General features: G+C 72.0%; 47 protein-coding genes and 3 pseudogenes (1 of these 50 cut by a window edge). 21 read left to right on the top strand and 29 right to left on the bottom strand.

The window, feature by feature from the left end; all coding sequences use genetic code 11:
- Positions 1-345, top strand: the 3' portion of a protein-coding gene (locus ACWEK3_RS32565) for a formylglycine-generating enzyme family protein (protein WP_450542892.1). Its footprint begins 330 nt before the window's first position; 345 of the gene's 675 nt are visible here — the last part of the coding sequence; the start codon falls outside the window, past its left edge; it ends in the stop codon at positions 343-345.
- A 344-nt stretch (positions 346-689) separates the two neighbouring features.
- Here ACWEK3_RS32565 and exaC read toward each other — a convergent pair whose 3' ends face one another.
- The 5 genes from exaC to xylB all read right to left on the bottom strand — a co-directional run bounded on the left by exaC (position 690) and on the right by xylB (position 7590).
- On the bottom strand, positions 690-2213 hold the full coding sequence (gene exaC / locus ACWEK3_RS32560; RefSeq protein ID WP_361420180.1) for an acetaldehyde dehydrogenase ExaC: 1524 nt from the start codon (positions 2211-2213) through the stop codon (positions 690-692).
- A gap of 124 nt (positions 2214-2337) precedes the next feature.
- The gene (locus tag ACWEK3_RS32555; RefSeq protein ID WP_453251269.1) at positions 2338-3651 is read right to left on the bottom strand and encodes a GAF domain-containing protein; all 1314 of its coding nucleotides are present in this window, start codon (positions 3649-3651) and stop codon (positions 2338-2340) included.
- A gap of 48 nt (positions 3652-3699) precedes the next feature.
- Positions 3700-4299 carry an N-acetylmuramoyl-L-alanine amidase gene (locus ACWEK3_RS32550; protein WP_450542888.1) on the bottom strand — a complete coding sequence of 200 codons (600 nt, stop codon included), beginning with the start codon at positions 4297-4299 and terminating at the stop codon, positions 3700-3702.
- A 539-nt stretch (positions 4300-4838) separates the two neighbouring features.
- Positions 4839-6047 (bottom strand): ROK family protein, encoded by a 1209-nt coding sequence (locus tag ACWEK3_RS32545; RefSeq protein WP_450542886.1) that lies wholly within the window; start codon positions 6045-6047, stop codon positions 4839-4841.
- A 97-nt stretch (positions 6048-6144) separates the two neighbouring features.
- Positions 6145-7590, bottom strand: coding sequence for a xylulokinase (xylB, locus tag ACWEK3_RS32540; RefSeq protein WP_450542884.1), 1446 nt, complete (start codon positions 7588-7590; stop codon positions 6145-6147).
- Positions 7591-7769: 179 nt separating this feature from the next.
- Here xylB and xylA point away from each other — a divergent pair, with 179 nt between their 5' ends.
- The gene (gene xylA / locus ACWEK3_RS32535; RefSeq protein ID WP_390873307.1) at positions 7770-8936 is read left to right on the top strand and encodes a xylose isomerase; all 1167 of its coding nucleotides are present in this window, start codon (positions 7770-7772) and stop codon (positions 8934-8936) included.
- Positions 8937-9607: 671 nt separating this feature from the next.
- Here the strand turns inward: xylA and ACWEK3_RS32530 are convergent.
- Together ACWEK3_RS32530 and ACWEK3_RS32525 are read right to left on the bottom strand one after the other, a co-directional pair.
- On the bottom strand, positions 9608-10873 hold the full coding sequence (locus ACWEK3_RS32530; protein WP_453251268.1) for an SWIM zinc finger family protein: 1266 nt from the start codon (positions 10871-10873) through the stop codon (positions 9608-9610).
- Positions 10870-13743 (bottom strand): DEAD/DEAH box helicase, encoded by a 2874-nt coding sequence (locus tag ACWEK3_RS32525; protein WP_453251270.1) that lies wholly within the window; start codon positions 13741-13743, stop codon positions 10870-10872. Before ACWEK3_RS32525 ends, ACWEK3_RS32530 begins: the two co-directional genes overlap by 4 nt.
- 285 nt (positions 13744-14028) lie before the next feature.
- On the opposite strand from ACWEK3_RS32525, the gene ACWEK3_RS32520 reads away from it, so the two are divergent.
- A complete protein-coding gene (locus ACWEK3_RS32520) occupies positions 14029-14211 on the top strand; it encodes a hypothetical protein (RefSeq protein ID WP_141363527.1) in 183 nt (60 codons plus the stop codon).
- A gap of 4 nt (positions 14212-14215) precedes the next feature.
- Here ACWEK3_RS32520 and ACWEK3_RS32515 read toward each other — a convergent pair whose 3' ends face one another.
- The 4 genes from ACWEK3_RS32515 to ACWEK3_RS32500 form a co-directional block, all read right to left on the bottom strand.
- Entirely contained in the window at positions 14216-15616 is a 1401-nt protein-coding gene (locus ACWEK3_RS32515) for a tannase/feruloyl esterase family alpha/beta hydrolase (protein WP_453251267.1), read from the bottom strand.
- A 180-nt stretch (positions 15617-15796) separates the two neighbouring features.
- Positions 15797-16681, bottom strand: a complete 885-nt coding sequence (locus ACWEK3_RS32510; protein ID WP_450542879.1) for a hypothetical protein — start codon at positions 16679-16681, stop codon at positions 15797-15799.
- 127 nt (positions 16682-16808) lie between these two features.
- Positions 16809-17408, bottom strand: a complete 600-nt coding sequence (locus ACWEK3_RS32505; protein WP_450542878.1) for a class I SAM-dependent methyltransferase — start codon at positions 17406-17408, stop codon at positions 16809-16811.
- A 170-nt stretch (positions 17409-17578) separates the two neighbouring features.
- A complete protein-coding gene (locus ACWEK3_RS32500; protein WP_453251266.1) occupies positions 17579-18007 on the bottom strand; it encodes a PPOX class F420-dependent oxidoreductase in 429 nt (142 codons plus the stop codon).
- 93 nt (positions 18008-18100) lie between these two features.
- On the opposite strand from ACWEK3_RS32500, the gene ACWEK3_RS32495 reads away from it, so the two are divergent.
- Together ACWEK3_RS32495 and ACWEK3_RS32490 are read left to right on the top strand one after the other, a co-directional pair.
- Positions 18101-18514 carry a roadblock/LC7 domain-containing protein gene (locus tag ACWEK3_RS32495; protein ID WP_361420142.1) on the top strand — a complete coding sequence of 138 codons (414 nt, stop codon included), beginning with the start codon at positions 18101-18103 and terminating at the stop codon, positions 18512-18514.
- 127 nt (positions 18515-18641) lie between these two features.
- A complete protein-coding gene (locus ACWEK3_RS32490) occupies positions 18642-19652 on the top strand; it encodes a DUF6397 family protein (protein ID WP_450542876.1) in 1011 nt (336 codons plus the stop codon).
- Positions 19653-19739: 87 nt separating this feature from the next.
- Here the strand turns inward: ACWEK3_RS32490 and ACWEK3_RS32485 are convergent, their stop codons facing one another.
- Positions 19740-20606, bottom strand: coding sequence for an acyl-CoA thioesterase (locus tag ACWEK3_RS32485; RefSeq protein WP_453251265.1), 867 nt, complete (start codon positions 20604-20606; stop codon positions 19740-19742).
- Positions 20607-20646: 40 nt separating this feature from the next.
- On the bottom strand, positions 20647-23160 hold the full coding sequence (locus ACWEK3_RS32480) for a DEAD/DEAH box helicase (RefSeq protein ID WP_376408281.1): 2514 nt from the start codon (positions 23158-23160) through the stop codon (positions 20647-20649).
- 145 nt (positions 23161-23305) lie between these two features.
- Here ACWEK3_RS32480 and ACWEK3_RS32475 point away from each other — a divergent pair, with 145 nt between their 5' ends.
- A complete protein-coding gene (locus tag ACWEK3_RS32475) occupies positions 23306-24100 on the top strand; it encodes a metal-dependent hydrolase (RefSeq protein WP_390727153.1) in 795 nt (264 codons plus the stop codon).
- 125 nt (positions 24101-24225) lie between these two features.
- Here the strand turns inward: ACWEK3_RS32475 and ACWEK3_RS32470 are convergent, their stop codons facing one another.
- The 4 genes from ACWEK3_RS32470 to ACWEK3_RS32455 form a co-directional block, all read right to left on the bottom strand.
- Positions 24226-24498, bottom strand: coding sequence for a type B 50S ribosomal protein L31 (locus ACWEK3_RS32470; RefSeq protein WP_450542874.1), 273 nt, complete (start codon positions 24496-24498; stop codon positions 24226-24228).
- A 51-nt stretch (positions 24499-24549) separates the two neighbouring features.
- The gene (locus ACWEK3_RS32465; protein WP_361419150.1) at positions 24550-25020 is read right to left on the bottom strand and encodes a DUF5709 domain-containing protein; all 471 of its coding nucleotides are present in this window, start codon (positions 25018-25020) and stop codon (positions 24550-24552) included.
- Positions 25021-25637: 617 nt separating this feature from the next.
- Positions 25638-27419 (bottom strand): ABC transporter ATP-binding protein, encoded by a 1782-nt coding sequence (locus ACWEK3_RS32460; protein ID WP_453251264.1) that lies wholly within the window; start codon positions 27417-27419, stop codon positions 25638-25640.
- On the bottom strand, positions 27416-29341 hold the full coding sequence (locus ACWEK3_RS32455) for an ABC transporter ATP-binding protein (protein WP_453251263.1): 1926 nt from the start codon (positions 29339-29341) through the stop codon (positions 27416-27418). The genes ACWEK3_RS32460 and ACWEK3_RS32455 overlap by 4 nt, the downstream gene beginning before the upstream one ends.
- Positions 29342-29632: 291 nt before the next feature.
- On the opposite strand from ACWEK3_RS32455, the gene ACWEK3_RS32450 reads away from it, so the two are divergent.
- Entirely contained in the window at positions 29633-30385 is a 753-nt protein-coding gene (locus tag ACWEK3_RS32450) for a L,D-transpeptidase family protein (RefSeq protein ID WP_453251262.1), read from the top strand.
- Positions 30386-30509: 124 nt separating this feature from the next.
- Here ACWEK3_RS32450 and ACWEK3_RS32445 read toward each other — a convergent pair whose 3' ends face one another.
- Positions 30510-30965: a MarR family winged helix-turn-helix transcriptional regulator gene (locus tag ACWEK3_RS32445; RefSeq protein ID WP_450542867.1), complete on the bottom strand. Its 456-nt coding sequence runs from the start codon at positions 30963-30965 to the stop codon at positions 30510-30512.
- 116 nt (positions 30966-31081) lie between these two features.
- Between ACWEK3_RS32445 and ACWEK3_RS32440 the strand changes: the two genes are divergently transcribed.
- Together ACWEK3_RS32440 and mltG are read left to right on the top strand one after the other, a co-directional pair.
- A complete protein-coding gene (locus ACWEK3_RS32440) occupies positions 31082-32884 on the top strand; it encodes an ABC transporter ATP-binding protein (RefSeq protein ID WP_453251261.1) in 1803 nt (600 codons plus the stop codon).
- Positions 32885-32927: 43 nt separating this feature from the next.
- Positions 32928-33773: an endolytic transglycosylase MltG gene (gene mltG, locus ACWEK3_RS32435; RefSeq protein WP_453251260.1), complete on the top strand. Its 846-nt coding sequence runs from the start codon at positions 32928-32930 to the stop codon at positions 33771-33773.
- Positions 33774-33851: 78 nt separating this feature from the next.
- Here the strand turns inward: mltG and ACWEK3_RS32430 are convergent, their stop codons facing one another.
- On the bottom strand, positions 33852-34931 hold the full coding sequence (locus ACWEK3_RS32430; protein ID WP_384439449.1) for an NAD(P)-binding domain-containing protein: 1080 nt from the start codon (positions 34929-34931) through the stop codon (positions 33852-33854).
- 60 nt (positions 34932-34991) lie between these two features.
- Here ACWEK3_RS32430 and ACWEK3_RS32425 point away from each other — a divergent pair, with 60 nt between their 5' ends.
- The 3 genes from ACWEK3_RS32425 to ACWEK3_RS32415 all read left to right on the top strand — a co-directional run bounded on the left by ACWEK3_RS32425 (position 34992) and on the right by ACWEK3_RS32415 (position 37618).
- Positions 34992-35414: a secondary thiamine-phosphate synthase enzyme YjbQ gene (locus ACWEK3_RS32425; RefSeq protein WP_390727145.1), complete on the top strand. Its 423-nt coding sequence runs from the start codon at positions 34992-34994 to the stop codon at positions 35412-35414.
- A 345-nt stretch (positions 35415-35759) separates the two neighbouring features.
- Positions 35760-35963, top strand: coding sequence for a cold-shock protein (locus tag ACWEK3_RS32420; RefSeq protein ID WP_311699250.1), 204 nt, complete (start codon positions 35760-35762; stop codon positions 35961-35963).
- A 173-nt stretch (positions 35964-36136) separates the two neighbouring features.
- Complete coding sequence (locus ACWEK3_RS32415) at positions 36137-37618, top strand: DEAD/DEAH box helicase (RefSeq protein ID WP_453251259.1); 1482 nt, start codon at positions 36137-36139, stop codon at positions 37616-37618.
- A 54-nt stretch (positions 37619-37672) separates the two neighbouring features.
- Here the strand turns inward: ACWEK3_RS32415 and ACWEK3_RS32410 are convergent.
- The 4 genes and pseudogenes from ACWEK3_RS32410 to ACWEK3_RS32395 all read right to left on the bottom strand — a co-directional run.
- A pseudogene (locus ACWEK3_RS32410) lies at positions 37673-37945 on the bottom strand (class I SAM-dependent methyltransferase); the annotation flags it as partial.
- Between the two features lie 94 nt (positions 37946-38039).
- Entirely contained in the window at positions 38040-39227 is a 1188-nt protein-coding gene (locus ACWEK3_RS32405; protein ID WP_450542857.1) for a cytochrome P450, read from the bottom strand.
- Between the two features lie 684 nt (positions 39228-39911).
- On the bottom strand, positions 39912-40652 hold the full coding sequence (locus ACWEK3_RS32400; protein ID WP_453251258.1) for a class I SAM-dependent DNA methyltransferase: 741 nt from the start codon (positions 40650-40652) through the stop codon (positions 39912-39914).
- 83 nt (positions 40653-40735) lie between these two features.
- Positions 40736-41131 (bottom strand): DUF5997 family protein, encoded by a 396-nt coding sequence (locus ACWEK3_RS32395; RefSeq protein ID WP_450542855.1) that lies wholly within the window; start codon positions 41129-41131, stop codon positions 40736-40738.
- Positions 41132-41189: 58 nt separating this feature from the next.
- On the opposite strand from ACWEK3_RS32395, the gene ACWEK3_RS32390 reads away from it, so the two are divergent.
- The gene (locus tag ACWEK3_RS32390; RefSeq protein ID WP_450542854.1) at positions 41190-42074 is read left to right on the top strand and encodes a LysR family substrate-binding domain-containing protein; all 885 of its coding nucleotides are present in this window, start codon (positions 41190-41192) and stop codon (positions 42072-42074) included.
- A 10-nt stretch (positions 42075-42084) separates the two neighbouring features.
- Here the strand turns inward: ACWEK3_RS32390 and ACWEK3_RS32385 are convergent, their stop codons facing one another.
- Entirely contained in the window at positions 42085-42561 is a 477-nt protein-coding gene (locus tag ACWEK3_RS32385; protein WP_383062479.1) for an Lrp/AsnC family transcriptional regulator, read from the bottom strand.
- A gap of 285 nt (positions 42562-42846) precedes the next feature.
- Here ACWEK3_RS32385 and ACWEK3_RS32380 point away from each other — a divergent pair, with 285 nt between their 5' ends.
- The gene (locus ACWEK3_RS32380) at positions 42847-44370 is read left to right on the top strand and encodes an FUSC family protein (RefSeq protein ID WP_453251257.1); all 1524 of its coding nucleotides are present in this window, start codon (positions 42847-42849) and stop codon (positions 44368-44370) included.
- A gap of 99 nt (positions 44371-44469) precedes the next feature.
- On the top strand, positions 44470-45504 hold the full coding sequence (locus ACWEK3_RS32375; protein WP_453251256.1) for a lactonase family protein: 1035 nt from the start codon (positions 44470-44472) through the stop codon (positions 45502-45504).
- Positions 45505-45663: 159 nt separating this feature from the next.
- Here the strand turns inward: ACWEK3_RS32375 and ACWEK3_RS32370 are convergent, their stop codons facing one another.
- A complete protein-coding gene (locus ACWEK3_RS32370; protein ID WP_450542848.1) occupies positions 45664-46587 on the bottom strand; it encodes a sirohydrochlorin chelatase in 924 nt (307 codons plus the stop codon).
- Positions 46588-46773: 186 nt separating this feature from the next.
- Positions 46774-47766, bottom strand: coding sequence for an N-acetylglucosamine kinase (locus ACWEK3_RS32365; protein WP_450542846.1), 993 nt, complete (start codon positions 47764-47766; stop codon positions 46774-46776).
- Positions 47767-48011: 245 nt separating this feature from the next.
- Here ACWEK3_RS32365 and ACWEK3_RS32360 point away from each other — a divergent pair, with 245 nt between their 5' ends.
- Positions 48012-48689, top strand: coding sequence for a uracil-DNA glycosylase (locus ACWEK3_RS32360; RefSeq protein ID WP_450542844.1), 678 nt, complete (start codon positions 48012-48014; stop codon positions 48687-48689).
- 154 nt (positions 48690-48843) lie between these two features.
- On the top strand, positions 48844-49647 hold the full coding sequence (locus ACWEK3_RS32355) for an SAM-dependent methyltransferase (RefSeq protein WP_450542842.1): 804 nt from the start codon (positions 48844-48846) through the stop codon (positions 49645-49647).
- A 9-nt stretch (positions 49648-49656) separates the two neighbouring features.
- On the opposite strand, the gene ACWEK3_RS32350 is transcribed toward ACWEK3_RS32355, so the two are convergent.
- Complete coding sequence (locus ACWEK3_RS32350; RefSeq protein WP_450542841.1) at positions 49657-50742, bottom strand: WD40/YVTN/BNR-like repeat-containing protein; 1086 nt, start codon at positions 50740-50742, stop codon at positions 49657-49659.
- Between the two features lie 284 nt (positions 50743-51026).
- Between ACWEK3_RS32350 and ACWEK3_RS32345 the strand changes: the two genes are divergently transcribed.
- Positions 51027-51614: an Rv1733c family protein gene (locus ACWEK3_RS32345; protein WP_453251255.1), complete on the top strand. Its 588-nt coding sequence runs from the start codon at positions 51027-51029 to the stop codon at positions 51612-51614.
- A gap of 47 nt (positions 51615-51661) precedes the next feature.
- Here ACWEK3_RS32345 and ACWEK3_RS32340 read toward each other — a convergent pair whose 3' ends face one another.
- Complete coding sequence (locus ACWEK3_RS32340; protein ID WP_453251254.1) at positions 51662-53419, bottom strand: acyl-CoA dehydrogenase family protein; 1758 nt, start codon at positions 53417-53419, stop codon at positions 51662-51664.
- Positions 53420-53493: 74 nt separating this feature from the next.
- Between ACWEK3_RS32340 and ACWEK3_RS32335 the strand changes: the two genes are divergently transcribed.
- Positions 53494-54243 (top strand): PaaX family transcriptional regulator C-terminal domain-containing protein, encoded by a 750-nt coding sequence (locus tag ACWEK3_RS32335; RefSeq protein WP_450542835.1) that lies wholly within the window; start codon positions 53494-53496, stop codon positions 54241-54243.
- 99 nt (positions 54244-54342) lie between these two features.
- Here ACWEK3_RS32335 and ACWEK3_RS32330 read toward each other — a convergent pair whose 3' ends face one another.
- Positions 54343-55590: an RNA-guided endonuclease InsQ/TnpB family protein gene (locus tag ACWEK3_RS32330; RefSeq protein WP_453251253.1), complete on the bottom strand. Its 1248-nt coding sequence runs from the start codon at positions 55588-55590 to the stop codon at positions 54343-54345.
- 76 nt (positions 55591-55666) lie between these two features.
- On the opposite strand from ACWEK3_RS32330, the pseudogene tnpA reads away from it, so the two are divergent.
- Together tnpA and ACWEK3_RS32320 are read left to right on the top strand one after the other, a co-directional pair.
- Positions 55667-56058 (top strand): annotated as a pseudogene (gene tnpA, locus ACWEK3_RS32325) (IS200/IS605 family transposase); the annotation flags it as partial.
- A gap of 560 nt (positions 56059-56618) precedes the next feature.
- Positions 56619-56830 (top strand): annotated as a pseudogene (locus ACWEK3_RS32320) (hypothetical protein); the annotation flags it as partial.

The raw sequence follows: 56830 nt of genomic DNA, 5'->3' as shown, positions 1-56830 counted from the left end.
ACCTTCCGCGGGGATGGGAGGCCGGACGAGGACCAGGTGCTCGACGACTTTGCCGACGAGGAGCGCACTGCCGCGGCTGAGAACGCCTTCGGGCTGGCGGCGATGGGGTCGGCGAACGAAATCTGCGCTGACGTGTGGATCCCGCATTTCACGGACGCGCCGGTGGACGCACGCCCTCGCACCGGGGACGGACCGCGGGTGGTGCGCGGAGGCGCCGGCGACCTCTATCCGTGGCAGGGCTGCGACGAATGGCTGCTGTTGCTCTCCGCCACCCGCTACGAGTTCCAGGACTTCACCGCGGTCCGTCCGGTTGCACCTGTGCCAACCAGTCAGGCGGCACGCTGAGAACAGAGGCGTGCGGCCATGTCGCCAGTTTGGAAGACCGCGCATGCGGATGGGTGCTGACCTCGCAAGACGGTGAGCCGCACGTTTCCGGGACGCTCACCGGTGTTCCCCGTCGACGAGGTCAACAGTCGTGCCCACAGGCGGCAGCTCCTGGGCGAGGCGCTTCACTCCAGGTCCGCGGCATGCGCTCCCGGTCGTCGCCGGCGACCGGATCAGGCCCAGCCGCCGGGTGAAGGGCCAGCGGCATGAGTGTCGAGCTGCGGCTACAGGGCCCTGCCGTGAGTGGGTCGAGCAAGAGGCGCCTGATGGCCGAAAGGCCAGGTCAGGCGCCTCTTTTCGAGTGTCTAGAAGAAGCCGAGTTTCTTCGGGGAGTACGACACCAGGAGGTTCTTCGTCTGCTGATAGTGGTCCAGCATCATCTTGTGGGTCTCGCGGCCGATTCCGGACTGCTTGTAGCCGCCGAAGGCGGAGTGCGCGGGGTAGGCGTGGTAGCAGTTCGTCCAGACGCGGCCCGCCTGGATGGCGCGGCCCGCGCGGTAGGCGGTGCCGTTGTCCCGGGTCCACACGCCCGCTCCGAGGCCGTACAGCGTGTCGTTCGCGATCTTGATGGCGTCGTCGAAGTCGTCGAAGGACGTCACCGAGACCACCGGACCGAAGATCTCCTCCTGGAAGATTCGCATCCGGTTGTCGCCCTCGAAGATGGTCGGCTGGACGTAATAACCGCCCTTCAACTCGCCGTCGTGCTCGATGCGTTCGCCACCGGTCAGGACGCGTGCGCCCTCCTGCCGGCCGATGTCCAGGTAGGAGAGGATCTTCTCCAGCTGGTCGTTGGACGCCTGGGCGCCGATCATGGTGTCGGTGTCGAGGGGGTGGCCCGTCGTGATGAGCTTGGTGCGGGCGACCGCCGCCTCGACGAACTCGGCGTAGTGACCCCGCTGGATCAGCGCCCGGGACGGGCAGGTGCACACCTCGCCCTGGTTGAGCGCGAACATCGTGAAGCCCTCGAGCGCCTTGTCGCGGAAGTCGTCGTCCGCGGCCGAGACGTCGTCGAAGAAGATGTTCGGCGACTTGCCGCCGAGCTCCAGCGTGACCGGCTTGATGTTCTCGGCGGCGTACTGCATGATCAGCCGCCCCGTCGTCGTCTCGCCCGTGAACGCCACCTTCGCCACCCGCGGGCTGGAGGCGAGCGGCTTGCCCGCCTCCACACCGAAGCCGTTCACGATGTTCAGCACCCCGGGCGGCAGCAGGTCGGAGACCAGGCTCATCCAGTAGTGGATCGAGGCCGGGGTCTGCTCGGCGGGCTTGAGCACCACCGCGTTGCCCGCCGCGAGCGCGGGCGCCAGCTTCCAGGTCGCCATGAGGATCGGGAAGTTCCACGGGATGATCTGCGCGACCACCCCGAGCGGCTCGTGGAAGTGGTACGCCACCGTGTCGTTGTCGATCTCCCCGAGCGACCCTTCCTGCGCCCTGATGGCGCCCGCGAAGTAGCGGAAGTGGTCGATGGCCAGCGGGATGTCGGCCGCCAGTGTCTCGCGGACCGGCTTGCCGTTCTCCCAGCTCTCGGCGACCGCCAGGGATTCGAGGTTGGCCTCCATACGGTCGGCGATCTTCAGCAGGATGTCGGAGCGTTCGGTCACGGACGTGCTGCCCCAGCCCGGGGCGGCCGCGTGGGCCGCGTCCAGTGCACGCTCGACGTCCTCCGCCGTTCCGCGCGCGACCTCCGTGAACGGCTGCCCGTTCACCGGCGAGGGGTTCTCGAAGTACTGTCCGCGGGCCGGCGGCACGTACTCGCCGCCGATGAAGTGGTCGTAGCGCGTCTGGTAGGAGACGATCGCGCCCTCGGTGCCGGGCGCCGCGTAACGGGTCATCCTGGTCTGCCTCCCTCAGCAGCGCTGCCCGCCGTTGGGCAGCTCTTGGCGCGAGGCTAGACATGCCGACGTTGCAAGGACGTTGCGGCGCGGGCCACCGCGGGCCCTTGCCGGGCCGGAGACGTCAGCGGGGTGCCGTACGGGACCAGCCGGGCGGCGCCGCCAGCTCCGCCTCCAGCGCGGCGAGCCGGGCCCGGGCCGTCGCGGTCGGCAGCACGGCGACGAGGGCCCGCCACACGTCCAGGTCGTCCTCGCCCCACGGCGCGTGCGCCCAGTCGGCCAGCAGGTCGGGGTCGCGACGCGCGATCAGCGCGCTCCGCATTCCGTCGGCGAGACGCTGCCGCAGCCGCACCACGGAGGGAGCCTGCGAGCCGGGCAGCAGCGGACCGGAGTACGCCGCAGCGGCCGCCGCGACCGCTCCCGTCTCCAACCGGTGCTGGACGACCGCCACGTCCGAGCCGACCGGAACGGCCAGCCGGTACGGGCGCGAGGAGAGCAGCCCCGGACCGAGCACCCTGCGCAGCCGGGCCAGTTCGGCCCGCAGTGTCACCGGCGTCACCGACTCGTCCTCGTACAGCGCGCACAGCAGCTCGTCCCCGGTCAGACCCTCCGGGTGACGGGCCAGGAGCACCAGGATCTCGCTGTGCCGACGGCTCAGCCGGACACCGCGACCGCCGACCACCAGCCGGGCCTCGTCCCGGCCGAGCGCGGTCAGCTCGGCAGCCTCGGCGGCGGGCCGGCGTGGGGCGAGCAGCGCCAGTTCGGACTCGGCGGCCCGCGCCACCGCCCGCACGAAACCGAGGCTGTGCGGGTGGGCGAGCCCGTCCCCACCGGTGATGTCCACCGCACCGAGCACCTGTCCCGTGCGCGGATCGTGCACCGGGGCCGCCGCGCACGTCCAGGGCTGGACGCGCCGGATGAAGTGCTCGGCCGCGAAGACCTGCACCGGGCGGTCCAGGGCGACCGCCGTGCCCGGCGCGTTCGTCCCGACGGCGGACTCCGACCAGCGCGCGCCCGGCACGAAGTTCATCCGGTCCGCCTTGCGTCGCGTCTCCGGATGCCCCTCCACCCACAGCAGTCTGCCGTGCGCGTCGCACACCGCGAGCAGATGCTCCCCGTCGGCGGCGAACGTGCCCAGCAGCTCCCGGAACAGTGGCATCACCCGCGCCAGCGGATGCTCCGCCCGGTAGGTGCCGAGGTCGCTGTCGGCGAGTTCCACGCTCGCGGTGCCGTCCGGCCCGACACCCGCCCGCGCGGACCGCCGCCACGAGTCGGCCACCACCGGACGCACCGGGCGCGGCACCGCGCCCACCGCGGTGAACGTCTCGTGCGCCCTGCGCAGGGCCACAACACGCTCGGCAGGGTCGGCTCCCGGCTCCAGGGCCACCCACGGATCGGTCAACGCGGCCTCCCCGGACGGCGATGCGGCTGGGGACATCGTCACTCCCGGCGCGCGCCCGGACAACCTCTTCGCCCGGGCTCGCCGTCAGGCGAGGTTCACCAGCCTGATGTAACGTACCCAGTCCCAGTTGGGCCCGGGATCGGTGTGGTCCGTGCCCGGTACTTCATAGTGCCCGATGATGTGCGCGCGGTCCTTGGGGATGCGGTGTCTGTCGCAGATCGCCGCGGTGAGTCTGGCCGACTTCTTGTACAGGGCGTTGGTGAAGTAGGCGGGCTTGGTCACCCAGCCCTCGTGCTCGATGCCGATGCTGCGCGTGTTGTAGTCCCAGTTCCCTGCGTGCCAGGCGACGTCCGACTCGAGGACGCACTGCGCGACGTGTCCGTCGGCGGACCGGACGACATAGTGCGCGGACACCTCCTTCTTCGGGTTCTGGAAGATCGCCAGAGTGCTGGCATAGGTCTCCTGGGTGACGTGGATGACCACCCGGTCCACTGAGTAGCTCATGGGCCGGCTGGAAACCGAGAAGTTGGAGTTGCTCGCCGGCTGCCACTCGGCTTCCGGGTAGTCCACTGCCTGGGGTCGCGCGCCGGCCTGCGCGGCGGGAAGCAGCGCGTAGGGGACGGCGGCCAGAGCGGCGCCCTTGAGCAGGTGTCGTCGGCTGGGGAGAGATCGAGCCCGTTCCATGGGCGGTGGCCTTTCTGTGGGGGGAGTGGCGGTGCGAGTGTCCGTGGGGAAGTGGGGGAGGTGGGGCGGGAGCCCGGTGGGTGGGGAAGTGGTGCGGCCCGCGGTGAGTCTCGCTCACCGACGGCCGCTCCTTGCGGAGCTTGGCCACGCACGCGGAGTCGGTGTCACACGGATCGGTCAACGGGGAGTCGTCGGCCCGGGTGGCCGACGGGCCGGGGCGGCCGGGGTCCGGCCCGCCGAACCCGCGGTCGCGCACGAGTCACTTCAACGCAGCGACCCGGGATATCCCGAACGCGTCCACCGGCCGGCGTGCCTCGTCGGCGGACAGGACGTGCGTGTCCGGAACAGCTCCTGTTGCCCCCGTCATGTGAACCCCTTCGTCCACCTGAGATCCGCGGTCGATCCGACTCGACGGCGGCACCTCGCGTGAATCACGTTACGGGGCTAGCGGGTTGGGCAGAGGAGTCCGGCGGGGTTCGGTGGACTCCCGAGGAAATGTGGAAAACTCCGCCACTCGATCGGGTGAAGTGGGCCTGCGATCAGGCGCGTTCGGCCACCGCCGCCGGGTCGTCGAGGACGGCACGTACCACCGCGTGCGCGGCACCCAGCAGCGGCCCCTCGGGGCCCAGCCGGGACACGGACACCGGACAGGCGGGCCCCGCGGTTCGGCTCGCCAACTCGGCCTCCAGGGAGGGAAGCAGCCAGGGCGCGAGTGCGGCCAGGGCCCCGCCCAGCACGACGCTCCGCGGGTCGAGCAGATTGACGGCCCCGGTCAGCGCGACGCCCAGTGCCCTGCCTGCGTCGCGCAGGGCCCGCCGTACGTCCTCGTCGCCCTCGGCGGCGCGGGTGGCGAGCAGCCCGACCCGGCCTTCGCCCGGCTCCAGGCCGGCCGCCCGCAGCACGGCTTCCTCCCCCGCGTACTGCTCCAGGCAGCCGCGGCCGCCGCACGGGCATGCGGGCCCCTCCGGTTCGACCGGCACATGCCCCAGCTCGCCCGCGAAACCGCGCGTCCCGCGCAGCAGCCGCCCGTCGACCACCACGGCGGCACCGATGCCGATCTCCGCCGACACGTGCAGGAAGTCACGTGGAGTGTCCTCGCCGAGCCAGAGTTCCGCGAGTCCGCCGAAGTTCGCCTCGTTGTCCACCGTCAGGGGCAGGCCGGGCGGCAGCAGGGCGCCGAGGTCGGTGTCGTTCCAGTCGAGGTTGGGAGCCCGCACGACCGTACGGCCGTCCCGTGCGATCAGTCCGGGCACCGCGACCGAGAGCCCCGCGGGCCACAGGTCCTGCCGCTCCGCCTCGGCGACGACCTGTCGTATCAGCGCGGTGAGTTCGCTCGTCACCGGTTCGGGGGAGCGGCCCCGGTTGGTTCCGTGGCGTACCGCCCGTGCCCGCACCTGGCCGCGCAGATCGACCACGCAGGCCGCGAGGTGGTCGACCCCGACCTCCGCGCCGACCCCGGCGGGGCCGTGCCCGCTGACGGCCAGCGCCGAACCGGGGCGGCCGACCCTGCCGGGCCGCTCGGGTCCCAGTTCTTCCAGCAGTCCGGTCCGGACCAGTTCGTCGACGAGGGTCGACACCGCGGCACGGGTCAGTCCGATGCGTGAGGCGACCGCCGCCCGCGACAGCGGCCCCTCGGCGCGGACGGTGTGCATGACCCGTGCGAGGTTGCGGCGGCGCATGCCCCGCTGGGTGTCGGGCAGCGCGCGCCCCGTACCGGCCGGGCGGGCCTCGTGCAGCGGTGCGGTCATGCCTCCGTCGTCCTTGGTCGGTGTCCGCCGGCTTCGCGCCGAACGGGTGCGATGCGGGCGGACGGCCGTCGGACGGCCGTCCGCCAGCAGGTGCCCGTCAGGGGGTCCGCGTCCCGCGCGCCAGCAGCGGCGCCGCATCGGAGAGTACCTCGGAGATCCTGTTCAAGGTCGCCTCGTCGCGTTCCACCGCGTCCAGCACCGGGCCGTCGGCTGTCCGCCAGCGGCGGGCGACCGCGGCCGGGTCCTCGCCGGTGAGCAGCCCCGCTGCCTGGGCCGCGGCGCCCAGCGCGACCAGCTCTCGGGCCTCGGGGATCTGTACGGGCCGCCCGGACAGGCGCCGTACGGTCTGCTGCCAGGCCGTGCCCCGGGCGCCGCCGCCGATCAGCAGCAGCGGGGTGGTGCGGTCGGCGTCCTGGTCGAGCACCAGGTCCAGGGCGCCGAGCAGGGCGTGCACGGCTCCGTCGTAGGCGGCCTGCAGCAGCTGTCCGGCCGTGGTGTCGTGGCGCAGCCCGTGCAGCAGCCCGGAGGCGTTCGGCAGGTTCGGGGTGCGTTCGCCGTCCAAGTAGGGGAGCAGGGTGACGGACGTGCCGGGTTCCACGGCCTCGCGGTCCAGGCCGAGCAGGGCGGCGACCCGGTCGACGGCGAGCGTGCAGTTGAGGGTGCAGGCCAGCGGCAGCCAGTCACCACGCGCGTCGGCGAAACCCGCCACCGTTCCCGACGGGTCGGCGGTCCGGTGGCGCGACACCGCGTACACCGTGCCGGAGGTGCCGAGACTCAGCACCGGGGTTCCCGGCCGCAGCCCGAGGCCCAGGGCGGCGGCGGCGTTGTCACCGGTGCCGGCCGCCACCAACGTGCCCTTGGAGAACGGCAGGTCGTGGCTGTCGCGCACGGTTCCCGCCACCTCGCCGGGGCGCACCACCCGGGGCAGCAGCGCCGGATCGAGCCCCACATGGGCGAGGATCTCCTCGTCGTAGGCCTCGGTCGTGGACGCCCACCAGCCCGTACCCGAGGCGTCTCCCCGGTCGGTCGTGCCCTCGCCCGTCAGATGCTGGGTGAGGTAGTCGTGTGGCAGGCGCACCGCCGCCGTCGACCGCGCCGCCTCCGGCTCGTGCTCGGCCAGCCAGGCCCACTTCGTGACCGTGAAGGAGGCTCCCGGCACGCTGCCCGTACGCTCCGCCCAGGCCTTCGGACCGCCCAGTTCCTCGACGAGACGGCGGGCCTGCGGGGCCGAGCGCACATCGTTCCACAGCAGGGCCGGCCGCACCGGGGCGCCCTGCGCGTCCAGGGTCACGAGTCCGTGCTGCTGGCCGGCGATCGACACGGCGGCGGCTTCGTGGGCCGCCTCACCGCACTGGTGCAGCGCCTCGCACAGCGCGTCCCACCACTGGCGCGGATCGCTCTCGCGGCCGTCACCGGACGAGACGGTGTGCGGCGCCTGGCCGCTCGCCACGACCTGCCCGGTGGCCGCGTCGACGACGAGCACCTTGGTGGACTGCGTGGACGAGTCCACACCGACGACGAGCGGACCCTCGGCTGCTGACATCGGCTCTCCCTCTTTCCGCGGCTCGCGGGATCTGACCTGCGGTTCTCATGGTGTACACGGCCCGGCGACGCGGGTGCCGTCCCGGTCGGGGCCCTCTGTTCCCTTCCCAGGGATGCGTCGGCATACTAATTTGTAAATCGCCATGACGAAATAGTCGCAAGCGAGCAAGGAGCCGCGGCATGAGCTACCAGCCCACCCCCGAGGACAGGTTCACCTTCGGCCTGTGGACCGTCGGCTGGCAGGGACGGGACCCGTTCGGCGACGCCACGCGCCGCGCCCTCGACCCGGTCGAGTCGGTGCAGCGCCTGGCCGAACTCGGCGCACACGGCGTGACCTTCCACGACGACGACCTGATCCCCTTCGGGGCCTCCGACACCGAGCGCGAGTCGCACATCAAGCGCTTCCGGCAGGCTCTCGACGCGACCGGCATGACCGTGCCGATGGCCACCACGAACCTCTTCACCCACCCCGTCTTCAAGGACGGCGCGTTCACGGCCAACGACCGCGACGTGCGCCGGTACGCGCTGCGCAAGACGATCCGCAACATCGACCTGGCCGTCGAACTGGGCGCGAAGACGTACGTGGCCTGGGGCGGCCGCGAGGGCGCCGAGTCGGGTGCCGCCAAGGACGTGCGGGCCGCTCTGGACCGCATGAAGGAGGCATTCGACCTCCTCGGCGAGTACGTCACCTCCCAGGGTTACGACATCCGCTTCGCCATCGAGCCCAAGCCGAACGAGCCGCGCGGCGACATCCTGCTGCCCACCGTCGGCCACGCGCTCGCGTTCATCGAGCGCCTGGAGCGCCCCGAGCTGTACGGCGTCAACCCCGAGGTCGGCCACGAGCAGATGGCCGGGCTCAACTTCCCGCACGGCATCGCCCAGGCGCTGTGGGCGGGCAAGCTCTTCCACATCGACCTCAACGGCCAGTCCGGCATCAAGTACGACCAGGACCTGCGCTTCGGCGCCGGTGACCTGCGTGCCGCCTTCTGGCTGGTCGACCTGCTGGAGAGCGCCGGCTACGCGGGCCCGCGCCACTTCGACTTCAAGCCGCCGCGGACCGAGGACCTGGACGGCGTGTGGGCGTCGGCCGCGGGCTGCATGCGCAACTACCTCATCCTCAAGGAGCGTTCGGCCGCCTTCCGGGCCGACCCGGAGGTCCAGGAGGCCCTGCGCGCCGCCCGGCTCGACCAGCTGGCGCAGCCCACGGCGGCGGACGGCCTGGAGGCGCTGCTCGCGGACCGCTCGGCCTTCGAGGACTTCGATGTCGAGGCGGCCGCCGCGCGCGGGATGGCCTTCGAGCGGCTCGACCAGCTCGCGATGGACCACCTGCTGGGGGCGCGCGGCTGACACGGAGGTGTCCGGCTCCCGGGGCACGCGCGCGTGCGTGCCCCGGAGGGTCGTACGCGCGTGCGTGCCGAGGGGTCCGCACGCGCGTGCGTGCCGTGGACGCCTCGGGCGGCACGCCGTCCGTCCGCCCGTGACCGGTCCCGCGTGGAATGCCGCGGAACCATGCGATCCATGGCATGGGTTCGTATCGACTTCCGCGCGGGGCCCGCGCGTTGTCCGGCCGACGGCGACGATGGGCGCCATGTCCATCCCGCCCGTACCGTCTCGGCCGCCCGGGCCGCCGAGGCGCAGGAACCCGCTCTTCCTCCTCCTCACCGTGCCGGCCGCCGCCGGTGCGGTCGCCTTGGTGCTGGTGCTCGCTTCCTCGGGGAGCGGCTCACGGGACGAGCACCCGCCCACGGGCAGCAGCTCGCGTACGAGCCCGTCACCTGCCACGAGCCCGTCACCCGCCCCGACCCTCAGCCTCCCCACCGAGCTGCCGACCCGGCTCCCCAGCTCCCTGCCCTCCGGCTTCCCTAGCGGTCTGCCGAGCGAGATCCCCAGTGATCTCCAATCGCTGCTTCCCTGACCGGACGGCGGCGGCCCGCTGCCACGGCCGGCCGGACCGGGCGGGGCAGCCGGACGCGTATCGGACCGGACAGGGCTGCCGTACGCAGATTCACCCGGCCCGGCTACTCCTCCCAGCCCTCGGCACGGGCCGTCACGGCCAGCGCCGTCGCCGGGTCCTGGGCGGGTGACCCGGCGGGCACCCAGTGGCCCTGCCACTTCCGGTAGGGCCACCAGCGGCCGTCACGTCCCAGGCGGAACTGGCGGTCCTCCCCGTCGACGGTCCAGCGGTTGTTCTCGGCCCGCAGCGATGGCCTCTCGTCCTCCTCCCACGCCGACTGCACAGCGACGCACGCGCGTGCGTGGTCGTCGCCGGCCGGCGCCCACTCCTCCTCCAGCACGGACAGGCCCGCAACGCCTCCCAGCCGAAAGGCGAGCACGGCTCGTGCCAGCTCCTCCTTGCTGCGGCCCGAGCCTTCGGCCAGCCGGTCCAGCACGGTACTGTCGGTGACGCCCGCGGCCAGGCGTACGGCGTCCTGGGCGACGGTCGGCTCCGGGACCGGCGAGTGCGCCGCCGTCCCGGCGCTCAGCGTCTCGCCGAGCCACTGGTGCGCCGCCGCCGCCGTCCGCGCGGCCAGGATCTCCAGCGCGGTGGGATCGACCCCCGGCGCCGGCGGGGCCCCGGTGTCCAGGGTGGGCGGCAGGCCCGGCTCCGCGGGCAGCTCCGGCAGGGGCGGCAGCTCAGGCAGCGCGTACCCCGCCGCGTACGCCTCCGCGGCGTCCACACCGTCCGGCTCCGACGGCCCTTCGTCGCCTGCCGTGTCACGGCCTTGGAGGTCGGCGGACAGGAGTCGCTCAGCGCGGCCGCGCATCAGCAGCAGCACGAACGGATCCTCGTCCAGCAGCCGCGCCACCACGTGGCACAACGCCGCGGTGTGCCCGCAGTGGTCCCAGGCGCCGCAGTCGCACTCGGGTTCCAGATCCCCGATCCCGGGCAGCAGTTCGATCCCCGCGGCCGCGGCGTCCTCGGCGAGGGATGGTGGCAGGTCGCGGTCGAGCAGCGCCGCCAGGTGCCCGGACCGTTCGACGACGACATCCAGGAACCGGTCCCACTCGGCGTCGGACAGTTCCTCCAGCAGCACGTCCGCGCGGTGCGCCGTACGATCGCGGTCGTGCACCACGGCCGTAATGCGGCCCGGGCGCACCGAGACCGCGCCCACCGCGCCGTCGCGGGCGAGCCTGCGGCCGGTCTTCACCTGCTGGCCGTCCAGGGCCGTGTCCTCGAGCGCCTTCAGCCAGGCCTGGCCCCACCACGTGCGGGCGAAACCCCGCCCCCGTGCGGGCGGCAGCGCGGCGAACGTGCGCTCCTGGTCGGCACGGTGCTCCGTCATCGCGATCCTCCTCGCAGCTCCACCAGGTCGGAGAGCTCCGCGTCCGTCAGTTCGGTGAGCGCCCTCTCGCCCGTCCCCAGTACCGCGTCGGCCAGGTCCCGCTTGCGGTGCAGTAGTTCGGCGATACGGTCCTCGATCGTTCCCTCGGCGATGAGCCGGTGCACCTGCACGGGCCGGTTCTGCCCGATGCGGTACGCCCGGTCGGTGGCCTGCGCCTCGACAGCGGGGTTCCACCAGCGGTCGTAGTGCACGACGTGCTCCGCGCGCGTGAGGTTGAGTCCGGTGCCCGCCGCCTTCAACGACAGCAGGAAAACGGGTACTTCTCCGGCCTGGAAGCGCCGGACCATGGCCTCCCGCTCGGCGACGGGTGTCCCGCCGTGCAGGAACTGCGACCGCACACCGCGTGCGGCCAGATGCCGCTCGATCAGGCGCGCCATCCGCACGTACTGGGTGAACACCAGGACGCTCGCCCCCTCGGCGAGGATGGTGCCGAGCAGCTCGTCCAGCAGTTCCAGTTTCCCGGACCGGCCGGCGATCCTCGGCCGGTCCTCCTTGAGGAACTGCGCCGGATGGTTGCAGATCTGCTTCAGACCGGTCAGCAGCTTCACGATCAGCCCTCGGCGCGCCATGTCGTCGGCGCCGGAGATCGCCGCGAGCGTCTCGCGGACCAGGGCCTCGTACAGGCCCGTCTGTTCCACGGTGAGCGACACCGCGCGGTCGGTCTCGGTCTTCGGCGGCAGTTCGGGCACGATCCCCGGGTCGGACTTGCGGCGCCGCAGCAGGAACGGGCCGACGAGCCGGGCGAGGCGCTCGGCGGCGGCCGGGTCCCGGCCGCTCTCGATGGCAGCCGCGTAGCGGGTGCGGAAGGTGCCGAGCCGACCCAGCAGTCCGGGCGTCGCCCAGTCGAGGATCGCCCACAGTTCGGACAGGTTGTTCTCCACGGGGGTGCCGGTGAGTGCCACGCGTGCGCGTGCGCCGATGGAGCGAAGCCGCCGGGCCGTCGCCGAGTAGGGGTTCTTCACGTGCTGGGCCTCGTCCGCCACGACCATGCCCCACGCCACCTCGGCCAGGCGCGGCGCGTCCAGGCGCATGGTGCCGTACGTGGTGAGGACGAACTCGCCGTCACCCAGGGCCTCCAGATCGCGCCGGGAGCCGTGGAAGCGCCGTACGGGCGTGCCGGGCGCGAACTTCTCGATCTCCCGCTGCCAGTTGCCCATCAGCGACGCGGGGCACACCACGAGGGTCGGTCCGGCGGACGCCGGGTCGCTCTGGCGGTGCAGATGCAGCGCGATCAGCGTGATCGTCTTGCCGAGCCCCATGTCGTCGGCCAGGCAGCAGCCCAGTCCCAGGGACGTCATCCGGACCAGCCAGTCGAGCCCGCGCAGCTGGTAGTCGCGCAGGCGGGCGGCGAGCGCGGCCGGCTGCCCGACCGGTTCCCCGGCCTCAGGGTCCGCCAGCCGGTCCCGCAGGGCCGCCAGCCATCCCGTGGGGCGGACCTCGACCTGGCGGCCGTCGACCTCCGCCGAGCCGGTCAGGGCGGCGCCCAGCGCTTCCACGGGGCTGATCTTCCGGTCCTGTCGGTCCCGGGCGCGGCGCAACTCGGCAGGGTCGACGAGGATCCACTGGTCGCGCAGCCGCACGAGGGGTCGGTTGGCCTCCGCGAGGCGGTCCAGCTCCTCGCGTGTGAGCCGTTGGCCGCCCAGTGCGAACCACCAGTCGAAGGTGACCAGGGCGTCCGCGGACAGGGCCGTTCGGGGATCCGGCAGTGTGCCGCCGGTGCTGCCGGAGCCGCCGTCCCCGTCCACGGGTCCGACCGTGAGACCGGAGACCAGTCCGCGGGCCGGCTGCGCGGGCCAGTGTACGTCCACCCCTGCGGCGGCCAGGGTCCGGGCGCCCTCGCCGAGGAGTTCGGCGACCTCCTCGGAGACGAGTTCGACGGCGTCCGGCACGGATGCCGACAGCAGCGGCGTCAGCGCCGGCCACGAACGGGCCGCGCGGCGCAGGGCGAGCAGGACGTCCGTCCGCACCCCGGGGCCGAACGCCTGGCCCGTGCGGCCCGATCCGGCCCACACGTCGGCGGCGTCGGCGACCTGCGCGGGATCGTCGACGTCGTGCACCTGAAGCACCGCGCGGAACCGCGGCTCGGCGCCGTGCCGCCCGGCGGACTCGAGCCCAAGCACCTCGACACGCAGCGAGATCCTCGCGCCCGCGTCGTGACCCGCGGCGACGTCGGCGGTCCACGCCCTCAACTCCGGAACGCGCCGCGGTTCCCTGGCGGTGTAGGCAGGGCCACCCGTGAGGAGGGGCGCGGCAGGGGAGCGGGGCAGTGTGTCGGCCACCGCGTCCAGGAAGCCGCGCAGCAGACGCTCGGGGTCGGGCAGTCGCGGCCGCTCGGTGCGGTCGAGGGGGACGGCGTGCGCCTCGGGCGGCATCGAGGCGGCCAGCGCCCGGATGTGCTCGGCGTCTCGGCCGTGCAGTGGTGCCGCGCGCCAGGCGTCGTGATCGCCGGCGGAGAGGCCGGGCAGCAGCAGGCCCCGTGCCACGAGGTGCAGGCCCAGGACGGAGGCCGCGCCCCAGAACATGGTGGCCCGGTGCCCGTGTCCGGTGACACGCGCGTGCGTGAGGACCGGCAGGGCCGTACGCACGGGAAGCAGGACGGCCGGCACGGTCACCGCCTCCACACCACCGCTGAGGGGGAGGACGACGGTCACCTCTTCGACGGGTGCCGGGACCGCGGCCGGCGGAGTACGGCCGTCGGGGTGCCAGAAGGCGACCCGGCCCGCGCGGGCGGGGTCCGAGGGTACGAACACCGCACAGTAGCGGGCCAGTTCGGAGATCTCGGATGGTGATGCCGCGGGAGTTCTCTGCACAGCCAAGCCGATTCCTCAAATTTGACTACTTGGAGTTGGGTCGCCGAGGGTACAGCACAGCGGCGGCCTACCGGGAACGATTGGTGCGGTGGTTTCGGCCACTGGAAGGACGGGTGGTCCCAGGGCGCAGCGGACCGGGGCGTCGCGCGGGGCCGAGGAGAGCGGGCCCCGCACGACCAGTAGGGGTGCGCCTCAGGGACGTCTCAGGGTCGCGGTCCGGAACCGCCGGGAGCGCGGGCCCGTTCTCACGACAGAGAGCGGCAGTGGCCGCGAAGGAGGCGACAGATGTCGAAGAACGCGAAGATCGCCGCAGGAGGAGTGGCGGTCGGACTCATCCTGCTGATCTGGCTGCCCTGGTGGGCCGCCGTCCTGATAGTGCTCGGAGTCCCGGCCGCCGCGTACCTCGCCCTGGACCCCTCGCAGCGACGCCGGCTGCGCCGCGTCACCCGCAAGGAGCTCGGCCGCTGAAGCGCTACCGCCCTCGCGCGTTCCCGCCCAGGGCGCAGGAGTCGACCACATCGCCGCTCGCGGGCCTGCCGACGGTCCGGTCCGCGGGCGGTCGGACACCGCGCTCCACCCACGCCACCAGCGTGTCGAACGCCGACCGGTAGCAGGGCAGGATCGGCCGCAGCCGGTCGGGATGGGTGTCGTACAGTCCGTCGACGTGCGTGCCGCCCTGGATGGTGTAGTACCGGTGCAGCCCGCCCCGTCCGCTCGCGTCGACCATGCGCGCGTACACGTCCGAGTCCGCCGCACGGGGCAGCAGCGCGTCGAGATCGCCGTGCAGCGTGATCAGGGGTTTGCCGATCCGTCCGGTCAGGGCCACACGGGCCACGGCGCGGTGCACGGAGGCGGGACGGGCCGAGTAGTCGTACACCGCGTCCGAGGCGCAGGGCGCCAGGATCTGCTCCGGCGTGGTCCCGGCGGACGGTCCGGGACAGGCAGGGTCGTAGGCCGGGTCGAACGCGGCTCGGTAGGTCTTCTGCGTCACGCCCCAGTACGCCTGCCCGTGGTACGGCCACAGGAACTCCGAGCCCCGCGCGAAGCCCACCGCGTACAGGTCCGCGTCGCTGGCCGAGCCCAGGGTCCGGGCGACGGCCGTCGGAAGTGAGGTGAGCAGGTTCGGGCCGTCTGCCGTCCACAGCGCCCCTTCCCAGTCCACGCCGCCGTCGTACAGCTCCGGATGGTGCTCGAGCTGCCAGCGCGTGAGGTAGCCGCCGTTGGAGATGCCCGTCATGTACGTACGGCGTGGCGCGTGGCCGTAGCGCTGGGCGACCGCGCGCCTGGCCGCCCGCGTGAGCTGGGTGGTGCGTGCGTTCCACTCGGCGACCGCGTCGCCGGGACGGCTGCCGTCGCGGTAGAAGTCGGCTCCGCTGTTCCCCTTGTCGGTCGCGGCGTAGGCGAAGCCCTGCGCCAGCACCTGGTCCGAGATCGCCTTGTCCGTCGCGTACTGCTTGCGTGTGCCGGGCGCCCCGGTGACCACGAGGCCGCCGTTCCAGCGGTCCGGCAGCCTGATCACGAACTGGGCGTCGTGGTCCCAGCCGTGCGTGGTGTTGGAGTGGGAGGAGTCCGGGAAGTAGCCGTCGATCTGCGTCCCGGGCACCCCGGACGGTGTGCGCGTCGCCCGGGCCGTGAGCCCCGCCTGGTCGTTCGGATCGGTGTACGGGGTACCGGTCAGCCCGGTGGTGGTCAGATCGGGCAGACAGGCGGTCTGCTGGAAGGCCGCGCCCGGCACCCGCACACGCTCCTGGTGCGCACAATGCCAGCCGGTGCCGGTGCCGGTGCTGGAGGCGGCCGTGGCGGGAGCGGACGATGTGACGGCCGCCGCCATCAGGGCGGCGGCGACGAGCGGAAATCCTCGGGACAGACGCATGACGGCCTCCAGCGGCACGACGGGTCGGCGGGTACAGCGCGGGCGTATGGAGCACCCAGGGCTGCCCCATCGTGCGGACCGGTCGCCCCGTCATCCATGGGTTGGCACCACATGGAGCCGGAGCTCGTCATGGAGAGGCAAGACATGTGCCGGGAGGCTTCTCCCTCCGAGCACCGGACCTCAGAGGGGGCGTACCGCCAGCTTGTCGAGGGCTTCCAGCAGACCCGGAAGCTCCGGCCCCCGGCCGACGGGCAGGACTTCACCGGGCTCGTCGTCGAGGAGCACGAAGGCGATGTCGTCGGTGCGGGCCACCATCGACCAGCCGGGACCGTCGGCCCGCAGGGTGCGCGCGTCGCCCGGCGCGAAGGACGACCGGACCCGGCCCAGCGGCGGCGGCGCGTCCACGTACGCGCGTGCCTGCGCCAGAACCCTGCGGATGCCGCTGTGGCTCGGGGAAGCCTTGCCACCCGTCCCGTCCTGCGGTTCGCCGCTCTCGTCGGTCGACGCGCTCGACGGACCGTCATCGTTCCCGGCCTGGGCTCCGGCCCGGTCTGCGGGAGCGAGGAACTCCGCGTCGTCGATCTGCTCGCGCCACACCGCCCACTGCAGCGCGATCTCGTCGGCGCCCAGACGGCGCTGGGCCGGTCCCCAGACGCTGGTGTCGGGCGGGGACAGCGCGGGCCCGCCCGAAGACTCCGGGTCCGGGTCGTGCGGTGCGGGCACGCCCGGAGCCGCCACGGCGAGGGCCAGGGGCCAGCCCGGCAGGGCGGCGACGACGCTGCGCTCGTCGGGCGACAGGTCGTACTCCATGCCGCAGTCCCAGGACGCGATGGCCACGGCGACCAGCGACACGTCATCGACGACGACCGTCCACCGCGCCCCGTCGCCGTCCTGACCGAGCACCAGACCGTACCCGTCGGCGAGCGGTGCGAGGCCGAGCGCCGCGCAGGCCTCCGGGTAGTCGTCGCCCAGAACGCTCGGGAACTGTGCGGGCGTCAGCAGTACCGCCGTGAGCACATAGAGAGCGTCGTCCGCGGCGGCGACCTCCTCGTCCGTCTCGGCCATCTCAGCCTCCCCATCGGTTCGTCCAACGGCGCGCACCCTAGTGCCAGTGGAAGGCCGTTGTCACGACTCCCGTGCACAGCTGGACCTGCGGTTCTCCACTGTGGGGCCCGTACGGTCGGACAGGGGGTCAGTCCTCGCGTACGGCCAGCGCCAGGAAGCGGGCGTCCTCGTCGACGTAGGAGGTCATGCGCCATCCCGAACGGGAGAGCAGAGACCGGAGGTTGGGTTCGGCGCGCAGGTCGTCCGGCGTGATCTGCCGACCCTGGCGCGCGGCGAGCGCCGCACGGCCGATCGGATGGAACAGCGCCAGGGTGCCACCAGGACGTACGACGCGCCGCAACTCGCGCAGGTTCTCCGAGGGATGAGGCAGGTGCGCGATGAGGCCGGCGGCGAACACGGCGTCGAACGACCCTGACACGAGTGGCAGCGCGCCGACATCGGCGAGCAGCAGCAGCCCCTCTTGGTCCCGCCCGGCCCGTACGGCGGCTTCCAGCATGGCCCACGTGAGATCGGCGCCCACGACGATGCCCGGCGCCCCCACTGCGGCGCGCAGTGGGGGCAGGGCGCGCCCGGTGCCGCATCCCGCGTCGAGGACTCGGTCGCCCTCGCGCAGCCCGAGTTCGACGACCGCGGCCGCGTAGGCGGGGCCGTCGTCCGGGAACCGGCTGTCCCAATCGGCGGCGCGGGCGGTGAAGAACTCCTGGACGTGTGTGTGGTCGTCGCTCATGTTCCGCATGATCCCTCACCGGGTCCGACGGGCGCCCGGGAAGCGGATGCTCGTCCGGCGCGTGGAGTGTGCCGGGTGGATCGCCGGCGCACCACCCGGCTCCGCGACTCCGCGGGCCGAACGGAACCGGCCGCGTACGGACGGACGGGTGGGAGCCCACCGGTGGTGGATCAGTCCGCGACATCCTTCACCGCCAACACTTTGTCGATCCTGACCCGGACCAGGAGTTCGCCCGGTACGCCGTTGCGTGCTCCGAGCTCCTCGCCGCGCTCCTCGCCCATGTAACGGCCGCCGATGCGGGTGGCCCACTGCCGGAGCTCGTCGAGGTCCTCCGACAGCCGGGCGCGGCCCTGCAGCACCACGAACGTGAACGGCGGCCGTTCGTCGTCCACGCACAGGGCCACCCGGTCGTCTCGGGCCAGATTGCGCCCTTTCACGGTCTCCTTCCCGGTGTTGAACACCACGTCGTCGCCGTCGAGCAGGAACCAGATCGGCGCGACATGAGGGCTTCCGTCGGCCCGTACGGTCGACAGCTTTCCGGTGCGGGTGCCGTACGAGACGAACGCCCGCCATTCCTCGTCGGTCATCTTGTCTGCCATGCGCCCATCCTCCTTGCCGGGACAGCGGCGGTGGGGAAGGCTGGCGGCAGATCCTCCGGCCAGGGGGAAGAGATCACACGGGGAGACCGCATCATGGCGCAGAACCAGACACTGAGCTGGCTGCTCGACGATCTGACCCAACGCGTGGAACACGTACGCCACGCCTTAGTCCTGTCCACCGATGGGCTGGTGACGGGGACGAGCACGGGACTGCGACGCGAGGACGCGGAACATCTCGCGGCCGTCTCGTCCGGTCTGCACAGCCTGGCCAAGGGCTCGGGACGCCATTTCGGCGCGGGCGGGGTGCGCCAGACGATGGTCGAGTTCGACGACGCGGTGCTGTTCGTCACGGCCGCAGGCGCGGGCAGCTGCCTGTGCGTCCTCAGTGGAGCGGAGGCCGACATCGGGCAGATCGCCTACGAGATGACTCTTCTCGTCAACCGGGTCGGCGAGCACCTCGACGTGGACGCACGCCGGCCTGAAGGGACATCGTCGACAGACCTCTGACCTGCATCTTTCGTCATCCTTTGTGGAGTTATCCACAGGCTCGCGCTGTCGATTCCCGTCACCGGCTACCGTTTTTCGCAGGTGAGCGCAAACGGTGCGATCCCGACACTCCACGGGGGAGACGAGTATGTCCGGCAACACCGCCACACACGAGGTCACGCCAACCGCCCGGACGGCCGCCACCAGGGTCCGAGCGCCCTTCTCGCAGAGCCGGGCGACCCGCGAACTGGGGCTCAAACGCAGCGAGTTCGACCTGGCCGTGCACCTCGGCCACATCCGCACCCGTCCCGCTGAGGCGGGAGGCGGCCGGCATGTCGACCGCACCGAGGTCGAACGGCTGCGCGGGCAGGAGGGCTTCCCGGAGGCGCTGCGGCAGCGGGTGGCGACCGTGGGCACCAGGGAGGGCTCGGCGATCATGGAGGTGACCGCCGCCCGGTTCACCCGTCTTGCCAGACTGGGCCTCCTGGTTCCGGTCACGTTCCATCTCAACCGGTACCGGGCCGTGGTCTGGCGGTATCTGGCAGACGAGCTAAGGGAGTTCGCCGCCGACGCGAAGAACGCCTCGCTCCTGAACCGGCCCCTGCCGGAGACACTGCGGGGCCAACTGGACACCGGCCTGGACCTGCGCCCCCGCAACTGGCGCGGACGGCACCTCGGCTTCCTGCTGCGTCAGGCCGGGGACCCATGGGAGCGGGCGGGCGTCGTGGCCTCGCTGCTCGACCCGGTCCAGATCTCCGAGATCGTCACGGATCCCTACGAGCGCTCCCATCTGAGCCGTTTCCGGCCGCCGCCATCCGCCCATGGCGCACCCGGCTCGCCGGCCGCCCACCTCACCGAGCGGATCACGACGGCGCAGGACCCCGACGAGATCGACCTGCTCCGCGCGGACCTGGCACGGGTGGTGCGGGAGGCGCGAACCCACCGGCCCGCGCCCCGCCCGGCCTCGCGGCACCCCGACCCACACCCGGGCCCGGACCCTCACCGGCAGCCGGACTCACACCCGCACTCGGCACGGCACCGGCGTACGCCCGCGCCCAGGCGCTGCGATCGACCCCGGTCATCCGAGAACCCCCGGCCGTCCGAGAACCCCCGGCGGTCACGCGGCCTGGTGGGCAGGCTCTTCCGCAGAGCTACCTGAACCACACACACCAGTCCCGGACTGGACCGGACCGCCCGACTGACCACCGCGGAGAGCCCGACGGACCACCGCGGAGGGAGTGTCCGCCTACACCGCGCGGAACAGCCCTTCCTGGACGACCGACACGAGCAGGCGCCCCTGAAGGTCGTAGATGCGCCCGCGGGCCAGGCCGCGGCCGCCCGTCGCGATCGGAGACTCCTGGTCGTACAGAAACCACTCGTCCGCACGGAACGGCCGGTGGAACCACATGGCGTGGTCCAGCGACGCCATGTCGAATCCCCGCGGCCCCCACAGCGGCTCGACCGGGATGCGCACCGCGTCGAGCAAGGTCATGTCACTGGCGTAGGTCAGCGCGCAGGTGTGCATGAGCGGGTCGTCACCGAGCGGCCCCACCGCGCGCATCCACACGGCGCTGCGCGGTTCGGCTTCCTTGACGTCCTCGGCGGTCCAGCGCAGCCGGTCCACATACCGGATGTCGAACGGCTGGCGCCGTGCCATGCGCTCCAACTGCTCCGGCAGTGTGCCCAGATGCTCCCGGATCTCGTCCGCGACCGTCGGCAGGGACTCCGGCTCCGGGATCTCGCGAGCCGGCGGCAGCTGGTGCTCGAAGCTCCCTTGTTCAGGCTTGTGGAAGGAGGCGGTCAGATTGAAGATCGTCCGGCCCTGCTGCACTGCGGTGACCCGGCGGGTGGTGAAGGACCGCCCGTCCCGTACCCGCTCCACCTGGTACACGATCGGCACCCCCGGCCGGCCCGGGCGCAGGAAGTACGCGTGCAGTGAGTGGACCGGGCGCTCGCCGTCCGTGGTGCGTCCGGCGGCGACCAGCGCCTGGCCGGCCACCTGGCCGCCGAAGACCCTCTGGAGGGACTCCTGCGGACTGCGGCCGCGAAAGATGTTGACTTCTATCTGCTCCAGGTCGAGCAGGTCGACGAGCCTTTCGGCCGGGTTCGTCATGGGTGGGAGACTCCTGGGTTCAGAACGGGTCGACGCCGGCTCACAGCTGACCGACGTCGGTCACACGGACGACCGCGCGGCCCTCGGCGTCGGATGCGGTGAGATCGACTTCGGCGCTGATGCCCCAGTCGTGGTCACCTGCGGGGTCGTCGAAGATCTGCCGCACGCGCCACAGCCCGTTCTGCGGCTCCTCCTTGAGCACCAGCAGCTTGGGGCCGCGGGCGTCGGGACCGGTGCCGAGGTCGTCGTGCTCGTCCCAGTACTTGTCCATCGCCTCGCCCCAGGCATCGGCGTCCCACCCGGAATCGGCGTCCATCTCGCCCAGCTCCCCGACCTGGTCGAGGGCGGCGAGTTCGACGCGGCGGAACATGGCGTTGCGGACCAGGACGCGGAACGCGCGCGCGTTGGAGGTCACCGGCTTGACCTGGTCGGCCTTCTCCTGGGCCTCCTCGGCCGTCATCTCCGCCGGGTTGGCCAGTTGCTCCCACTCGTCCAGCAGACTGGAGTCGACCTGGCGCACCATCTCGCCGAGCCAGGCGATCAGGTCCTGAAGGTCCTCGGACTTCAGGTCGTCCGGGACGGTGTGCTCCAGGGCCTTGTACGCGCTGGCCAGGTAGCGCAGCACAATGCCCTCGGTGCGGGCCAGCTCGTAGTGGGACACCAACTCCGTGAACGACAGAGCTCGTTCGTACATGTCGCGGATCACGGACTTCGGCGACAGCGGATGGTCGCCCACCCAGGGGTGGCTCTTGCGGTAGGTGTTGTACGCGTGGAAGAGCAGTTCTTCCAGCGGCTTGGGGTACGTGACCTCCTGGAGTCGCTCCATGCGCTCCTCGTACTCGACGCCGTCCGCCTTCATCGCGGCCACGGCCTCGCCACGCGCCTTGTTCTGCTGGGCGGCGAGGATCTGCCGCGGGTCGTCCAGCGTGGACTCCACGACGGACACCATGTCCAGTGCGTAGGACGGCGACTCGGGGTCCAGCAGCTCGAACGCGGCCAGCGCGAAGGTGGACAGCGGCTGGTTGAGCGCGAAGTCCTGCTGGAGATCGACCGTGAGCCGGACGATGCGGCCTTCGGCGTCCGGCCGGTCGAGCTTCTCCACGATGCCGCCGTCCAGCAGCGAGCGGTAGATGGCGATCGCCCGCCGGATGTGCCTCAGCTGCTGCTTGCGCGGCTCGTGGTTGTCCTCCAGCAGGCGCCGCATCGCCTCGAAGGCATTGCCGGGCCGTGCGATCACCGACAGCAGCATCGTGTGCGTCACGCGGAAGCGGGAGGTCAGCGGCTCCGGCTCGGAGGCGATGAGCTTGTCGAAGGTGTTGTCCGTCCAGCCGACGAAGCCCTCAGGTGCCTTCTTGCGGACGACCTTGCGGCGCTTCTTCGGGTCGTCGCCCGCTTTGGCGAGGGCCTTCTCGTTCTCGATGACGTGCTCGGGGGCCTGCGCGGCGACGAAGCCCTCGGTGTCGAAGCCCGCGCGGCCGGCCCGGCCGGCGATCTGGTGGAACTCACGGGCGCGCAGCGTGCGTACGCGGCTGCCATCGTACTTGGTCAACGCGGTGAACAACACCGTACGGATCGGCACGTTGACGCCCACACCGAGCGTGTCCGTACCGCAGATCACCTTCAGCAGACCGGCCTGTGCCAGCTTCTCCACCAAGCGCCGGTACTTGGGCAGCATGCCGGCGTGGTGGACGCCGATGCCATGCCGGACGTAGCGGGAGAGGTTGCGGCCGAACCTGGTGGTGAAGCGGAAGTTGCCGATCAGCTCGGCGATCTGATCCTTCTCCTCCCGCGAGCACATGTTGATGCTCATCAGCGCCTGCGCCCGCTCCACGGCCTGGGCCTGGGTGAAGTGGACGATGTACACCGGCGCCTGGCGCGTCTGGAGCAGGTCGGTGAGCGTCTCGGTGAGCGGTGTGCGCCGGTACTCGTAGGACAGGGGAACCGGGCGGGTCGCCGAACGGACCACCGCGGTGGGGCGCCCGGTGCGACGGGTGAGGTCCTTCTCGAAGAAGGAGACGTCTCCGAGCGTGGCCGACATCAGGACGAACTGCGCCTGCGGAAGTTCCAGCAGCGGAATCTGCCAGGCCCAGCCCCGGTCGGGCTCCGCGTAGAAGTGGAACTCGTCCATCACCACCTGGCCGACGTCGGCGTCCTTGCCGTCGCGCAGCGCGATCGACGCGAGGACCTCCGCCGTGCAGCAGATGACGGGCGCGTCGGCGTTCACGGAGGCGTCGCCGGTGAGCATACCGACGTTCTCGGTGCCGAACATCTTGCACAGCTCGAAGAACTTCTCCGACACCAGCGCTTTGATCGGCGCCGTGTAGAAGGTGACCTCGTCCCTGGCCAGCGCGGCGAAGTGAGCGCCGGCGGCGATCATGCTCTTGCCGGACCCGGTGGGCGTCGACACGATCACGTTGGCTCCGGAGACCGCCTCGATCAGCGCCTCCTCCTGGTGGGGGTAGAGCGTGAGACCGCGCTCCTGCGCCCAGGATTCGAAGGCCTCGTACAGGGCGTCGGGGTCGGCGGTCGGCGGGAGCTGATCGATGAGGGTCACGCCCCCATCTTGCCTGGCGCCCCGGCCGAGACGGGAATCGGATGCCGGACCGAAGATCACGACCGCTACGCTGTGTCGCCGACAGGACATCGGCACACCGGGTCAACTGGACAGCGGCGTAAGAGGAATGGGGCGGGCAACGGCCATGATGGGACCAGCACACTCACTGTCGGGCGCGGCAGCCTGGCTCGGCGTCGGAGCCGCGGTCGCCGCGGCCGGGCACCCGATGCCCTGGCCGGTCCTGCTGGTCGGTGCGCTGATCTGCGCCGGGGCGGCGCTCGCCCCGGACCTGGACCACAAGGCCGCCACCATCTCGAGAGCCTTCGGACCGGTCTCGCACGCGCTGTGCGAGATCGTCGACAAGCTGTCCTACACCGTCTACAAGGCGACGCGGAAGCAGGGCGACCCGCGCCGTTCCGGCGGGCACCGGACGCTGACGCACACCTGGCTGTGGGCGGTGCTGATCGGGGCGGGCACCTCCGCGCTGGCGATCACCGGGGGCCGCTGGGCGGTGCTGGCCATTCTCTTCGTCCACATGGTGCTGGCCATCGAGGGCCTGCTGTGGCGGGCGGCCCGCGGCTCCAGCAGCGCGGTCCTGGTCTGGCTGCTGGCCGCGACCAGCGCCTGGATCCTGGCCGACGTCCTCGACCAGCCCGGCAACGGATCGGACTGGCTGTTCACCGCTCCGGGCCAGGAGTACCTGTGGCTGGGCCTGCCGATCGTGCTGGGCGCGCTGATGCACGACATCGGCGACGCGCTGACCGTTTCAGGCTGCCCCATCCTGTGGCCGATACCACTGGGCCGCAAGCGCTGGTACCCCATAGGACCGCCGAAGGCGATGCGGTTCCGGGCGGGCAGCTGGGTCGAGCTCAAGGTGCTGATGCCGGCGTTCATGGTGCTCGGCGGAGTGGGCTGCGCGGTCGCACTGAACTTCATCTGAGGGACGCGCTCGGCAGCGCTCACGCTCCACAGCACCCGGCCGCCCTGCCCGGAGCCCGGTCCCGCCCGAAACGCGGGCCCCGCCCGGCCCCCGGCCGGGCAGGCCGTTCCACCGCCGGTCGCCGGTCAGGCGGCCCCGTCGCCCCCAGGGCCCTGCCCGCCGCCGTAACGCCGCTCGAACCGGGCGACGCGGCCCTCCGAGTCCACCGTGCGGGCCTTGCCGGTGTAGAACGGGTGGCTCTCCGAGGAGATCTCCACGTCCACGACCGGGTAGGTCGCGCCGTCGTCCCACTCGATGGTCTGCTCACTGGTCGCGGTGGACCGGGTGAGGAAGGCATAACCGGCGGTGCGGTCCCGGAAGACGACGGGGTGGTAGTCGGGGTGCTTGTCCTGCTGCATGGGTGCTCCTCGTGCGGCGGGGGAGAGCGTGACGGCACGCGGGCGGCCGGGTCAGCCCTGCGGGGTTTCCTCGTCGACGACGTGCATCGCGGCCTCCTCGGCGGAGGCGGCCGCGCCGTCGATGCCCACGTCGGTGGCGACCAGGGCGCTCTCGTCGTCCTCGTGCGCTCCCTCGTCGGGGGCGACGAGACGGCCGGAGCGGACGTCGCCGACCTCGTTGTCCAGGAGTTCCCCGTCGGTGTCCTCGCAGTCGCCCATGTCGTCGCCGTCCCAGGCAGGCGGTTCGGGCAGCTCCTCGGCGAGGCGCTGGTCCAGGGTTTCGCCCTGCCGGCGCTCCGCGGCGGTCACGCCGGTGTGCTCCACGGCCCACGGCCGCTCCGGAGGCGACCAGCCACGGTCCAGGGGGTCATCGACACCGTCGTACAGCAGCGTGTCCTCCGGGTCGAGCACACCCGTGTCCTCCCTGACTTCGGAGTCGTCGGGCTGGTAGACGTCGTCTCCCCATCCGTCGGCGCTGTCCACGGGTACCTCCAGGTGGTGGGGACGGGCCCGTTCTCTGCGCGGCCGGTGTGCGGCCGCCGGTGCGCGGGGCGCAGCCGGCACCCGGCACGAACCGCACGGTTCCCGGGCGCTCCCCGAGCCGTTTCCGCTTTCCAGCCTTCCACCGCTGTTCGGCACCGCGCAACGGCACCGACCGCGAGGACCGGCCGATGCCCTGTCCACGGCCCGTCCCGTCCCGGGCCCGCCCCGGCCGCCGGGTCCGGTACCGCCCCGGTCACCGCGACGGAGCCCGTCCCGGCGACTGCGCCGGTCACTGTGCCCATCGCCGCCCGGGTTACCGCGCCGAAGCCGGTCCCCGAGATGCTGCCGGTCCCCGACGGCCGCGCTCGCCGCCACGTCGGCCACCGCTTCGGTCGCCGCGCTGGAGCCGGTTCTGCCGATCCCGCCGACTTCGTCGGTCCCGGCGACCGCGCACGACGTCGCACCCGTCCTCGCGCCGCCCGTCGCACCCGTCCTCGCGGCACCCCCGAACCCGTCACCCCGGACCACAGAGCCCGCCGCAGGCTAAACGGCCGGACGGCTCGCGTTCCGAGGCAGGGGCCGGCTGCCGCGCCCCTGGGCGCGGCGGGATCATGCCGTCACCCGTGCCAGGACCGCCACAGCGCCGCGTAGGCGCCGTTCGCCGTGACGAGATCGTCGTGGCTGCCCAGCTCGCTGATGCGGCCGTTCTCGACCACCGCGATGACATCGGCGTCGTGGGCCGTGTGGAGCCGGTGGGCGATGGCGACGACCGTGCGGCCGTCCAGGACGCGGGCCAGGGACCGCTCCAGATGCCGGGCCGCACGCGGGTCGAGCAGCGAGGTCGCCTCGTCCAGGACCAGCGTGTGCGGATCGGCCAGGACCAGCCGGGCCAGGGCGATCTGCTGGGCCTGGGCCGGGGTGAGGGCCAGACCGCCGGAGCCGACCTCGGTGTCCAGACCGTCGTCGAGGGCACGAGCCCAGCCGTCCGCGTCGACCGCGCCCAGTGCCGCCCACAGCTCCGCGTCGACGGCGTCCGTGCGGGCGAGCAGCAGGTTGTCGCGCAGGGAGCCCACGAAGACGTGGTGCTCCTGGTTGACGAGGGCGACATGGGAGCGGACGCGTTCGGCGGGCATCCGGGACAGTTCGGCGCCGCCGAGCGCGATCCGGCCGTCCCGGGGCGCGTAGATCCCGGCGAGCAGCCGGCCCAGCGTGGACTTTCCGGCGCCGGACGGGCCGACCAGGGCCAGTCGCGTGCCCGGGGCGACCGTCAGGGAGACCTCGCGCAGGACGTCGACGCCCTCCAGGTAGCCGAAGTGCACCCGGTCCGCGTCCACGTCCCGGCCGGTGGGGGCCAGCGAGTCGTCCCCGGCGTCCGGCTCGATGTCGCGCACCCCGACGAGCCGGGCCAGCGACACCTGTGCCACCTGCAACTCGTCGTACCAGCGCAGGATCAGCCCCACCGGGTCGACCAGCATCTGCGCGATGAGGGCACCCGTCGTCAGCTGGCCGACCCCGATCCAGCCCCGCAGGACGAACACGCCACCGACCATGAGCACCGAGGCGAGCACGGTGACGTGGGTGATGTTGACGACCGGGAAGAGCACCGACCGCAGCCAGAGTGTGTAGCGTTCCCACGCGGTCCATTGCGTGATCCGGAGTTCCGACAGGGCGACGCGGCGTTCGCCGAGACGGTGTGCCTCGACGGTGCGCCCGGCGTCGACGGTCTCGGTGAGCGCGGCGGTCACGGCGGCGTAGCCCGCGGCCTCGGAGCGGTAGGCGGACGGCGCGCGCCGGAAGTACCAGCGGCAGCCGAGCACCAGCAGCGGCACGGCCAGCAGCACGGCCGCGGCGAGCGGCGGCGCGGTCAGGACCAGACCGCCGAGCAGCAGCGCCACCCACACGACCCCGATCGCCAGCTGCGGCACGGCCTCGCGCATCGCGTTGGCGAGCCGGTCGATGTCGGTGGTGATACGGGAGAGCAGGTCGCCGGTGCCCGCCCGCTCCAGCACACCCGGCGGCAGGCCCACCGACCGGACGAGGAAGTCCTCGCGCAGGTCGGCCAGCATCCGTTCGCCGAGCATCGCCCCGCGCAGCCGCACCTCCCGTACGAATACCGCCTGGACGAGCAACGCGAGGACGAACAGTGCGGCGGTGAGGGGCAGATGCAGCTCCCGGGTGCCGTCCGCCACCCGTTCGACCAGGTCGCCGAGCAGCCAGGGACCGGCCATGGAGGCCAGCACGGCGACGGTGTTGACGGTGATGAGCAGGACGAAGGCGCGCCGGTGCCGGCGCAGCAGTTCGCTCACGTAGGAGCGTACGGTCGCGGCGGAACCGACCGGCAGGGTGTCGGCCGTGGTCGGGGCCGCCGGGTCGTAGGCAGGGGGCGCCACGCCGATCATGCCGTCTCCTCCATCTCTTCGAGGGCCCCGTCCAGGGCCCCGTCCAGGTCCTCTCCCAGGTCCTCTTTCAGGGCTTCTTCCGTGGCGTCCCGCGGGGTGGCCTCGTCGTCGAACGGCGCGTCGTGCCGCGGGCGGTCCGGTGCGGCCCGCAGCCTGCCGCCGCCGTCGAGCAGGTCGTGCGCGGCGCGCTCCTCGTCGGTCTCCCGGGTGACCACCGCGCGGTACCGGGGCTCGGTGTGCACCAGGTCCCGGTGCACACCGACTGCGGCGACCGCGCCCTCGTGGACCAGCACCACCCGGTCGGCGCGGTCCAGGAGGAGGGGCGAGGAGGTGAAGACCACCGTGGTGCGTCCGGCCCGCAGATCGCGCAGGCCCTGCGCGATCCGCGCCTCGGTGTGCGAGTCGACGGCGGAGGTCGGTTCGTCCAGGACGAGCACCTCGGGGTCGGTGATCAGCGACCGGGCCAGAGCCAGACGCTGGCGCTGGCCACCGGAGAGCGACCGGCCGCGCTCGGTGATCCGGACGTCCATCGGGTCCTCGGCGGACGGCGACGATTGCGCGAGCGCGTCCAGGACGTCGTCGCACTGGGCGGCGGTGAGCGCCTCCCGGGCGGCGACCTCCCCCGAGGCGGGCACGTCGAGCAGTGCGCGCAGCGATCCGGACAGCAGTACCGGGTCCTTGTCCTGGACCAGGACGGCCGTGCGCGCGGAGCCGAGCGGCAACTCGTCCAGCGGTACGCCCCCGAGCAGCGCCGAGGTGCCCGGCTCGGTGGGGTGGCCGCCGAGCCGTTCCGCCAGCCGGCCCGCGGCGTCCGGGTCGCCGCAGACCACGGCGGTGAGCCGACCGGCCGGTGCGCGAAGGCCGGTCGCCGGGTCGTGCAGTTCACCTGACGGCACGACGGGTGCCCGTGTCCCGGTCCCGTCGGTGGACCGTTCCAGGGACAGCACCCGGGCGGCCCGGGCGGCCGACGGACGGGAGAAGGAGTACGCCATGGCGATCTCGACGAAGTGCCGCAGCGGGTAGGTGAGGACCATGACGGAGCTGTAGACGGTGACGAGTTCGCCCACGCTGATGCGGCCCGCGCGGGCCAGGTGCACGCCGTACCAGACGACCCCGATCAGCAGCAGGCCCGGCAGCAGGACCTGGATCGCGGCGATCAGGGACCACATGCGGGCACTGCGGACGGCCGCGTGCCGCACCTCCTGGGAGGCACGCCGGTAGCGGTCGAGGAACAGTTCCTCCCCGCCGATGCCGCGCAGCACCCGCAGTCCGGCGACGGTGTCCGAGGCCAGTTCGGTGGCGCGGCCCGCCTTCTCGCGCTGCACGTCGGCGCGCCGGGTCGCGCGGGGCAGCAGCGGCAGCACCGCGAGAGCCAGCGCCGGCAGACCCACGGCGACGACCACGCCCAGCGCGGGCTGGTAGACGAGCAGGGCGACACAGACCAGCACGATGGTGAGGGCCGCCGCGGTGAACCGGGACACGGCCTCCACGAACCAGCCGATTTTCTCGACATCACCGGTGGACACGGCGACCACCTCGCCGGCGGCCACCCGCCGGGTCAGCGCTGAGCCCAGCGCCGCGGCCTTGCGGGCGAGCAGTTGCTGGACGCGGGCGGCGGCGGTGATCCAGTTGGTGACCGCGGCGCGGTGCAGGTAGGTGTCGCCGAGCGCGTTGCCGGCACAAGCCACCGTCAGCAGCCCGCCGGCGAAGGCCAGCCGCGCACCCGAGCGGTCGACGACCGCCTGGATGGCGAGGCCCACGCAGAACGGCAGGGCGGAGACGGAGGCGAAGTGCAGCAGTCCCCACGCCAGTGCCTTCATCTGCCCGCCCAGCTGGTTCCGCCCCAGCCACCACAGGAGTCGGGGACCCGAGCGTGCGTCAGGCACGCCCGGATCGGGATACGGAAGGTCTTGAATCTGCATGACGTCCCAGTGGCTCGTGTCAGGGGCGGAAGGCTGCCGCCGGGGCGGCGGGCGAGCCGTGACAGCCTGTCGGCGCAAAGTGGTCGAAAGCAAGCGGTTTTCCGTACAGGGGAACGGGATTGGCCGTTTCGCTCCCGGCCCGTCGGATACAAAGGTCCGGCGCGTTCCGCCCCGCGTGCCAGGGGCCTCTGACCAGGAGTCGAACAGTGGAATGCCCCAATGAGAAGGAGATAAGGCTATTTGGGCCAATCTCGACTAGATCACGTCGTTTCTCCTGGCCAAGATGAGGACATGCAGACTCGCGGTGCAAGGCGTGCGATGGTCGCTGCGGCGACCTGTGGGTTCCTTCTGGCGGCGCTGGCCGGGTGCGGCGGAACGCCCAGCGAGGTCCGCCATTACGGCGACATACCCAGGCCGGGCGGGCCGACGGGGACCGCTCCGCCCAGCCCGCCCGTGCTGCCGTCCCGGGTTCCGGGGATCGGGGACCGCATGTGGCAGCAGATCCCCAGCGGCACTCGGCAGATCGTGGCGGTCTTCGGCGACCACAAGACCTCCCCCGACTCCACGCTCGTTCTCTACGAGAAGTACGGCACCAAGTGGGAGCCGCAAGGGAGTTGGCCGGCCCACAACGGCAAGCGCGGCTGGGTGGTCGACCACTGGGAGAACGACGAGCGGAGCCCGGTGGGGGTGTTCACGCTCTCCGACGCCGGCGGCGTCCTCGACGACCCCGGCACCCGGCTCCCGTACACCCAGGACGAGAACGCCTTCATCTCCCCGTTCTACTGGGATGAGGCGCACTGGCACGACTTCGACTACGTCATCGCCATCGACTACAACCGCCTGCGTGGCACCCGTCCGGACGATCCGACCCGTCCGCTGGGTCAGAGCAAGGGCGGCGGTATTTGGCTGCACCTGGACCACGGTGACGGCACGCTGGGCTGCGTGAGTGTTCCGGAGTCCGCGATGGAGCACCTGCTCCGCAGGCTCGATCCGAAGAGCAAGCCCGTCATCGTCATGGGGGACAAGGCCCACCTGCGGCGGTAGCCACCGCATCGGCTGTGTGGCCGGCGAAAGAGCGCCGTGTGGTGCGCCGAGCCGCCCCGCACTTTCCCCGCTCCTGTCGTCAACGCGCCGTGCTCGGACCGGCGTTGACGCGTCGAAGTGCGGTTCAGCAGCCGCGCCCCTGAGTGGGCACCGTGCCCACCAGCGTATCCAGCAGTCCGCCGAGCGTCTCGCGCTGCTCACCCGTCAGGGGCGCCAGGATCTCCTCCGCGGCGGCCCGCCGGGCGCGGCGCAGCTCCCCCAGGGCCTTGCGCCCGTCGTCGGTGAGCTCGATGCGGATGACCCTGCGATTGGCGGGATCGGGGGCCCGACGCACCTTGCCGCTCGCTTCGAGGCCGTCCACGAGGGTGGTCACCGCGCGGGGCACGACCTCCAGGGACTCGGCGAGATCCGCCATGCGGGGCGGCTCGCCGAAGTGTGCCAGGGTGCGCAGCAGCCGGGACTGGGCCGGCGTGATACCCAGGGCGTGCTGTTCGAGGTGCCGCTTCTGGATGCGGTGCACCCGGCGGGTGAGCCGCAGCAGTTGCTCGGCGAGAAGACCGTCGGGGTCGGGGGTGGTCATGCCGGAACAATACCAGGACCTCGCTCATTGTGAGTATAGGTAACAGTGAGCTAAGATCGGGTGGTCGACGTCGGCCGCACCTGCGGGCCGGCACCCACCCACCCCCGTAGGAGCCCATGCATCCCGACCATCAACCCCTCTGGACCCCACCCGCCGACGCCGGGGAGCAGCCGCGGCAGGTCCGCCGGATCCTGCGCCTCTTCCGCCCCTATCGGGGCCGTCTCGCGATCGTCGGGCTGCTGGTGGGGGCCGCCTCGCTGGTCTCCGTCGCCACGCCGTTCCTGCTGAAGGAGACCCTCGACGTCGCGATCCCGCAGGGCCGCACAGGCCTGTTGAGCCTGCTCGCCCTCGGCATGATCCTCAGCGCCGTCCTCACGAGCGTCTTCGGCGTGCTGCAGACATTGATCTCCACGACCGTCGGCCAGCGGGTCATGCACGACCTGCGCACCGCCGTCTATGGGCGGCTGCAGCGCATGTCCCTGGCCTTCTTCACCCGGACCCGCACCGGCGAGGTGCAGTCCCGCATCGCCAACGACATCGGCGGCATGCAGGCCACCGTCACCTCCACCGCCACCTCGCTCGTCTCCAACGTCACCAGCGTGGTCGCCACGATCGTCGCGATGGTCGCCCTCGACTGGCGGCTCACCGTCGTCTCGCTGCTGCTGCTCCCGGTGTTCGTGTGGATCAGCCGCCGCGTCGGCAACGAGCGCAAGAAGATCACCACCCAGCGGCAGAAGCAGATGGCCGCGATCGCCGCCACGGTCACCGAATCCCTCTCCGTCAGCGGCATCCTGCTCGGCCGCACGATGGGCCGCTCGGCCTCGCTGACCGAGTCCTTCAGTGCGGAGTCGGAAGGCCTGGTCGACCTCGAGGTGAGGTCGAACATGGCCGGGCGCTGGCGCATGGCCGTCATCACGATCGTCATGGCCGCCCTGCCCGCGGTCATCTACTGGACCGCGGGCGTCGCCCTCCAGTTCGGCGGACCCCAGGTCTCCATCGGCACGATCGTCGCCTTCGTCTCGCTCCAGCAGGGACTGTTCCGGCCGACCGTCAGCCTGCTGTCCACCGGTGTGCAGATCCAGACCTCGCTCGCGCTGTTCCAGCGCATCTTCGAGTACCTGGACCTGCCGATCGACATCACCGAGCGCGAGCGCCCGATCCACCTCGACCGCGTCAAGGGCGAGGTCCGCTTCGAGGACGTCGACTTCCGCTACGACGACAAGAGCGGCCCGATCCTGGAGGGCATCGACGTCACCGTGCCCGCCGGCAGCAGCCTCGCGATCGTCGGCCCGACCGGCGCCGGCAAGTCCACCCTCGGCTACCTGGTGCCCCGGCTCTACGACGTCACGGGCGGCCGCGTCACCATCGACGGCGTCGACGTGCGCGACCTCGACTTCGACACCCTCGCCCGCGCGGTCGGCGTCGTCTCCCAGGAGACGTACCTCTTTCACGCCTCGGTCGCCGAGAACCTCCGCTTCGCCAAGCCGGACGCCACCGACGAGGAACTGCGGGCGGCGGCGAAGGCGGCGCAGATCCACGACCACATCGCGGCCCTGCCCGACGGCTACGACACGGTCGTCGGCGAGCGCGGCCACCGGTTCTCCGGCGGTGAGAAGCAGCGCCTGGCGATCGCCCGGACCATCCTGCGCGACCCGCCGGTACTCATCCTCGACGAGGCCACCAGTGCCCTGGACACCCGTACGGAGGCCGCCGTGCAGGAGGCCATCGACGCCCTGTCCGCCAACCGGACGACCCTGACCATCGCGCACCGCCTGTCCACCGTGCGCGGGGCCGACCAGATCGTGGTCCTCGACTCCGGGCGACCGGCCGAACGCGGTACGCACCAGGCGCTGCTGGAACTCGACGGACGCTACGCGGCCCTGGTCCGCCGGGACGCGCAACTGGAACCGACAAGCTGACGATATGCCGGGTTTGTGGCTCTTTGGGGGTTACCGTGCCCGCATGCAGAGGAACACTCCGTCACGGAGAACGAGCCGACTCACACGCCGGGGCCGTGTGGTCCTGGTCCTGACCGGGGCCGTCCTGGCCGGCACCGCCGTGGCGGTGCCGCTGCTGACGCTCCGCCACGACGTCCTGGCAGGACCCCGCACGCTGGTGATCCCCGAGGGCTGGCGGTCCGGCCAGATCTACGCCGCCATCGACAAGGCCCTCGCCCTGGCCCCCGGCACCGCGAAGCAGTCGCTCGCCGACGCCCAGCTGAACCTGCCGAACGCCGCCGAGGGCAACCCGGAGGGCTACCTCTTCCCGGCGACGTATCCCATCGACGACAAGACCACTCCGCAGTCCCTGCTGACCGACATGGTCGAGACTGCGAACAAGAGGTTCGCCGCGGCCCCGGTCGCCGCCGGCCCGGAGCGCAACTCCATGAACCTGTACCAGGCGATCACGATCGCGAGCATCGTCCAGGCCGAGGCCGCCTCGAAGGCCGACATGAGCAAGGTGGCCCGGGTCGTCTTCAACCGGCTGGAGCACGGCATGCCGCTTCAGATGGACTCGACCCTCAACTACGCCCTCAACCGCAGCACGGTCCGCATGAGCATGGAGGACACCCGGCTGGACAGCCCCTACAACTCCTACCAGCGCATGGGGCTGCCGCCGACGCCCATCGACAGCCCGGGCGAGGAGGCCATGCGGGCCGTGACCAACCCGGCGCAGGGCGACTGGCTGTACTTCGTCACCGTCAAGCCGGGCGACACGCGCTTCACCGCCGACTACAGCGAGCACCAGCGCAATGTGGCGGAGTTCAACGCCCACCTGAAAGGCAGCAGTTCGCAGCCCGCGAAGTGAGCCGTGCGCGGCCGCGGCGGTCCAGGAAGTGTCCGTCCGCGGCGGCCCGCGCCGGTTGTGCCGCGGCTGCTCACACCGTCACGCCGCGGCGGCCGGCTCCTCCTCCAGCAGGCGCCTGATGTCCCGGACGGCCGCGCGTCCGGCCCGGTTGGCGCCGATCGTGCTGGCCGAAGGGCCGTAGCCGACCAGGTGGATCCGGGGATCGGCGACCGCCCGGGTGCCGTCCACACGGATGCCGCCGCCCGGTTCGCGTAGCCCGAGCGGCGTCAGATGGCGCAGCGAGGGCCGGAACCCGGTCGCCCAGAGGATGACGTCGGCCGCCACGTGCCGTCCGTCCGCCCACAGGACCCCGTCCGGGGTGATCCGGTCGAACATCGGCTGCCGGTCCAGGACCCCGTCCTCCAGCCCCTGCCGGATGGCGTCGTTCAGCGGAAGTCCCGTCACCGAGACGACACTCCTGGGCGGCAGTCCCTGGCGCACCCGCTCCTCGACCAGCGCCACCGCCGCCCGCCCCGCGTTCTCGTCGAACGGGCCGTCGCGGAAGACCGGCGGCCGTCGTGTCACCCAGGTGGTGGCGGCCGCGTACGGGGCGATCTCCAGCAGATGCTGGGTGCCGGAGGCGCCGCCGCCCACCACGATCACGCGCTGCCCGGTGAACTCCTCGGGCCCGGCGTACTGTGCCGTGTGCAACTGCCGTCCGCGGAAGGTCTCCTGACCCGGGTACCGCGGCAGGAACGGCTGGTCCCAGGTGCCGGTCGCGTTGATCAGCGCTCGTGTCGCCCAGGTGCCGTCGGAGGTCTCCACGAGCAGCCGCCCGCCGGGGCCCTCCGTGACCGCGGTGACCTCCACCGGCCGCCGCACCCGCAGGTCGAAGGCGCGCTCGTAGTCGGCGAAGTACGCGGCGACGACCTCCGACGACGGCCGCGCGGGATCGGCGCCGGTCAGCTCCATCCCCGGCAGCGCGTGCATCCCGTGCACCTTGCCGTACGTCAGCGACGGCCATCGGAACTGCCAGGCACCGCCCGGACCGGCGGGGCGGTCGAGCACGACGAAGTCGCGGTCCGGCTCGAATCCGGTGCGCCGCAGGTGATAGGCGCTGGACAGACCCGCCTGACCAGCGCCCACGACGACCACGTCGACCTCGCGTTTGGTGTTCACGTTCCTCCCAACCGTGCCGCGGGCGCCGATCTTCCCCGGCGATCGAGGAGGATGGGAACCATGTCACGTGCCTTCACCACCCGAGTGCTGAACGTGGCCTCCGGTTCCCGGGAGACGGTCGTCGACCTGACCCGTGACTGCGAGGCCTTCCTCCAGGAGACCGCAGCCGGCCGGGACGGTCTGCTGAACCTGTTCGTGCCGCACGCCACCGCCGGCATCGCGATCATCGAGACCGGCGCAGGCAGCGACGACGACCTGCTCGCCGCCCTGCACACCCTGCTGCCCGCCGACGACCGCTGGCAGCACCGCCACGGCAGCCCCGGCCACGGCCGCGACCACGTGCTGCCCGCCATCGTGCCGCCGCACGCGACCATCCCGGTCCTCGGCGGCCGGCTGGAACTGGGCACATGGCAGTCGGTGTGCCTGGTGGACACGAACCGGGATAATCCGAACAGGAAGGTTCGCCTGTCGTTCCTGGGCTGAGGCGGCGCATTGCGGCGACTGCAGCCCGCATGCCCAGCCGCTCCAAGCGAGCGAACAACTCGACACCGAGGGAGTCCGGGCCCGTCTTTCGCAGAAGCAAATCGGGATAATCCGAGCCGAGCGGTGCGATTGGCCTTACGGTATGGGTAAGAGTAGTGCGAATGTGCGTACCGTGCTAAACTTACGGTAGTTGCAGTTGTGGTTCCCGAAACTTCAAGTGCCTTGTCGGTCGTATGCCGTCGGGCATTTTTGTATCTCCGGTGCTTATCCGGACGGGGTTCATTGTGGCAACGCAGGGGTTCACACGGTGTGGGCCCGCGGGCACTGCCCCCAAGGAGATATGACATGGCTACTGGCACCGTCAAGTGGTTCAACGCGGAAAAGGGCTTCGGCTTCATCGAGCAGGACGGCGGCGGCCCGGACGTCTTCGCCCACTACTCGAACATCGCCACCCAGGGCTACCGTGAGCTCCAGGAAGGCCAGAAGGTGAACTTCGACATCACGCAGGGCCAGAAGGGTCCGCAGGCGGAGAACATCACTCCCGCCTGACGTCGAAGCGTATGAGATAGCTGGGGCCCCGCCTTGCGGTGGGGTCCCAGCTTACTGTTTTTTGAATTCCGGTGGAATTCTTTTAGTCTCACATTCGGCTCGTTCTTGCAATTCATCCGGCTCATTCCTGTCGGGAATTCCTCGATGCGCGCCCTGTCGAGGAGAGGTTCTCCATGAGCCGTTCAGCTCGCACGAATGACCGTTTCCGCCCACACGATCAGAGGCGCTCCGGTGCCGGCCCAGGCGATACCGGGCGCCGCCCCTCCGCACCACAGGGGGAGTTCGCGCTGCCCGTCACCGTGACCCCGGCCCTGCCCGCGGTCGCGACCTTCGGTGAACTGGACATGCCCGTCGAGTTGCTGAAGATGCTCACCAGTCTCGGCCTCAACGAGCCGTTCCCGATCCAGGCCGCCACGTTGCCGAACTCCCTCGCAGGGCGCGACGTCCTGGGCCGCGGCCGCACCGGATCGGGCAAGACGCTCGCCTTCGGCCTGGCGCTCCTCGTGCGCACGAGTGGGCAGCGTGCCGAGGCGCGGAAGCCGCTGGCCCTGATCCTCGTCCCCACGCGCGAGTTGGCCCAGCAGGTCACCGACGTGCTCGCCCCGTACGCCCGGTTGCTGAAGTTGCGACTGGCCACTGTGGTCGGCGGCCTGTCGATCGGCAGGCAGGCCGGCGCACTGCGTGCCGGGGCCGAGGTGGTCGTCGCGACTCCTGGCCGCCTCGCGGATCTCGTCGAGCGCAAGGACTGCCGCCTGGACCGGGTGAACATCACCGTCCTGGACGAGGCCGACCAGATGGCGGACATGGGTTTCATGCCGCAGGTCACCGAACTGCTGGACCAGGTATGTCCCGACGGCCAGCGCATGCTGTTCTCGGCCACGCTGGACCGCAACATCGACCTCCTGGTCCGTCGTTACCTCCATGACCCGGTCGTCCATTCGGTCGACCCGTCGGCGGGCGCGGTCACCACGATGGAGCATCACGTGCTGCACGTGCACGGCGCCGACAAGTTCGCCACCGCCACCGAAATCGCTGCCCGCGAAGGGCGCGTAATCATGTTCCTGGACACCAAGCACGCCGTCGATCAGTTCACCAAGCACCTGCTGAGCAGCGGCGTCAAGGCCGCGGCGCTGCACGGTGGCAAGTCGCAGCCCCAGCGCACCCACACCCTGGCACGGTTCAAGACCGGCGACGTCACGGCGCTGGTGGCCACCAACGTCGCGGCTCGGGGCATTCACGTCGACAACCTCGACCTCGTCGTCAACGTCGACCCGCCCAACGACCACAAGGATTACCTGCACCGCGGCGGCCGAACTGCCCGCGCCGGCGAGTCCGGCAGTGTCGTCACGCTGGTCCTCCCCAGCCAGCGCCGGGACATGGCCCGTCTCATGTCCGACGCAGGCATCAGGCCGCAGATCACGCAGGTCCGCTCTGGCGAGGCCGAGCTGAGCCGCATCACCGGCGCCCAGGCTCCCTCTGGTGTCCCCGTCGCCGGCAGCGGGCCGGTCGCGGAGCGCCCGAAGCGCGGCGGAGCCCCTTTCCGCGGTCTGGGCACCCGCCCGGGGCGGGCCGGCGGCGGCGAGTCTCGCCGGTCTGCTGAGGCCCGCCAGATCGCCGAGGCCCGCAAGGCCGCCCGGGTCCGTCGTGGCGCATAGGCCGGCATGCGTGCCCTCGTACGCTGTGTGCGTGACTCAGGCCGGCTTGCGCCAGAACCGGCCGCCGGGCGTCAGGTGACGTGCGGCGTTGCGGAAGCATTCGACCTGCTCGTCCTGGGTGAGCAGGTTCGTGATCGTGTTGCAGACGAGGCAGACGAGGGTGAACTCGCCGGGGACGGTGGTCGTGGCCATGTCCCCGGCGGTGACCGGGAGCTTGCCCTCGTCGATGTTGCGCCGCAGGACCGCCGCCATGTGGTCGGACAGTTCGACCGCACGGGCCCTGTACGGCCTTTGACGTCGGCGGACGTGATCGGCTTGAGGGCCCAGCCGTCCTCGGCGTGCTGGTCGCCCGAACCGCTCGCCACCTGACCTTCTTCGGCGGTGCCGGTACCGCGCAAAGCCGAGATGACCAGGCGTCGCGTCAGCGCTGCGCCGGCACGTCCCAGCGGACGCGCAGAGCCGGGGGCTTCCGGAAGACCAGGCCTCTGGACGCGGTGGGCGAGGCCGGGTCGAGCCGCAGTCCGGGGAGACGGTCGAGGAGTGCGAGGAGGCAGGCGCGGGTTTCCAGGCGGGCAAGGTGGGCGCCCAGACAGAAGTGCGGGCCGTGCGCGAAGGCCAGCTGAAGGCGGGAGTTGCCCCGTCGCAGGTCGAAACCGTCGGGGTCCTGGAAGACCTCGGGGTCCCGGTTCGCGCCGGCGAGCGAGACGACCACCAGATCACCGCGCCGCACATCGGCACCGCCGATCGTCACGTCGGCGGTTGCGTAGCGGTCCACGACCGCCGCGGCGGGTTCCAGGCGGAGCGATTCCTCGATCGCCGCGTCGACCAGGTCCGGATCGGCACGCACGAGGGCGAGTTGACCAGGGTGTGCCAGCAAGTGCAGTACGGCGTTGGCGATCATGCCCTCGGTGGTCTCGATGCCGCCGAACATCAGCACGGCGGCGTTGGCGACCACCTCCGGCAGCTTCAGGCGCTTGCTCTCGGCCGCCGCGACCAGCAGTGACGCGTCGCCTCCTGCCGCGACCGTCGCCTCGACGCTTCCTCGCAGCTGGTCGAACGCCGCCGCCCCGGCAGGGTTCGCCGACAGCCCGGCGGTGATGTCGGAGACCGCGCTCACGATGGCGTCATACCAGGACAGCACCGCCCCGGCGTCCGCGCCGACCAAGCCCAGCGACTCGGCAACGACGGAGACGGCCAGAGGCCCGGCCACCTCCCGGCGCAGTTCGGCGCTGCCACGCGGCCGGATGCCTTCCACGAGCCGGGCGGCTTCCTGTTCCACGAACCCGGTGAACCGGGCGTGTACATCTTGCGTGCGGAACGGGTCGATGAAGGGGGCACGGTGCCGCTTGTGCTCGGCGCCCTCCACGGAGAGCATGCTCGGACCGACCACCTGGGCGGTGGAGAAGCGGGGGTCGTCCACCGTGAAGGTCGCCGCGTCGCGCATCACGCGCAGTGCGAGATCACGCCGGGTCACCAGCCAGCCGCCCAGCACGGGGAGCCACGAAACCGGTTCGCGGGCGCGCAGCAAGGCCAGCCGGGGGTGGGGGTCGTCCTCCAGCTCCGTGAGCGTGGTCGCGGAGCCGAGCGGAAACCGGCGCGCTGTCACCATAGAAGCTCCCCCTGTTCCCGTTCCTGTAATTCCCGCCTCCGTGGAGCCCAATCAGAGCGTATGCGTCTCCGGCGGTGTGCTGAGCTGGTCCCACACCGTGGGTGACTCGCCCCCTGCGGTCCTCGGATGGTTCCGGCGCCCCGCATCGCCGCCGTCCCTGCCCGGTGTGCTGCCGCAGTCGGCACCAGGGCCGCAGGGGGCCGGCAGCCGCCCGTTGTCAGTGGCCCCTGCCAGGATGGCGGCGTATTCCACAGAACGGGAGCAGCAGCGCATGGTCGAGTAGGTAGCCCGCCGCATGGCCGAACAGACTGGCAGGTCACCCCCACCTCGCGTCGCTCGACCTGAACACCACCGCCCCGGCCGACCTCACGCCGCTGCGCAGCGCCCCCAACCTGCACGGACTCGACCTCTCCGGCGCCGAGACGGCCGACCTGGCCGTCCTCGCCGACCTCGCGAACCTGCGCTACCTCGCGCTGGGCCGGCAGCAGTGGACCACGCTGCTCGACCACGGCAGGGTCCCTCCCGCGCCGGCCGCCGTCCGCCTCGCCGGAGACGACGTCACCTTCGACGACGCCCTCGCCCTGGCCTCTCGTGTCGGCCTGGACACCGGCGACGCGCTCCGCGTCGCCGGCAGCCTCTGAGCGGTTACGGGAGGCAGGACCAGGAAAGCGAGGCAGGGGGTTCTCAAGCCGGCTTGCGCCACACGGAGATGTGCTTCGGGGAGTCCTGGGTGAACGGTGACCCGTCCCAGTCGGCGATGCGCCGTTCCAGCTCGAGCCCCGCGATCCGCGCCATCAGGTCGAGTTCCGCCGGCCACGCGTACCGGTGCCGGGAGTCCGCGCGGCGGTAGCGGCCGTCCTCACCATCACGGCTGAAGTGGTGCGAGACGAGGATCTGCTCGACGAGGTCGAAGGTGTCGAAGCCGAGGTGCCGGTCGGAGACGTCGAACGGCACCGCGATCTGCCCGGGCGGCAGGAACCGCAGCGGCGGCACGCCCAGCTCGATGACGAACCGGCCGCCGGGCGACAGATGGCGCGCGGCGTTGCGGAAGCATTCGACCTGCTCGTCCTGGGTGAGCAGGTTCGTGATCGTGTTGTAGACGAGGTAGACCAGGGTGAACTCGCCGGGGACGGTGGTCGTGGCCATGTCCCCGAGAGCGACCGGGAGCGTGTCCTCGTCGATCTTGCGCCGCAGGACCGCCGCCATGTGCTCGGACAGTTCGATGCCCACCACGGGCACGCCGCGTTCCCGCAGCGGGACACCGATGCGTCCGGTCCCGATGGCGAACTCCAACGCCCGGCCGTCACCGGCGAGTTCGCAGAGGAAGTCGAGAGTCGGCCCGAGGAAGGCGGTTGAGGACCTCTCGGCCTCCCCGGCGTCGTAGCGTTCGGCGGTTTCGCGGCTCCACAGTTCGCTGCTCGTCACGGGCGGCCACTCTGCCGGGCGGGTCGGGACGCTGTCCACGCATTTTCCCGCCACCGCCCGTCGGCAGGTCAGTGGCCAGGGGGTTACTCCGAGTCCTGCTCGGCGCGCTCGGCGGCGCGCTGCTTCAGGCGTGCCGTCTCCTTGCGCACCTCGGCCTGCGTGGCGCGCTCCTTCTCCAGCCACTCGGGCTGCTCCTGCTTCAGCGCCTCGATCTGCTCGGTGGTCAGGGCCTCGGTGACCCCGCCGCGCGCGAGACCGGAGATGGAGACACCCAGCTTGGCCGCGACCACCGGACGCGGGTGGGGGCCGTCGCGTCGCAGGTCCCGCAGCCACTCGGGCGGATCGGCCTGGAGCTCGTTGAGCTCGGCACGCGAGATGACGCCCTCCTGGAACTCGGTGGGCGTGGCGGGGAGGTACACACCCAGCTTCTTCGCCGCGGTGGCGGGCTTCATCGTCTGGGCGGTCTGGTGCGACTTCATGGTGTCCAGACTATCGACCGCGGACGAGGAGGCCGACCACGCCGGGTAACCTGGCGGCGTGACCGGCTCGGATGCATCTGCCTCGTTCCGGCTCGCGTACGTCCCCGGGGCGACGCCCGCCAAGTGGGTGCGCATCTGGAACGAGCGCCTGCCGGACGTCCCCCTCGACCTCGTCCAGGTCCCGGCCGCCGAAGTGGCCGAGGCGCTGCGCGGTGGCGCTGCGGACGCGGGGATCGTACGCCTGCCGGTGGACCGTACATACTTCAGCGCGATCCCGCTCTACACCGAGACCACGGTGGTGATCGTCCCCAAGGACCATCTGGTGACCGCCGTGGACGAGGTGTCCGTGGCGGACCTGGCCGACGAGGTCGTCCTCCACCCGCTCGACGACGTCCTCGGCTGGGACCGGCCGCCCGGCGAGGAGGCCTTCGAGCGGCCCGCCACCACGGGGGACGCCGTGGAGCTGGTGGCGGCCGGAGTGGGGCTGCTCGTCGTCCCTCAGTCGCTGGCCCGCCTCCACCATCGCAGGGACCTCACCTACCGGCCGGTCACCGACGCCCCGCAGTCGAGCATCGCGCTGTGCTGGCCGGAGGAGGCACACACCGACCTGGTGGAGCACTTCATCGGGATCGTCCGCGGCCGGACCGTCAACAGCAGCCGGGGCCGCGCCCAGGCCCGGCCCGAGGAGCAGTCCCGGGGCAAGGACCGGCGTGCCGAGGCGGCGGACACCCGCCGCAAGCCCGCTGCCGGAGGAAAGACCGGTGGAAAGCCGGGCGGAAAGACAAGCGGCAAGGCGGACGGCCGTACGGGCCAGGCGTCGGGCCGCTCCGGCCGGGCGACCGGCCGTGCGGGCGGGCCCGCGGCCCGCAACCGGCGGGGCGGCTCCGGCGGCTCGGGCGGTGGCAGGAGCGGCGGACGGGGCAGGCCGGGCCGCGGGGCGTAGCCGCCCCGCGTCACTTCCGCGCGCCGCGGCCGATCGACTCCACCAGCGGCAGCAGCCGGTACGGAACACGCTCGCGCAACGCCACCTCGGTGCGGGTGCGAACCACGCCCGGCAGGCTGATGAGCTTCTGGATCACATCCTCCAGATGGGCGTTGTCGCGCGCCACGACACGGGTGAGCAGGTCGCCTCCGCCGGTGATCGAGAACGCCTCGACGATCTCCGGTACGGCGGCCAGCGCGTCCCCGACGTCGTCCAGGTGCCCCTGGGTGACCTCGATGTGCACGAACGCCAGTACCGGGTGGCCGAGCGCGACGGGGGACAGGGCGGGGCCCGTGCCGGTGATCACGCCGTCCCGTTCGAGACGGTCGAGGCGGGCCTGGAGAGTGCCCCGCGCGACACCGAGAATGCGGGCGCACTCGCGCACGCTGGTGCGCGGCTGCTCCAGAAGCAGCCGCAGAATGCGGGTGTCGAGTTCGTCCACGGCCATGGCGACGCGGGTCTCCTCCCAGGTCGGCGATCGATACTGACTGTACCAATGGCTCACTGGAACGCCGATCGGATGGGCCAGGTCCTGTAGTCCATTGGCTCTCTGCCAGCACGTCGACGAGATGTCCGAATGTGCCAATGGACCAGTGCTGCCGGGTTCGCTTGAGCCAGCGGCGCCGGTGATGCTCTCATGGACACGTCGATGGCGCTGCGGATCCCCGCGGCGCCTTTCTCATGCCGGTGTCGCGCCGGCGTTCCAGGTGTCTTCCACGGGGGGCGGTAAGCAGTGCTGAAGCGGGTGTTCGTGGCTCCGGACCCGGGCCGGACGCGGCTGCGTTTCGCCGCCAGGGCCGTGCTCGGCATCGGCCTGGCGGTCGCCGTCTGCGGGGCGGCGGGACACTCCCTTCCGGGCGCCGTCACCGGCGGGCTCGCCGCGCTGCTCGCCCTGTTCACCGTCATGGACCCCACGGTGCGCGGACAACTCGTCACCACCGTGCTGCTGCCGGTCGCCGGACTGCCCGTGCTGGCCGTCGCGGCCGGGCTGCACGACCACCCCGTGGCACGCGGCCTCGCCTTCCTCGCCGTGGTCGGCGCGGGCGTGTACGCGCGCCGCTGGGGGCCGCGCGGCCACAGTCTCGGTGTGTTCGCGTTCATGACCTTCTTCGTGGCGCAGTTCCTGCACACCACGACAGGCCAGCTGGCCGAGGTGTCCGCCGCCGTCCTGCTGTCCGTGCTCACCGCGGCGGTGGTGCGCTTCGGGGTGTGGTGCTACGAACGCCGGCTGCCTGCCGCCGCCGCTCCCGCCGTCCTGGGCGGCGGACTGGACCGGGTGACCACCCGGCAGGCCGTGCAGGCGACGGCTGGCGCCGGCTTCGCCCTCGTCGTGGGGCAGATGGTGTCCGGCGAGCGCTGGTACTGGGCCGTCGGCGCCACCTGGTGGGTGTTCGTGAACACGGCCTCGCGCGGCGAGACCCTGGTCCGCGGCTTCCGCCGGGTCCTCGGCACGGTCCTCGGTATCGGTCTGGCCGCCCTGGTCGTCGTCCCGCTGCACGGGGCCGCGCTCCCCACCGCCGTCCTGGTCGCCGTCTGCGTCTTCGGCATCTTCTACACGGCCGCGGTGTCCTACACCTGGATGATGCTCTGGGTCACGCTGCTCGCCACGGCGCTCTACGGCCTTCTCGGCGTCCTTGTTCCTGGGGTTCCTGGGGTTCCCGGGGTGCCCGGGCTGCTCGCCCTGCGGCTCGAGGAGACGGCCGTCGGCGCGCTCGGCGCCTGGCTGGCCGTGCTGTTCGTGCTGCCCGTCACCACCCACGCCGTCACGGACGCCTGGATCCAGCGGGCCCTGCGCTGTGTCCACGCGTGCACGGCCGAGGCATCGGCCCGGCTGGCCGGTGCCGCCGGCGCCGACACGGCGCCCCGCGTGGCCGAACTCGAACAGCTCCTCGGCCGGGTACGGCTCTCCGTGGCCCCGCTCGTGCACCCGCTGAACCCGATGCGCGGCCGCAAGCGGCGTGCCCGCCAGGTGCTCGCCCTGCTCGACGACTGCGCCCGCGAGATCCGCGGCCTCGTCGCCGTCGCCGCCGACCCGGAGGCCTCCCACGACGAGCGGCTGGCCGCCGCGTGCCACCGCGTGGAGCTCGCGGTGGAAGCCCTCATCGACGACGGCGCCGCCCCGCGGGTCGCCCCCGCCCACCCCCGGCCGACAGCCGCGGAAGGCGCCCTCACCCACCTCCACGCCCTGGAACACGCCTTGGCGGAACTGGCCGCGCCCTTGCGGGCGCCGTCGGGTTCGCCGCTGGTCGGTGCGTGACGCCGACGGCACGTCGCGAGCCACGCCTCAACTTGGTCTAGACCTAGACGGGGTGACTGCTACCGTCGCTCGGACGGGACGACCGAGAGGGGACCAGTGGTGGCACACGGCGGCAGGCGGCGGGCGTTCATCGGGTCGTTCACGGCGGCGGGAGGGCCCGGGGTCGTCACCGCGGCGGTGTCCGAGGAGGGCGGGGCGCTGACCGTGCTCAGCGGCGTCGACGGCGTCCTCGACCCCTCGTACCTGGCCCTGTCCCGCGACGGCGGCACGCTCTACGCGGTGAGCGAGACGGTCGAGGGCGCCGTGGCGGCCTACCGCGTGAAGGGCGAGACGGTCGAGCTGACCGGCCCGCCGGTGGGCGTCGGCGGCAGCGGCCCCACCCACCTGAGCCTGCTCGACGGGCATGTCCTGACGGCCAACTACGGTTCCGGCAGCGTCAGCGCCGTTCCCGTCCACGCCGACGGGCGCCTCGCCCCGGCCGCCTCGGACGTGCTGCGGCACACCGGCTCGGGCCCGCACGAGCGCCGCCAGCGCGGTCCGCACGCCCACCAGGTCCAGCCGGACCCGAGCGGCCACTGGGCCGTCAGCGTGGACCTCGGCACCGACTCGGTCCGGGTGTGCACGCTGACGGACGGGCGGCTTGCCGTGCACCGGGAGATCGCGTTGCGGCCCGGCTCCGGGCCCCGCCACCTGGCGTTCCACCCGGACGGCGCGTACGCCTACGTGGTCAACGAACTCACGCCCACCGTCACGGTCTGCCGCTGGGACGCCGCCGAGGGCTCACTCAAGCCTCTGACCGAGAACCCGGTCCTGCCCGACGCCCCGGCCGGTGACGCCTACCCCTCGGGGATCGCGGTCGCGCCGGACGGCCGGTTCCTGTGGACCGCGACGCGCGGCGAGGACGTCCTGTCCGTGTTCGCGGTGGAGGGGGAAGGGGAGCGGCTGCGGCTGGTCGGGAGCGTGCCGTGCGGCGGCCACTGGCCCCGGGCGCTGACCCTGTCCGACGGCTTCCTGTACGTCGCCAACGAGCGCTCCGGGGACGTCACCTGGTTCGCCGTGGACGAGGCGACGGGGCTGCCCGCGCGGGCCGGCGCGGTCGAGGTGGCGGCGGCGTCCTGCGTGGTCTTCGGCTGAACGCGCGCACGGGCGCCCGGGCGCCCCCGGCGGCACGAACGAGACGAACGACACGAACGACCCTGATGGTCCGGTCGGCAGCACGGTCGGCATGGCGAAGGGCCCGCTCCTCGGCTGGTGAGGAGCGGGCCGTGGTCGTACGGGGTGGGGCTGCGGGCGTCAGCGGGCCGGCGCGCTCTGCGGCTGCTGCGGGGCGATGCCCAGGGCCGTCGTGTAGCTGGCCAGGGCGAGCTTGCCGATCGCCGGGTACGGGCCGAGGGCGTCGGCGGCGGCACAGCCTGCCTCCTCGGCGGCGGCCTGGATCAGCTCCGCTTCGATCTCCGGGCCGATCAGGTACGGCGCCAGGGCGAGCTGCTGGGAGCCGGCGGACCGCAGCTGCTCGGCGACGGAGGCGATCGAGCCGTCCTGGTCGAGAGCGGCCGCCATCACCGGCACGGCGAGGCGGGCGGCGAGCAGCATGCCGGTGATCCCGGCCGCCTGCACGGCCTCCTCGCCGCCCACCGAGGCCAGGATGATCCCGTCCGCCGCGGTGGCCACGGTGAACAGGCGGGCGCGGTCGGCACGGGCCAGGCCCGCCTCCGACAGCCGGACGTGCAGTGCCTCGGCGAGCAGCGGGTGCGGGCCGAGCACATCGGTCAGCTCGGCGGCGACCCGGCTGTCCATGACGGCCTGGCGGATCCGGCGCAGCAGCGCGTTGTCCGGACCGGCCAGCAGGGGCACCACGACCGCGACCGGGCCGTCGGGCTCCTTGACGTCCGCGCCGGCGGCGACAGCCTGCTCGTAGCGGGTGGTCCGCTCCTCGGCCGCACGGGTGAGGACGGACTGCACGGTCGGGTGGTCCGCGTCGTCCCCGTCGAGGTAGCCGATCCGGGCGTCGAGTCCGGGCAGCTCGGAGCGGGCGATGCTCACGACCTCCTCGGCGAGGCTCCGCGTGGCGTCGCCAGGGGTGCCCGGAACCGCGAGGACGAGAGCGGGCGCGCCCTCGGGCGCCGCCAGCGGTTCGGGCCGGCGGTGCCGTCCGGGCTGGCGGGGGCGCGGCATTCGTACTGGTAGGCCGGGCGCGGGCCCAGTGGGGGAGCTCATGGCGCCGCATGTTACTGGCTTCCGGGGCTCCCCTGTTCGGGGAGGGTGCAGGTGAGCGGTATCCGTCCGGTTTTGTCTGATGAGTTACGTACGGATACCAAGCGCCGGTGTGGCCCCATCGGACCGGATGGGGACAACTCGGTCGGTCCATCGGCGTACTTGTCCGGCAGATGCGGATGTGGGGGATCAATCCCTTTGTGGGGGTGGTACGTACAGCAACTTCTCATCACCCGGCAGGGCGAGGACGTCTCTGGCCAGGTCGGTCGCGATGCGCACGCAGCCGTGCAGCGGATCGCCCTCGGCGCGCACCCGCCGTGCGTGCGGGAGCCGCTCGCAGAGTTCTTTCTCCAGCGGTACGAGGAGGGGATCGCCCAGCTTGAACAGGCCGCCGGTGAGGGCGAGCAGCGGCTCTCCCGCGGGCGGGCAGACGGCCGCGGCGGACTCGGTCATGTGCCGGGCCGCCGCGCGCAGCACACCGGCCGCGACCGGGTCGTCGGCCGCGCAGGCGGCCACCTCGGGTGCGAAGGAGGCCAGGACGGCGGCGCGGTCGGAGCGCGGGTAGAGCTTGCCGGGCAGTTCCGGCATCGGTCCGAACGCCTCCTCGGCGCGGGCCAGCAGCCGCGCCGAGCCGCCGTCCCGACCGTCGTGGGCGCGCAGCGCGGCTTCCAGGCCCGCTCGTCCGATCCAGGCTCCGCTGCCGCAGTCGCCGAGCAGATGCCCCCAGCCGTCCGCGCGCCGCCAGCCCGTGAGGTCGGTGCCGATCGCGATCAGGCCGGTCCCGGCGGCGACGACGGCGCCGGGGCGGGGGCCCAGGGCGCCGGTGTAGGCGGTGACCGCGTCGGCGGCCAGCGCGACCCGGCGCACGCCCAGGTGCCGTGCCAGCGCGCCGGGCAGTTCGGCGCGCAGCGCGTCGCCCAGGGTGGCGAGCCCGGCTGCCCCCAGTACGGCGGTCTCCAGCCGCCCCACTCCGGCCTCGGCGGCCAACGCCCGGGCCATGGGAACGAGTTGGTCCATGAGATGTCCGGGGTCGATGCCCCGCGCGCCGGTGCGCACCGGCTCACCGGACTCCCCTCGCGCCAGCGGCCCGCGCCCGGGCACACCGACGACGGCCCGGAGCCCGGAGCCGCCCGAGTCCACGGCGAGGAATCCGGCCGTACCGGCCTGTGCGTCCCCGGTCACGGCAGCACCCCGCCCCCGACGGTGTCCCCCGACGTGGGGGAGGGGGACGAGGAGGCGCGGCGCCCGCGAGGGAGCGGCTCGGTCACTGGACGCACCGGGCTCCCTCCCCCTGACAGCCGGCTGCGTGATCCGCCCGACCGGCTCGATGACTTTGGTGAGGAGGAAGACTAGCGCCGCGGAGGCTCCCCCGCAGCGGCCGGTCCGTGGGCACGGGTTGTCGGTGTGGGCCGCTAGAGTGACGCGGCGTGGCACCACGACCGTTGCATGAACTAGTAGAGGCCGGCTGGGCGAAGGCCCTGGAACCGGTGGCCGGGCGTATCGCGGGCATGGGTGACTTCCTGCGCGCCGAAGTCGCGGCCGGCCGGACGTATCTCCCGGCGGGAGCGAACGTCCTGCGGGCGTTCCAGCAACCCTTCGACGACGTGAGGGTCCTGATCGTCGGTCAGGACCCCTATCCGACGCCGGGAATGGCGATCGGCCTGAGTTTCGCGGTCTCGCCGCAGGTGCGGTCGCTGCCGGGCAGCCTGGAGAACATCTACCGCGAGATGAACTCGGATCTGGGCCTGCCCAGGCCCTCCAACGGTGATCTGACCCCGTGGACCCAGCAGGGCGTACTGCTGCTCAACAGGGCGCTCACCACGGCCCCGCGCAAGCCGGGCGCCCACCGCGGCAAGGGCTGGGAGGAGGTCACCGAGCAGGCCATCCGTGCCCTCGTCGCGCGGGAACGGCCGCTGGTGTCGATCCTGTGGGGGCGGGACGCGCGCAACCTGCGCCCCCTGCTCGGCGAGTACCCGGCGATCGAGTCGGCGCACCCTTCGCCGATGTCCGCCGACCGGGGCTTCTTCGGCTCCCGCCCGTTCAGCCGGACCAACGATCTCCTCCAGCGGCAGGGGGCCGAGCCGGTGGACTGGCGACTGCCCTAGGTCTTGGCCGCCGCCGACGGGTGAGTAGCCCGGCCGTGGTCAACGGACCGGCCTGGAAAGGCCAGTTCGCGGCCGCGGGTCGGGCCGGCTGACAAGCATGGCCGCCGGCAAGGAAGTTGATCTTGCCAACGGTGCCGTGTGCGATGCTCTCCCCATGACTGATCGAGGCGACTGGGAAAGCAGACTGCAGACCGATCGACCCCACTCTGCCCGCGTGTGGAACTACCTGCTCGGCGGCAAGGACCACTACCCGGTGGACAGCGAGACCGGCGCCGTGATCCTGCGGATGTTCCCCGAGATCGCGGCCATCGCACGTCAGCAACGGAGCTTCCTGGCACGGGCGGTGCGGTACCTGGCAGGCGAGGCCGGGATCCGCCAGTTCCTCGACGTCGGCACCGGGCTGCCCACCGCGAACAACACGCACGAGGTCGCCCAGAGCATCGCGCCCGACAGCAGGATCGTCTACGTCGACAACGACCCCATCGTCCTCGTCCACGCCGACGCGTTGCTGCGCGGCACGCCCGAGGGCGAGTGCGCCTACCTCGACGCCGATGTGCGCGATCCACGGAAGATCCTCACCCAGGCGGCTCAGACACTGGACTTCGACCAGCCCATCGGCCTGATCCTGCTCGGCATCATCGGGCAGGTCCCGGACGAGGAGGAGCCCGAGCGGATCGTGGCCGAGCTGATCGACGCCCTGCCCCGCGGCAGCCACGTGGCCTTCAGCGACGGCACGGACACCAGCGACAAGCTCAACTCGGCCATCACGGCCTACAACGCGCAGTCCGCCAACTCGTACCACCTGCGCTCGCCCGAGCACATCGGGCGCTTGCTGCGGGGGCTGAGTCTGGTCGAGCCGGGCCTGGTCAGGTCCGCCGACTGGCGTCCGGACCCTGATACCGAGGACATCACCCGCGATCAGGGCCACGCCGTCGCGGCGGTGGGCCTGAAGGAGTAGGAGCCCCTCTCAACCGATGACCGCCGCGCGCACGCAGAGCACGTCGGGCAGGTGCGAGGCCAGTTGCCGCCAGCTGTCGCCGTCGTCCGCCGACGCGTACACCTCCCCGTTGCGATTGCCGAAGTAGACGCCGGCCGGGTCCGCGTCGTCGGTGCACAGCGCGTCCCGCAGCACCGTGCCGTAATGGTCCTCCGAGGGCAGGCCGGCCGCGAGCGGCTCCCAGCTCCGGCCCGCGTCCTCGGTGCGGAACACACGGCAGCGGCGGTCGGCGGGCACCCGGTCCGCGTCCGCGGTGATCGGGAAGACGTACGCGGTGTCGCCGCGGTGCGGATGGGCGGCCGCGGCGAAGCCGAACGTCGACGGCAGACCCTCGCCGATGTCCGTCCAGCGCGCGCCCCCGTCGTCGCTGCGGTAGACGCCCCAGTGGTTCTGCAGGTACAGCCGGTCGAGGTTCTCCGCGTCCTGCGCGACCTTGTGCACGCACTGGCCGAACTCCGGGTTCGGATCCGGCAGGAACACGGCGGACACCCCGGAGTTGGCCGGCGTCCAGCTCACTCCGCCGTCGGCCGTGCGGAACACCCCTGCGGTGGACACGGCGACCGTGACCTTCCGCGGATCGCGCCGGTCCGTCACCACGGTGTGCAGGCCCTCACCGCCGCCGCCCGGCACCCACTTCGACCGGGTGGGGTGCTCCCACAGCGGGCGGACCAGCTCGAAGCTCTCGCCGCGGTCCTCCGAGCGGTACAGCGCGGCCGGTTCCGTGCCCGCGTAGACCACGTCGGGCTCGGCGGCGGCCGGGTGCAGTTGCCACACCCGCTCCAGCGAGGCGCCGGTGTCCTTGGGGAACTTCACGGCGGGGCGGGCCGGCTCGGTCCAGGTGCGGCCCAGGTCGTCGGAGTGGAACACCGAGGGGCCCCAGTGCGCGCTGTCCCCGCCGGCCAGCAGCCGAGGGACGGAGCCGCGGACGTCGATGGCGACCGAGTACACGGCCTGGGCGTTGAAGTGGGGACTGTCGTCGAACTCCCAGACGCCGCCCCGTCGCCGCCCGATGAACAAGCCTTTGCGCGTGCCCACGGCGAGCAGTACTTCGGTCATGCCGATCACCTCCGCGAGGTCTTTGTCCGAACCTCTTTGTCACGGACACCGGCCAGTGTGCACCCCACCACTGACAGTCCTCTCCGCATCGGCGTCGTCGCAGGTCACAGCGGCATGGCTGGGAGCCGGCGCCCGTTCGCGCCCGCTGCGGGAGCCGGGGACGGCCGGGCCTCGGCACTCATGGGAGGGCCGGGGCGGGGAACCCGGCGTGAGCATCGGGGAGCCCTCCGCCGTATGGGAGGGCGGTCCGGCAGGTCCGTGCGCTCGTGAGGAGGATGCCGTCGATGGCGTTCCGTGGTCCGAAGGTGTGGCTGTGGCGGTGGCGCCGCAATCCGCTCAAACGCCGCGCCGACGTGGTGGAGGCCTGGGTCGTGCTCGGCATCTGGGTGCTCGGTGTCCTCGCCGGGGTGCTCGCCGGATGGACGGCGGCCCGGGGCGCGGAACAGGCCATGGCCCTGGAACCCCTCGCGCGGACGCCCACGGTCGCGCGGGTGACCGAGCGGGTGCCCGGCTCGTCCGCCGGGACCGGCGGGGCTCCCGGCACCGCCCTCCGGGTGTGGGGAAAGGTGCGCTGGACCACCCCGGACGGCACCGCGCGCAGCGGCTGGGCCCGGGTATGGCCCGGCAGCGCCGCCGGCACCCCGGTCACCGTGTGGACCGACTCCCGGGGCCGGCTGGTGACCGGACCGGCCACGCCCGCCCAGGCGCGCACGCGGGCCGTGATGTCCGGCGGCCTGGTGGGAGTGGGCGCCGCCGCCGTCCCCTTCGTCACCGGCCGCGCCCTGCGCGCCTGCCTGGAACGCCGTCGCCTGGACCAGTGGGACACCGAGTGGGCCCGCTTCGGCCCGCTGTGGAGCCGCAAGGCCTGGTGACCGCCCCCGGGGTGGCGTGCTGGTGCCTGGATACGCCCGGCACGGCCCTAACCCGGAAGTGACCGTTCCAGAATGGCGTCGACGTCCGCGTTGTCCGGCAGCGTGCCGAAGGAGTGGCCCCAGTCGCCGCCCAGCCGGGTTACGCAGAAGGCGTCGGCGACAGCGGACGGGGCGTGCCGCACGAGCAGGGAGGCCTGCAAGGTCAGGGCCATGAGCTCGACCAGGCGGCGGGCGCCGGCCGGAGACGCCTCGCCCAGACCCGCCCGGAGCCGGGTCACGGCAGCGTCCAGGCGGGCGTCGGCACCGCGGGCCAGGTCGAGTTCGGCGAACAGCGCCTCCGCGGTGCCGGGCTCCCGGCCGAGCGCCCGCAGGACGTCCAGGGTGTTGACGTTCCCCGAGCCCTCCCAGATCGACAGCAGCGGCGCCTCCCGGTAGTGCCGGGGCATCCCGGACTCCTCGACGTAGCCGTTGCCGCCCAGGCACTCCAGGGCCTCCGCCGTGAAGGCGGGCCCCCGCTTGGTGACCCAGAACTTGCCGACCGCGGTCGCGATCCTCCGGAACGCGGCCTCGTCACCCCCGCCGCCCGCGCGTACCGTCCGGTCGGCCGCACCGGCCAGCCGCAGCGTGAGCGTCGTCGCGGCCTCGGACTCCAGCGCCAGGTCGGCCAGCACGTTCCGCATCAGCGGCTGGTCGATGAGCAGCGCGCCGAAGGCGCCGCGGTGCCGCACGTGGTGGCCCGCCTCGACGAGTGTCTTGCGCATGAGCGCCGCCGACATCATCACGCAGTCCAGGCGCGTGCAGTTGACCATCTCGATGATCGTCTTGACGCCCCGCCCCTCGGGCCCGACCAGCCAGGCCACCGTCCCGTCGAACTCCGGCTCGGAGGAGGCGTTCGACCGGTTGCCCAGCTTGTCCTTGAGCCGCTGGATGCGGAAGGTGTTGCGGCTGCCGTCGGGCAGGACACGCGGCACCAGGAAGCAGGACAGCCCGCCCGGAGCCTGGGCGAGCACCAGGAAGACGTCGCACATGGGCGCCGAGGTGAACCATTTGTGCCCGCGCAGGGTGTACACCCCGGGCTCCGCGGTCGGCGTGGCCGTCGTGGTGTTCGTCCGTACGTCCGAGCCGCCCTGCTTCTCGGTCATCCCCATACCCGCCAGCAGGCCCTGCTTCTCGGCCGGCACCCGCAGCCCGGGCTCGTACACCCGGGCGGCCAGCAGCGGTTCGTACACCGCGGCCAGTTCCGGCTGGGCGCGCAGGGCGGGTACGGCGGCGTACGTCATCGACGTCGGGCAGCCGTGCCCGGCGTCCGTGTGCCCCCACACCAGGCCGCCTGCGCTGCGGGCCACGTGCGCGCCGGGCCGCTCGTCCGCCCAGGGGGCGCCGGCCAGGCCCTCGGCGACCGCCGTCCTCATCAGATGGTGCCAGGCGGGGTGGAACTCGACCTCGTCGATCCGGTTGCCGTAGCGGTCGTGGGTGCGCAGTTCCGGCTCGTGCCGGTTGGCCTGGTCGGCCCACTCCTGTGCCTGAACGCTCCCGGCCAGCGTCCCGAGCCGCCGTACGTCCTCCTCGGCCCAGCCCGCGCCCTCCCGGCGCAACCCCTCCAGCAGCGCCGCGTCGTCGGACGCGTCGTAGGGCGCCAGGGGAGGGGCCTGGTTGGTGACGGCGTGCGCGGCGTCCTGCCCGTGCGGCCCGGACCGCGGTTCGAGCGGCGCCTCTCCGTCCGGACGCACCGCCGGTCCCTGCCGCACCTGCCGTGCCCACTGTGCCTGTCGTTCCTGCTGCTCGTGCGCGAGTGTCGAGGCCATGGCATCCATGTTGCACTGTTGCTACGGCCGCAGCAACAGTGCAACATGCCGGGGTGTCCGTACAGTACGTGACCATGAACGCCTCCCAGGAGCCCGCCGGGGCCGGGCTGCGCCCGCTGTCCGCGCGATCGGTCGTCCTGAGCCTGCTGCTGGGCACGCACCCGCCCGAACTGCCGGTGAAGGACCTCGTAAGGGCGGTCGAACCCTTCGGGATCGGCGGATCCACCCTGCGCGCGGCCCTGAGCCGGATGGTGGCCGCCGGAGACCTGCGACGCTCCGACACCGTTTACGGCCTCAGCGACCGGCTGCTGGAGCGCCAGCGGCGCCAGGACGCGGCCGTGCACCCCGAGACGTGCCCCTGGGACGGGGAGTGGGAGATGGTCGTCGTGACGGCGACCGGCCGCGAGCCCGCCGAACGCGCCGAGCTGCGCGCCCGGTTGACGGCTCTCCGGCTCGCCGAACTCCGCGAGGGCGTCTGGCTGCGCCCCGCCAATCTGCGCCGCCCCTGGCCGGGCGGACTGTCCCCGGTGGTCCGGCGTTTCACCGCCCGGCCCGAAGAGCCCGCCGCCGACCTGGCCGCGCGCCTGTGGCCGGTCGACGACTGGGCGGCGACCGCCCGCACGCTGCTCGATCTTGTCGCGCGCACGGACCGGCCCGCCGACCGCTTCACCGCCCTCGCGGCCGTCGTACGGCACCTGCTGGCCGACCCCGTGCTGCCGGCACCCCTGCTGCCCGCGCACTGGCCGGGCCCGGCGCTGCGCACCGTGTACACCGACTGCCGGCGGGAGTTGACCGAGGAGATGCTCGGACGCGCGAGGCGGTGAGCGTAGGGCGGTCGCGCGCGGCGCCCTCGGGCAGGCCGTGCGCGACCGCGCGCTCACCGCGCTCACCGCGTCGGCATCACTTTTGACGTGCTCCCTGGCCTAAAGTCCAGGGATTCCGGCCTGGGTCGTCTGACCCTTCCGGGGGCTTCCTGCTTCAACGCGCTGTGCCGGGACTTTCGTCCTGGTCTTACCGGCGCTCCACGAGGCGTTTAGCGTCTCCGCCCGTCCGGCGGCGACGATTCGGCGTCCTTCGAAGAGGACGTTGCGGGCTGCGTTGTGGTCGCGGTCGTGCAGGGTGCCGCACTCGCCGCACGTCCACTGCCGGACGTGCAGGGGCTTGGGGCCGTCCCGGAAGCCGCAGGCCGAACAGACCTGAGAGGACGGGAAGGCGCGATCCACCTTGGCGAAGGTGCGGCCGTGCTTGACCGCCTTGTACTCCAGCATGCCGACGAACGCGGACCATCCCGCGTCGTGCACGGACTTGGCGAGCCGGGTACGGCCGAGACCGGACACCGCGAGGTCTTCCACGTACACCGCTTGGTTGTCGCGAATGATCTGCGTGGATGCCTTGTGGTGCCAGTCCCGGCGCCGGTCTGCGACCTTGGCGTGCTGGCGTGCGACCTTGATGCGGGCCTTGGCCCGGTTCTTCGATCCCTTGGTTTTGCGGGACAGGTCCCGCTGGAGGCGCTTGAGTTTCTTTTCCGCCCGGCGCAGGAAGCGGGGGCTGTCGATCTTCCGGCCGTCGGACAGGACGGCGAAGGCGGACAGACCGAGGTCAATACCGGACTCCGTCTCCAACTCGGGGAGGATGTCCGGCTCGGTGTCCACGACGAAGCTGAGGAAGTACCGGCCGCCGCTGTCTTTGGTGACGGTCAGGGACGTGGGCGCGGCCGGCAGCCGGCGAGACCATTTGACCTTGAGATGGCCGACCTTGGCCAGGTACACCGTGCCGTTCTCCTGGAGGGAGAAGGCGTTGGTGTTGAGGCGGATCGACTGCCGGGTGTCCTTCTTCGACTTGTACCGGGGCGGCCCCACCGTCCGGCCCCGCCGCCTACCCATGAGGCTGTCGAAGAAGTTCTTGTAGGCCGTGTCCAGGTCCCGCAGAGACTGCTGCAGGACGACCGCCGACACATCGGCTAGCCAGGCACGTTCCTCGGTACGCTTGGCCTGGGTGATGCGCAGCCGGGACAATTCCGCCGACTTCACATACGGCAGTCCCGCCGCGTGCGCTTCCTTCCGGTCACGCAGGCAGTCGTTCCACACCACGCGGGCACACCCGAACGCCCGGCCCAGCGCATGGCGCTGGGTGGCGTCCGGGTAGGCCCGGTAGTTGTAGCGGAGCTGCACAACCCAAGACGCTACTACGACTGGCCTCAGGGATGGGCCGAACGGCTACAGGCGTGGCAGGCATGTTGTCTCGGCGATGCATGTGCATTTGGTCTTTGTGACGAAATACCGGCGCGGGGTGTTCAACGACGAGATGCTGACGCACTGCGAATAGATCATGCGCAAGGTGTGCGAGGACTTCGAAGCGGAACTGAAGGAGTTCAACGGCGAACGTGATCACGTCCACCTGTTGGTGTACTACCCGCCCAAGGCCGCCGTCTCGAAACTGGTCAACAGTCTCAAGGGCGTCTCCGCTCGCCGGATACGGCTGGGGGTACCTCCCGGCCGAAGGCTGGGGGAGAGTTTACCGGCCGGATCAATTGCGCCATCATGCACGGACCCCTGTGGTCACCCTCGCATTTCTCCGCATCATGCGGCGGAGCACCGTTGACGATCGTCCGCCAGTACATCGAACAGCAAAAACGCCCGCTCCAAGGTGCATGTCAGAGCAGCCTTGAAATGCCTTCATCCCCGGCGTGAACGCCGGGGCCTTCTGCAAGGGTCCCGGTAAGTGATGTCGGACGTCGCGTACTTGCAGCTCGCCAGAACGGTGCCCCGGACTTCCCTGAGCGTCCCCGTTTTCCTCGTCTGTGCAGGTCAGCTGGTAGGGGGTGTCCGGGCCATCCTTCACGGGGTTTCACTGTTCTTCCGGACCCATCTGGGACCCATAAGGGCCCCGCTGGCCGGGTGTCCCGGCCCCAGCAGGGCGGGCCTCCAGCTCAGCGCCGGGGGCGAAAGCGCCTCCAGCGCACGGCCGTTGCGACGCAAAGAGGTCTTACCCCGCTGGGGGTCGGGCCTCCGGCCGTCTACGCGGCCACTCTTCCTGGGCCGCTGAGGACAGCCTAGCGGCTCTGGCGCTCGATCGCCTGAGTGCGTTGTGGCAAAGGGAGTCCCTGTTCGATGAGCAGGGGCTTCTTCGTGTGCGGGGCATGATCGCGGCGGGGTAGGGGCAGGCAGCGGACGGCTTGTTGTGGATCGAGGAGGGTGCGATGCCGTCGGTGCTGGGGTTGATGGAACAGCGTGAGGCGCGGGCGAGGCAGGATCTGGAGTCCTGGACGGAGGTTCTGGAGCAGGCTCAGGCGGAGGTGGATGCCGCACGGGAGCGTGTCGAGCGGGCCCGGGTGGGGCGTGAGGAGCTCGTGTCGGTGCTGGCGGAGGAGAGCACGGTGAATACGCCGGTTTCCGTGCTGTCTGGTGGTGA

The sequence above is a fragment of the Streptomyces sp. NPDC004721 genome, assembly GCF_053601495.1.
Note: the sequence above shows the minus strand (reverse complement) of the source record. Positions and strands in the feature narration are given on the sequence as shown.

Coding starts and splice junctions, on each gene's coding strand:
- mltG (WP_453251260.1), top strand. CDS start 32,928: ATGCAGAGGAACACTCCGTCACGGAGAACGAGCCGACTCACACGCCGG.
- ACWEK3_RS32490 (WP_450542876.1), top strand. CDS start 18,642: ATGTCCGGCAACACCGCCACACACGAGGTCACGCCAACCGCCCGGACG.
- ACWEK3_RS32385 (WP_383062479.1), bottom strand. CDS start 42,561: ATGGCCGTGGACGAACTCGACACCCGCATTCTGCGGCTGCTTCTGGAG.
- ACWEK3_RS32530 (WP_453251268.1), bottom strand. CDS start 10,873: ATGACGGAGCACCGTGCCGACCAGGAGCGCACGTTCGCCGCGCTGCCG.
- ACWEK3_RS32485 (WP_453251265.1), bottom strand. CDS start 20,606: ATGACGAACCCGGCCGAAAGGCTCGTCGACCTGCTCGACCTGGAGCAG.
- ACWEK3_RS32545 (WP_450542886.1), bottom strand. CDS start 6,047: ATGACCGCACCGCTGCACGAGGCCCGCCCGGCCGGTACGGGGCGCGCG.
- ACWEK3_RS32340 (WP_453251254.1), bottom strand. CDS start 53,419: ATGGCCTCGACACTCGCGCACGAGCAGCAGGAACGACAGGCACAGTGG.
- ACWEK3_RS32355 (WP_450542842.1), top strand. CDS start 48,844: ATGACTGATCGAGGCGACTGGGAAAGCAGACTGCAGACCGATCGACCC.
- exaC (WP_361420180.1), bottom strand. CDS start 2,213: ATGACCCGTTACGCGGCGCCCGGCACCGAGGGCGCGATCGTCTCCTAC.
- ACWEK3_RS32450 (WP_453251262.1), top strand. CDS start 29,633: ATGCAGACTCGCGGTGCAAGGCGTGCGATGGTCGCTGCGGCGACCTGT.
- ACWEK3_RS32440 (WP_453251261.1), top strand. CDS start 31,082: ATGCATCCCGACCATCAACCCCTCTGGACCCCACCCGCCGACGCCGGG.
- ACWEK3_RS32405 (WP_450542857.1), bottom strand. CDS start 39,227: ATGGTGACAGCGCGCCGGTTTCCGCTCGGCTCCGCGACCACGCTCACG.
- ACWEK3_RS32495 (WP_361420142.1), top strand. CDS start 18,101: ATGGCGCAGAACCAGACACTGAGCTGGCTGCTCGACGATCTGACCCAA.
- ACWEK3_RS32505 (WP_450542878.1), bottom strand. CDS start 17,408: ATGAGCGACGACCACACACACGTCCAGGAGTTCTTCACCGCCCGCGCC.
- ACWEK3_RS32350 (WP_450542841.1), bottom strand. CDS start 50,742: ATGACCGAAGTACTGCTCGCCGTGGGCACGCGCAAAGGCTTGTTCATC.
- ACWEK3_RS32345 (WP_453251255.1), top strand. CDS start 51,027: ATGGCGTTCCGTGGTCCGAAGGTGTGGCTGTGGCGGTGGCGCCGCAAT.
- ACWEK3_RS32500 (WP_453251266.1), bottom strand. CDS start 18,007: ATGGCAGACAAGATGACCGACGAGGAATGGCGGGCGTTCGTCTCGTAC.
- ACWEK3_RS32520 (WP_141363527.1), top strand. CDS start 14,029: ATGTCGAAGAACGCGAAGATCGCCGCAGGAGGAGTGGCGGTCGGACTC.
- ACWEK3_RS32555 (WP_453251269.1), bottom strand. CDS start 3,651: ATGTCCCCAGCCGCATCGCCGTCCGGGGAGGCCGCGTTGACCGATCCG.
- ACWEK3_RS32415 (WP_453251259.1), top strand. CDS start 36,137: ATGAGCCGTTCAGCTCGCACGAATGACCGTTTCCGCCCACACGATCAG.
- ACWEK3_RS32420 (WP_311699250.1), top strand. CDS start 35,760: ATGGCTACTGGCACCGTCAAGTGGTTCAACGCGGAAAAGGGCTTCGGC.
- ACWEK3_RS32370 (WP_450542848.1), bottom strand. CDS start 46,587: ATGAGCTCCCCCACTGGGCCCGCGCCCGGCCTACCAGTACGAATGCCG.
- xylA (WP_390873307.1), top strand. CDS start 7,770: ATGAGCTACCAGCCCACCCCCGAGGACAGGTTCACCTTCGGCCTGTGG.
- xylB (WP_450542884.1), bottom strand. CDS start 7,590: ATGTCAGCAGCCGAGGGTCCGCTCGTCGTCGGTGTGGACTCGTCCACG.
- ACWEK3_RS32395 (WP_450542855.1), bottom strand. CDS start 41,131: ATGAAGTCGCACCAGACCGCCCAGACGATGAAGCCCGCCACCGCGGCG.
- ACWEK3_RS32425 (WP_390727145.1), top strand. CDS start 34,992: ATGTCACGTGCCTTCACCACCCGAGTGCTGAACGTGGCCTCCGGTTCC.
- ACWEK3_RS32445 (WP_450542867.1), bottom strand. CDS start 30,965: ATGACCACCCCCGACCCCGACGGTCTTCTCGCCGAGCAACTGCTGCGG.
- ACWEK3_RS32470 (WP_450542874.1), bottom strand. CDS start 24,498: ATGCAGCAGGACAAGCACCCCGACTACCACCCCGTCGTCTTCCGGGAC.
- ACWEK3_RS32455 (WP_453251263.1), bottom strand. CDS start 29,341: ATGCAGATTCAAGACCTTCCGTATCCCGATCCGGGCGTGCCTGACGCA.
- ACWEK3_RS32475 (WP_390727153.1), top strand. CDS start 23,306: ATGATGGGACCAGCACACTCACTGTCGGGCGCGGCAGCCTGGCTCGGC.
- ACWEK3_RS32335 (WP_450542835.1), top strand. CDS start 53,494: ATGAACGCCTCCCAGGAGCCCGCCGGGGCCGGGCTGCGCCCGCTGTCC.
- ACWEK3_RS32460 (WP_453251264.1), bottom strand. CDS start 27,419: ATGATCGGCGTGGCGCCCCCTGCCTACGACCCGGCGGCCCCGACCACG.
- ACWEK3_RS32510 (WP_450542879.1), bottom strand. CDS start 16,681: ATGGCCGAGACGGACGAGGAGGTCGCCGCCGCGGACGACGCTCTCTAT.
- ACWEK3_RS32515 (WP_453251267.1), bottom strand. CDS start 15,616: ATGCGTCTGTCCCGAGGATTTCCGCTCGTCGCCGCCGCCCTGATGGCG.
- ACWEK3_RS32550 (WP_450542888.1), bottom strand. CDS start 4,299: ATGGAACGGGCTCGATCTCTCCCCAGCCGACGACACCTGCTCAAGGGC.